Source organism: Rhodanobacter sp. G1 (assembly GCF_055397855.1).
In genome coordinates this window covers 1-56431 of sequence record NZ_AP039674.1, presented here as the reverse complement: position 1 = coordinate 56431, position 56431 = coordinate 1, and the positions used below count along the sequence as shown (strand labels likewise).

General features: G+C 66.6%; 48 protein-coding genes and 1 pseudogene (1 of these 49 cut by a window edge). 15 read left to right on the top strand and 34 right to left on the bottom strand.

Going from position 1 to position 56431, the window contains the following annotated elements; genetic code table 11:
• Positions 1-494, top strand: partial view of a phenylalanine 4-monooxygenase gene (gene phhA, locus ACZ5Z2_RS00245; protein WP_464759983.1) — the 3' portion only. It extends 400 nt beyond the left edge of the window; only the last 494 of its 894 coding nucleotides appear in the window; its start codon lies beyond the left edge, outside the window; the stop codon is at positions 492-494.
• 121 nt (positions 495-615) lie between these two features.
• A complete protein-coding gene (locus ACZ5Z2_RS00240) occupies positions 616-1503 on the top strand; it encodes a patatin-like phospholipase family protein (protein WP_464759982.1) in 888 nt (295 codons plus the stop codon).
• 200 nt (positions 1504-1703) lie between these two features.
• On the opposite strand, the gene ACZ5Z2_RS00235 is transcribed toward ACZ5Z2_RS00240, so the two are convergent.
• From ACZ5Z2_RS00235 to ACZ5Z2_RS00195, 9 genes are all read right to left on the bottom strand, one after another.
• Positions 1704-2372 carry an SGNH/GDSL hydrolase family protein gene (locus tag ACZ5Z2_RS00235; protein ID WP_464759981.1) on the bottom strand — a complete coding sequence of 223 codons (669 nt, stop codon included), beginning with the start codon at positions 2370-2372 and terminating at the stop codon, positions 1704-1706.
• On the bottom strand, positions 2369-3073 hold the full coding sequence (locus tag ACZ5Z2_RS00230; protein ID WP_464759980.1) for an RES family NAD+ phosphorylase: 705 nt from the start codon (positions 3071-3073) through the stop codon (positions 2369-2371). The genes ACZ5Z2_RS00235 and ACZ5Z2_RS00230 overlap by 4 nt, the downstream gene beginning before the upstream one ends.
• An 81-nt stretch (positions 3074-3154) precedes the next feature.
• Complete coding sequence (locus ACZ5Z2_RS00225; protein WP_464759979.1) at positions 3155-3568, bottom strand: MbcA/ParS/Xre antitoxin family protein; 414 nt, start codon at positions 3566-3568, stop codon at positions 3155-3157.
• Positions 3569-3645: 77 nt separating this feature from the next.
• Positions 3646-5466, bottom strand: coding sequence for a DUF885 domain-containing protein (locus ACZ5Z2_RS00220; RefSeq protein ID WP_464759978.1), 1821 nt, complete (start codon positions 5464-5466; stop codon positions 3646-3648).
• Between the two features lie 101 nt (positions 5467-5567).
• Positions 5568-6272, bottom strand: a complete 705-nt coding sequence (locus ACZ5Z2_RS00215; RefSeq protein ID WP_464759977.1) for a helix-turn-helix transcriptional regulator — start codon at positions 6270-6272, stop codon at positions 5568-5570.
• A 46-nt stretch (positions 6273-6318) separates the two neighbouring features.
• The gene (locus tag ACZ5Z2_RS00210) at positions 6319-6843 is read right to left on the bottom strand and encodes a cupin domain-containing protein (RefSeq protein ID WP_464759976.1); all 525 of its coding nucleotides are present in this window, start codon (positions 6841-6843) and stop codon (positions 6319-6321) included.
• A gap of 11 nt (positions 6844-6854) precedes the next feature.
• Positions 6855-7259, bottom strand: coding sequence for a GFA family protein (locus ACZ5Z2_RS00205; protein WP_464759975.1), 405 nt, complete (start codon positions 7257-7259; stop codon positions 6855-6857).
• Positions 7256-7450, bottom strand: a complete 195-nt coding sequence (locus tag ACZ5Z2_RS00200) for a hypothetical protein (RefSeq protein WP_464759974.1) — start codon at positions 7448-7450, stop codon at positions 7256-7258. The genes ACZ5Z2_RS00205 and ACZ5Z2_RS00200 overlap by 4 nt, the downstream gene beginning before the upstream one ends.
• 64 nt (positions 7451-7514) lie before the next feature.
• Positions 7515-8126 (bottom strand): DJ-1/PfpI family protein, encoded by a 612-nt coding sequence (locus ACZ5Z2_RS00195; protein WP_464759973.1) that lies wholly within the window; start codon positions 8124-8126, stop codon positions 7515-7517.
• A gap of 147 nt (positions 8127-8273) precedes the next feature.
• Between ACZ5Z2_RS00195 and ACZ5Z2_RS00190 the strand changes: the two genes are divergently transcribed.
• The 5 genes from ACZ5Z2_RS00190 (at position 8274) to ACZ5Z2_RS00170 (ending at position 14568) form a co-directional block, all read left to right on the top strand.
• Positions 8274-9290 carry a class 1 fructose-bisphosphatase gene (locus tag ACZ5Z2_RS00190; protein ID WP_464759972.1) on the top strand — a complete coding sequence of 339 codons (1017 nt, stop codon included), beginning with the start codon at positions 8274-8276 and terminating at the stop codon, positions 9288-9290.
• A 126-nt stretch (positions 9291-9416) separates the two neighbouring features.
• Positions 9417-10322, top strand: coding sequence for a patatin-like phospholipase family protein (locus ACZ5Z2_RS00185; RefSeq protein WP_464759971.1), 906 nt, complete (start codon positions 9417-9419; stop codon positions 10320-10322).
• A gap of 72 nt (positions 10323-10394) precedes the next feature.
• Positions 10395-12443, top strand: a complete 2049-nt coding sequence (locus tag ACZ5Z2_RS00180) for a S9 family peptidase (protein WP_464759970.1) — start codon at positions 10395-10397, stop codon at positions 12441-12443.
• 143 nt (positions 12444-12586) lie between these two features.
• Entirely contained in the window at positions 12587-13972 is a 1386-nt protein-coding gene (gene yjjJ, locus ACZ5Z2_RS00175) for a type II toxin-antitoxin system HipA family toxin YjjJ (RefSeq protein WP_464759969.1), read from the top strand.
• Positions 13969-14568 carry an HAD family hydrolase gene (locus tag ACZ5Z2_RS00170; protein ID WP_464759968.1) on the top strand — a complete coding sequence of 200 codons (600 nt, stop codon included), beginning with the start codon at positions 13969-13971 and terminating at the stop codon, positions 14566-14568. The genes yjjJ and ACZ5Z2_RS00170 overlap by 4 nt, the downstream gene beginning before the upstream one ends.
• Here the strand turns inward: ACZ5Z2_RS00170 and ACZ5Z2_RS00165 are convergent.
• The 5 genes from ACZ5Z2_RS00165 to ACZ5Z2_RS00145 form a co-directional block, all read right to left on the bottom strand.
• Positions 14565-15059, bottom strand: a complete 495-nt coding sequence (locus ACZ5Z2_RS00165) for a hypothetical protein (RefSeq protein WP_464759967.1) — start codon at positions 15057-15059, stop codon at positions 14565-14567. The two genes, ACZ5Z2_RS00170 and ACZ5Z2_RS00165, sit on opposite strands and share 4 nt — an antisense overlap.
• Positions 15060-15728: 669 nt before the next feature.
• Positions 15729-15974, bottom strand: coding sequence for a hypothetical protein (locus ACZ5Z2_RS00160; RefSeq protein ID WP_464759966.1), 246 nt, complete (start codon positions 15972-15974; stop codon positions 15729-15731).
• A 19-nt stretch (positions 15975-15993) separates the two neighbouring features.
• Positions 15994-16644 carry an RHS repeat-associated core domain-containing protein gene (locus ACZ5Z2_RS00155; RefSeq protein WP_464759965.1) on the bottom strand — a complete coding sequence of 217 codons (651 nt, stop codon included), beginning with the start codon at positions 16642-16644 and terminating at the stop codon, positions 15994-15996.
• A gap of 46 nt (positions 16645-16690) precedes the next feature.
• Positions 16691-17698 carry a site-specific tyrosine recombinase XerC gene (xerC, locus tag ACZ5Z2_RS00150; protein ID WP_464759964.1) on the bottom strand — a complete coding sequence of 336 codons (1008 nt, stop codon included), beginning with the start codon at positions 17696-17698 and terminating at the stop codon, positions 16691-16693.
• A gap of 3 nt (positions 17699-17701) precedes the next feature.
• Positions 17702-19252, bottom strand: a complete 1551-nt coding sequence (locus ACZ5Z2_RS00145; RefSeq protein WP_464759963.1) for a hypothetical protein — start codon at positions 19250-19252, stop codon at positions 17702-17704.
• Between the two features lie 41 nt (positions 19253-19293).
• On the opposite strand from ACZ5Z2_RS00145, the gene ACZ5Z2_RS00140 reads away from it, so the two are divergent.
• Both ACZ5Z2_RS00140 and ACZ5Z2_RS00135 read left to right on the top strand, forming a co-directional pair.
• Positions 19294-20372 (top strand): IS3 family transposase gene (locus tag ACZ5Z2_RS00140; RefSeq protein WP_464759962.1). Its coding sequence is split into 2 segments (ribosomal slippage): positions 19294-19552 and positions 19552-20372, totalling 1080 coding nucleotides; the frame shifts between segments, so codons are not numbered across the junction.
• A gap of 62 nt (positions 20373-20434) precedes the next feature.
• Complete coding sequence (locus tag ACZ5Z2_RS00135) at positions 20435-20860, top strand: helix-turn-helix domain-containing protein (RefSeq protein ID WP_464759961.1); 426 nt, start codon at positions 20435-20437, stop codon at positions 20858-20860.
• Positions 20861-20950: 90 nt separating this feature from the next.
• Here the strand turns inward: ACZ5Z2_RS00135 and ACZ5Z2_RS00130 are convergent, their stop codons facing one another.
• The 10 genes and pseudogenes from ACZ5Z2_RS00130 to ACZ5Z2_RS00085 all read right to left on the bottom strand — a co-directional run bounded on the left by ACZ5Z2_RS00130 (position 20951) and on the right by ACZ5Z2_RS00085 (position 31287).
• The gene (locus ACZ5Z2_RS00130; RefSeq protein WP_464759960.1) at positions 20951-21412 is read right to left on the bottom strand and encodes a hypothetical protein; all 462 of its coding nucleotides are present in this window, start codon (positions 21410-21412) and stop codon (positions 20951-20953) included.
• Between the two features lie 270 nt (positions 21413-21682).
• Complete coding sequence (locus tag ACZ5Z2_RS00125) at positions 21683-22048, bottom strand: hypothetical protein (protein WP_464759959.1); 366 nt, start codon at positions 22046-22048, stop codon at positions 21683-21685.
• Between the two features lie 272 nt (positions 22049-22320).
• On the bottom strand, positions 22321-22509 hold the full coding sequence (locus ACZ5Z2_RS00120; protein ID WP_464759958.1) for an antitoxin VbhA family protein: 189 nt from the start codon (positions 22507-22509) through the stop codon (positions 22321-22323).
• A gap of 376 nt (positions 22510-22885) precedes the next feature.
• On the bottom strand, positions 22886-23194 hold the full coding sequence (locus tag ACZ5Z2_RS00115) for a DUF6968 family protein (RefSeq protein WP_464759957.1): 309 nt from the start codon (positions 23192-23194) through the stop codon (positions 22886-22888).
• Positions 23195-23237: 43 nt separating this feature from the next.
• A complete protein-coding gene (locus ACZ5Z2_RS00110) occupies positions 23238-25319 on the bottom strand; it encodes an RHS repeat-associated core domain-containing protein (protein ID WP_464759956.1) in 2082 nt (693 codons plus the stop codon).
• Between the two features lie 35 nt (positions 25320-25354).
• Positions 25355-27856: a DUF6531 domain-containing protein gene (locus tag ACZ5Z2_RS00105; RefSeq protein WP_464759955.1), complete on the bottom strand. Its 2502-nt coding sequence runs from the start codon at positions 27854-27856 to the stop codon at positions 25355-25357.
• A 274-nt stretch (positions 27857-28130) separates the two neighbouring features.
• A complete protein-coding gene (locus ACZ5Z2_RS00100) occupies positions 28131-28253 on the bottom strand; it encodes a hypothetical protein (RefSeq protein WP_464759954.1) in 123 nt (40 codons plus the stop codon).
• Positions 28254-28360: 107 nt separating this feature from the next.
• Positions 28361-28459, bottom strand: a pseudogene (locus tag ACZ5Z2_RS00095) (IS3 family transposase); the annotation flags it as partial.
• Between the two features lie 704 nt (positions 28460-29163).
• Entirely contained in the window at positions 29164-29727 is a 564-nt protein-coding gene (locus ACZ5Z2_RS00090) for an acetate uptake transporter (protein ID WP_464759953.1), read from the bottom strand.
• Between the two features lie 138 nt (positions 29728-29865).
• Entirely contained in the window at positions 29866-31287 is a 1422-nt protein-coding gene (locus tag ACZ5Z2_RS00085; RefSeq protein WP_464759952.1) for a hypothetical protein, read from the bottom strand.
• 181 nt (positions 31288-31468) lie between these two features.
• Here ACZ5Z2_RS00085 and acs point away from each other — a divergent pair, with 181 nt between their 5' ends.
• The 4 genes from acs to ACZ5Z2_RS00065 all read left to right on the top strand — a co-directional run bounded on the left by acs (position 31469) and on the right by ACZ5Z2_RS00065 (position 40562).
• Positions 31469-33409: an acetate--CoA ligase gene (gene acs, locus ACZ5Z2_RS00080; protein WP_464759951.1), complete on the top strand. Its 1941-nt coding sequence runs from the start codon at positions 31469-31471 to the stop codon at positions 33407-33409.
• Positions 33410-33505: 96 nt separating this feature from the next.
• On the top strand, positions 33506-34183 hold the full coding sequence (locus ACZ5Z2_RS00075) for a response regulator transcription factor (RefSeq protein WP_464759950.1): 678 nt from the start codon (positions 33506-33508) through the stop codon (positions 34181-34183).
• A 208-nt stretch (positions 34184-34391) separates the two neighbouring features.
• Positions 34392-39086, top strand: a complete 4695-nt coding sequence (locus ACZ5Z2_RS00070) for a glutamate synthase-related protein (RefSeq protein ID WP_464759949.1) — start codon at positions 34392-34394, stop codon at positions 39084-39086.
• Between the two features lie 12 nt (positions 39087-39098).
• Entirely contained in the window at positions 39099-40562 is a 1464-nt protein-coding gene (locus ACZ5Z2_RS00065; protein ID WP_464759948.1) for a glutamate synthase subunit beta, read from the top strand.
• A 339-nt stretch (positions 40563-40901) separates the two neighbouring features.
• Here the strand turns inward: ACZ5Z2_RS00065 and ACZ5Z2_RS00060 are convergent, their stop codons facing one another.
• Positions 40902-44363: a PAS domain-containing hybrid sensor histidine kinase/response regulator gene (locus tag ACZ5Z2_RS00060; protein WP_464759947.1), complete on the bottom strand. Its 3462-nt coding sequence runs from the start codon at positions 44361-44363 to the stop codon at positions 40902-40904.
• A gap of 73 nt (positions 44364-44436) precedes the next feature.
• On the opposite strand from ACZ5Z2_RS00060, the gene ACZ5Z2_RS00055 reads away from it, so the two are divergent.
• Together ACZ5Z2_RS00055 and ACZ5Z2_RS00050 are read left to right on the top strand one after the other, a co-directional pair.
• Complete coding sequence (locus ACZ5Z2_RS00055) at positions 44437-45081, top strand: 4'-phosphopantetheinyl transferase family protein (RefSeq protein WP_464759946.1); 645 nt, start codon at positions 44437-44439, stop codon at positions 45079-45081.
• A gap of 43 nt (positions 45082-45124) precedes the next feature.
• Positions 45125-45868, top strand: coding sequence for a pyridoxine 5'-phosphate synthase (locus ACZ5Z2_RS00050; protein WP_464759945.1), 744 nt, complete (start codon positions 45125-45127; stop codon positions 45866-45868).
• A gap of 138 nt (positions 45869-46006) precedes the next feature.
• Here the strand turns inward: ACZ5Z2_RS00050 and ACZ5Z2_RS00045 are convergent, their stop codons facing one another.
• The 9 genes from ACZ5Z2_RS00045 to dnaA all read right to left on the bottom strand — a co-directional run bounded on the left by ACZ5Z2_RS00045 (position 46007) and on the right by dnaA (position 56331).
• Positions 46007-46417, bottom strand: coding sequence for an ExbD/TolR family protein (locus ACZ5Z2_RS00045; RefSeq protein ID WP_464759944.1), 411 nt, complete (start codon positions 46415-46417; stop codon positions 46007-46009).
• A 6-nt stretch (positions 46418-46423) separates the two neighbouring features.
• Positions 46424-46849 (bottom strand): ExbD/TolR family protein, encoded by a 426-nt coding sequence (locus ACZ5Z2_RS00040; protein ID WP_464759943.1) that lies wholly within the window; start codon positions 46847-46849, stop codon positions 46424-46426.
• An 11-nt stretch (positions 46850-46860) separates the two neighbouring features.
• The gene (locus ACZ5Z2_RS00035; protein WP_464759942.1) at positions 46861-47613 is read right to left on the bottom strand and encodes a MotA/TolQ/ExbB proton channel family protein; all 753 of its coding nucleotides are present in this window, start codon (positions 47611-47613) and stop codon (positions 46861-46863) included.
• A gap of 37 nt (positions 47614-47650) precedes the next feature.
• The gene (locus ACZ5Z2_RS00030) at positions 47651-48313 is read right to left on the bottom strand and encodes an energy transducer TonB (RefSeq protein ID WP_464759941.1); all 663 of its coding nucleotides are present in this window, start codon (positions 48311-48313) and stop codon (positions 47651-47653) included.
• A gap of 189 nt (positions 48314-48502) precedes the next feature.
• A complete protein-coding gene (locus ACZ5Z2_RS00025; protein ID WP_464759940.1) occupies positions 48503-49783 on the bottom strand; it encodes a tetratricopeptide repeat protein in 1281 nt (426 codons plus the stop codon).
• 195 nt (positions 49784-49978) lie between these two features.
• Positions 49979-52402, bottom strand: a complete 2424-nt coding sequence (gene gyrB, locus ACZ5Z2_RS00020; RefSeq protein ID WP_464759939.1) for a DNA topoisomerase (ATP-hydrolyzing) subunit B — start codon at positions 52400-52402, stop codon at positions 49979-49981.
• Between the two features lie 72 nt (positions 52403-52474).
• Positions 52475-53554 carry a DNA replication/repair protein RecF gene (gene recF, locus ACZ5Z2_RS00015; protein ID WP_464759938.1) on the bottom strand — a complete coding sequence of 360 codons (1080 nt, stop codon included), beginning with the start codon at positions 53552-53554 and terminating at the stop codon, positions 52475-52477.
• 89 nt (positions 53555-53643) lie between these two features.
• A complete protein-coding gene (gene dnaN, locus ACZ5Z2_RS00010; RefSeq protein WP_464759937.1) occupies positions 53644-54744 on the bottom strand; it encodes a DNA polymerase III subunit beta in 1101 nt (366 codons plus the stop codon).
• Between the two features lie 252 nt (positions 54745-54996).
• Complete coding sequence (gene dnaA, locus ACZ5Z2_RS00005; RefSeq protein ID WP_464759936.1) at positions 54997-56331, bottom strand: chromosomal replication initiator protein DnaA; 1335 nt, start codon at positions 56329-56331, stop codon at positions 54997-54999.
• Between the last annotated feature and the right edge of the window lie 100 nt (positions 56332-56431).

Below are 56431 nucleotides of genomic sequence, written 5' to 3'. Positions count from 1 at the left end.
TGTTCCACGACCTGTTCGGCCACGTGCCCCTGCTGCTCAACCCGGTGTTCGCCGACTACATGCAGGCCTACGGCCGCGGTGGCATGAAGGCGTTCGCGATCGGCCCCGAGGCGTTGATGAACCTCACCCGCCTGTACTGGTACACGGTGGAATTCGGCCTGATCCACACCGACGAAGGCCTGCGCATCTACGGCGCCGGCATCGTCAGCTCCAAGGGCGAATCCATCTACTGCCTCGACTCGCCCGCGCCGAACCGCATCGGCTTCGGCCTGGAGCGCGTGATGAGCACGCGCTACAAGATCGACACCTACCAGCAGACCTACTTCGTGATCGACAGCTTCGAGCAGCTGTTCGAAGCCACGCACCCGGACTTCACGCCGATCTACGCGAAGCTCAAGGCCGAGCCCGCGCATGCGGCGGCGGATGTGCTGGACGGCGACCGCGTGTTCAATCGCGGCACGCGCGAAGGGTTCGCCACCGGGGCGGATACCTGAGCTGCATTTGCACGCATGCGAATCGAGCCGGCTCTATGCCGGCTCTTTCGTATCGCGGCCTTGCATCGGATCGGCATTGCCTCCATGCGATGGACTTGTCCACCCGCCATGCAGGGAAGCCATGCTCGCCGAATCGCTCGCCAGCCTCGACCTCACCTCCATCGACACCCTGATCTTCGCCGGCGGCGGCAACCGCTGCTGGTGGCAAGCGGGTGCGATCTCGCATCTGCTGGCGCAGCGGTGGCGATTGCCTGCACAACTCGTGGGCACCAGCGGCGGCGCCGCCGTAGCCGCTGCCTTTCTCAGCGCCGGGCCACAAGCCGCGCTTGCAGGCTGCCAGCGCCTGTATGCCGGGCAGGCCCGCATGTTCGAGTGGCGCGGCCTGCTGCGCGGGCGACTGCACTATGCGCATCGCCATATCTACCCGGCGTGGCTGGCCACTTTCTTCGATGCCGGGCATTTTCAGGCGCTACGGCAATCGAAGCATCGCTTGCAGGTGGCTATCACCCGGCCGGCACGCTGGCTGGGGCTGCGCGGCTCCATCGGAGTCGCCACGTTGGCCTATCTGGCGGACAAGTTCCTGCGCGGGCCACTGCACCCTGCACTTCCGCGCCGGCTTGGCCTGCGTCAGGAATTCCGCGCACTGCACGACTGCAACAGCCTCGACGACGCCCACGCATTGCTGACAGCTGCAGGTGCCGCGATTCCTTTCATCCCCGCGCGATGCATCGATGGCGAATACGCCTTCGACGGCGGTTACATCGACAACGCACCGCTGCCATCGCAAACCGATGGCGAGAAAGCACGCACGCTCGTGTTACTGACCCGCCACTATCCGAAGCTGCCTTCCCTGTTCCGCGCCGACGGGCGCAACTACTGGCAACCCGGTACGCGTATCCCAGTGAGCATGCTTGATTGCACCGCTCGCGCCACCGTGCTCGATGCATGGGCGCTGGGGGAACGCAACGCACATGAAGCGCTCACCAGCGGCAGGCTGCGCATCGCCTAAACCACGACATTCATGCCTCACCATCGCGTCTCCGGCGAAACAGGAGATACGGCATTGGGTGGAGAGGGCGATGCTGGTTGAATACCGCTACAGACTCGGCTGCTCGGCGCCCGTGCGGATTGCTTGATGACACCGGCAGAGTCCGCCTTGGACACGGATCTCATCAGCACACGGTCAAGCGGCTCCTTGCAACCCCAGCATCAACGCCCGTGCGCATCCACCCAAGGCCGCACGATGCCGATCCACAGCTCGTAGCCGCTGCGATTCATGTGCAGGCCATCCCGGATGAACCACTTGGCCTGCGGCTGGCCGTCCTTGCCCAGCATCGGCGTGAACACGTCCAGGTAGGCCACCTGCTTCTGCGTGGCGGCGTAGTCGCGCACCAGGTCGTTCGCCTCGCGGATCTTCGGCAACAGGGCCTTGCGCGCCATGCTGGGCTTGATCGCGATGAAGGCGATGGGCACGCCGGGATCGACGGTGCGGGCCTTGCGCACGAAGGCCGCGAAGTCGTCGCGCACCTGCTGCGGGCTGTTGCCGGCCTCGATGTCGTTGTCGCCCGCGTACATCACGATGGCGCGGGGGCGGTACGGCGCCACGATGCGATCGGCGAAGAACGTGCTGTCGGCGATCTCCGAGCCGCCGAAGCCGCGGTTGATGGTGCGCACTTCGGGAAAATCGCTTGCCAGCGTCTTCCAGAAGCGGATCGACGAGCTGCCGATGAACAGCACCGCGCCGGCCGGCGGCGGTTGCGCGCGGTCGGCCCGCCCGAACGCGGCGATGTCGGCGTTCCACTGCGTGTGGTTCTCGGCCGTGCGCGCGGAAGCGCATAGCGGCAGCAGGGCGAGCAGCAGGATCAGCCAGCGTTTCATCGTGCCTCCCGTGGAAGGTTGCGTGCGAGTTCGGAGACTTCCAGCACCTGCGCGATGCGCGTGCCGTCCCAACGATAGATCAGATGCTGCGCCTGCACGCAGGGCGCCACCACGTCGGGATGGAAGGCTGCCACGCATTCGCCGCCGCGGTCGCGCACGCTGTCGTACACGATGCCGTTGGAACCGGCGCCGCGCAGCGTGCGTGCGAGCTTGACGCTGGCCGTATAGACGTCCGCGTCGTGTTCCTTCTTCCAGCCGCCGCGGATGTCGTGCAGGCGGCTGTCGATGCGGGTGCGATAGCAGCGCATCTCGACGTCGCAGGCCGGTTCATGGGTGGCGGCGAGGAAGCGCTCGCGGTGGTAGACGGTTTCCTCCACCGCCGTGGCCACGCTGTGCGCGGCGTAGAACACGCCCCAGCTGCCGTCGGAAAAGCGGCTGCCTTCCGGGTTCAGATGCGTGAACGCCGCCATCACCGGCGTCGAACCGGGGCCACTGATGCGGTGTTCCTTCGGCACCAGCTTCAACACGCCCGCCTCCTCGCGCAGGCGCGGATTGGTCAGCGCCTCGATGGCGAACACCGCGTCGAGGTCGGCCGGGTCGGCGATGCGGTCGTACACGCCCACCGGCGGAAAGCGGCTGGGCACGATGCGGTAGGCATGGCTCCAGCGGATGCGACGGACGGGCGGCAGGTCGGCGGGCATCGCGGTTGTCCGTGTCGTTCCTCTGGAATGGGAAAGCGAGCTTCGCGGCAGGCGGTCTCGCGGAACGCGACTGGCGCCGCTTCAGCCGCGCTGCGCGTCCAGGTACTGGCGCACCACGAACAGGTCGGCCACGTTGCCCGACAGCATGCGCTCCAGCGCCGAATGTCCGCCGAACAGCGGAGCCGCGTTCGGCTTGCGCAGCCAGGTGTCGGCCTGCGCGGGATCGGGGAAGAGGATCTGCAGCGCCTTCCAGATGCCCAGCAGGTAGCTGATGCGCTCCAGCGTGTCGCGCCCCAGGCCGCCGGCCTGCTCGCGCTTCCACTTGTAGAACGTGGACTCGGGCGGATCGCCGAGCAGCCTGCGCTGTTCGGCCACGCGCAGATCCCAGTGTTCGGCGAGGCGGAAGAAGCTGCGCAACGCGGGCGCGGTCAGCGCCGTGTCAGCAGGCAAGTAACGCGGCGCGGCTTCGGCGACGCGGTTCGTTCGTGCGCTCATGACGGAACTCTCCATGTGAAGCACATGAACAAACTACTGCGAAACGGAAGCAACGTCCAATGTTGCCCGTGCCGGCTTCAGGGCGTGCCCGAAGTGCCCTTGCCCTTCGCGCCGTCGCCGCCGAAATCCGGCTCCGGCCCGCCTTCGGCGATGAAGCGGTCGATGCGCTGCTCCAGCACCGGCAGCGGCACCGATCCGGTGGAGAGCACGGTGTCGTGGAAGGCGCGGATGTCGAACTTCGCGCCCAGCGCCTTCTCGGCCTTGGCGCGCAGCCTGAGTATGGTGAGGAAACCCAGCTCGTAGCTGTCGGCCTGGCCGGGCCAGCTGATGTAGCGATCCACCTCGTTGGCGATCTCCAGCGGGCTGAGCGCGGTGTTCTCGGTGAGGTAGTCGATGGCCTGCTGGCGCGTCCAGCCGAGGTGGTGGATGCCGGTGTCCACCACCAGGCGGCAGGCGCGCCACATCTGGTAGGTGAGGTAGCCGAACTGCTGCCAGGGCGTCTGGTAGATGCCCATCTCGTTGCCGAGGTATTCGGAGTACAGGCCCCAGCCCTCGCCGTAGGCGGAGATGTAGCCGTCGCGGCGGAACGCGGGCTGGCCGTGGCTTTCCTCCGCCAGCTCCAGTTGCAGCGAGTGGCCGGGATAGCTCTCGTGCAGGGTCAGCGCGGGCATGTTGTACAGCGCGCGCGACTTCAGGTCGTAGGTGTTGACCAGGTACGCGTCGGCGCCGCCGCGGCCGGAGGTGTAGTACGGCGCGATGTCGGCCGGCACCGGCACGATGGTGAAGCGCTCGCGCGGCAGGTGGCCGAAGAAGCGCGACATCTTGCCGTCCACCTCCTTCGCCACCCACGCGGTCTTGTCCAGCAGCTCCTGCGGCGTCTTGGCGTAGAACTGCGGGTCGGTGCGCAGGTAGTGCAGGAAGTCGGCGAAGCTGCCCTTGAAGCCGGTCTGCTTCATCACGTCCAGCATCTGCGCATGGATCTTCGCCACCTGCTGCAGACCGATCTGGTGGATCTGGTCGGGCGAGAGGTCGAGCGTGGTGTACTCGCGGATCTGCTGGCGGTAGTACGCCTTGCCGTCCGGCAGCGCCTCGGCGGCCAGCGTGGTGCGCGCCTGCGGCACGTATTCGTCGTCGAAGAACTTCAGCAGGTTCGCGTAGGCCGGGATCACCTGGTCGCGGATGCGCTGCAAGGCTTCGCCGCGCAAGGCCTGCGCCTCGTCGGCGGGAATGCTCGCGGGCATGTGCTCGAACGGCGCGTAGAAGCTGCTGGCGGTGGGATCGGTGAGGTCGGCCACCGCGGCGATGGACTTGTCGCGGCCCGCCAGCACCTCGCGCGGCACGCTGAAGCCGCGCTTGAGGCCCAGCCGCATGTTGGCGATCTGCTGCTCGAAGTAGTGCGGAACCTGGCCGAGGCGGTCGAGGTAGCGGCGGTAGTCGTCCGCGCTGCGCAGGCGGTCGCCGCCCAGGTCGTAGCCCAGGTCGCTCCAGAACGCAGAATCGCTGTTGAACGGCATCTGCCAGTTCTTGAATGCCTGGTCGGCGACGAAGTTGCGGATCTGCTCGCGGTACACCGCATAGTTCACCCGGTTTTCCGGCGAGAGCTGGCGCACGTCGACCGTGTCGAGCTGCTTCATCACCTTGCGCCAGTAGTCGAGGCGCTGCTGCTGGCTGGCGGCGTCCACGTCGTCGAGGCGGCCGTTGTTCGGCTGCGATTCGCCCGACGCGCTGATGCCGGACTGCCCGGTGCGCCATGCCCATTCGGCGGTGTAGATCTGCTGGAAGCGTGCGTCGGCGGAGCCGGCCGGCACGGCGCCGTCCGCCGTCGCGGCCTGTGCCTGAGGCAGGCCGGCACCGAATGCCAGCGCGATGGTGGCGGCCAGCAGCAGGGTCTTGTTCACGGGTGTTCCTCGCAGGTTCCGGGCGTGCAAAGCGGGAACCTCCCACGTTGCAGGCGCCGGCGCAATGCGGCGTAGGTCATGCGGAGATCGTGAACAGGCGCTCAGCCCATGCCCATCTGGCTGCCGCCCACCGCGCGCAGGTAATCGTCGAGGCCACGCCCCGCCACCTCGGCGAAGATTTCGCCGGTGGCTTCGCTGAGGTGGATGCGGTCGGGACGGAAATTGCGGAAATCCCGGCGCAGCCGGCACCACGCGCCCAGCGTCCACTTGCCGCCCCAGAACGCGAGGCACAGCGGCTCCACCTCGCGCAGGCTGGGCTGGCCGCCTTCGTCGCGGTAGTCCAGCCGCAGCACGCGGCGCTGCTCGATGGCCGCGTGCAGGCGGTCGATCAGCAGCGCGAAATCGGTGCGTCCCTGGTCGCGCCACACCGGCGCGTAGATGCGCGTGCGCGCGGCGCGCTCGCGCAGCTCGGGCGGCAGCACGGCCTCGATCTTCAGCAGCGCGGCCTGCGCGCCGGCGGCGAGCCGGTCGCCCGCGAACGCGCGCACGAAGCGCGTGCCGACCACCAGCGATTCGAGTTCGTCGGCGGTGAACATCAGCGGCGGGATGTCCGAGCCCTTGCGCAGCACGTAGCCCACGCCGGCCTCGCCCTCGATGGGCACGCCGGAAAGCTGCAGGTCGGCCACGTCGCGGTAGACCGTGCGCAACGACACGCCCAGCGTCTCGGCGAGGTTGCGCGCGGGCAGCGCGGTGCGGCGACCGCGCAGGGCATGGATGATGAGGAACAGGCGGTCGGCGCGTCGCATCGTTTCATGGTGGCTCGCCCGCGCGCCGATCGCCAGTGCGCTTCGTTTACTCGCCGTCCCAGTAGTCGCAGCCGTCGGCGGGCCGGCCCACGTGGCGGAAACCCTGCGGCTTGCCGTCCGCATCCTTGCCGGCGGCATGCATGACGGCGAACTTGCCCGAATCCGGGTATTCGCAGACTTCGGGCGTCTGGCTGGTGGACACCGCGAGGTAGCGCAGCGTGGCGTCGCCGGTGTTGGCGATCTGGTGCGCCGCCTCCGGCCCGCCGGGCGGGCAGCAGATCACGTCGCCGGCCCGGATCGGCCAGGTCTCGTGGCCGATCCGCAGCTCGCCCGCGCCCTCGATCACGAAGAACATCTCCTCGTTGACGCGGTGCGAATGGAACGGGAACGCGCGCATGCCCGGCGGCACCGCGGTGAGGTTGTAGCCGAGCTTCTGCGCGCCGAGGCGCTGGCCGATCGGCGCCAGCGCGCCGCCGAACTTCGCCGGCATCGGCTTGCCGCCGTATTGCCTGTTCAGAACGTCGAGCGGGATGGCTTCGACTTCGTCGATGTTGAGGATGGGCCTGGCCATGATCGTTCCTCTCAAAGATGCCGCGTTTCGGCGGGCGGGTTCATCCAGTCGTTGGCGCGGCCGTCGCACCAGCGCAGCGGCGCATCGATCAGCTCCTGCGGTTCCGCATCGTCGAGGCAGGCGAGGTTGACCGAGACGTAGTCGCCGCCGATCTGTTCCACGTAGCCGCGACCGAACGCGCGCACGCCGCAATGCCGGCAGAACAGGTGGTGCGCGCTCAACGTGCCGAACTGGTAGTCGGACAACGCGTCTTCGCCAGTGAGCAGGCGGAAATCCTGCGGCCGGATGGTGACGCCCCACCAGCGCGTCTTGGCGCAGATCGAGCAGTTGCAGCGGCCGGTGCCCTCGGCGAGGTCGAGGTCGGCCTCGTAGCGCACCGCGCCGCAGTGGCAGCTGCCGTGGTAGGTCTTCTTCATGGCGCGTTCCTCGTGGGGGCGACGATGTGGCGCAGGCCGGTCAGCGCCGCCAGCAGCATGTGCCGGCGCCTGGCAGCGGGTTGGGGCGCGGCAGGCGTCGGCAGGCGGTATTGCCCGTCGAGCAACAGGCCGCGCAGGTAGAGCGGGCGGTAAGCCATCAGCGTCCTGTCGATGGCGGATTTCTTTGTCATGGCGTGGGCTCGCTTTGAAAGTGCGGCCATGGATGGCTGCGGTTGGACTCGCGGACAAACGCATTCATGCCGCCGCCGCCGCGATGCCGGCCAACCATGGCGGCGGCAAGGCGTGCTTGTAGAGGCGGAACCAGTGCTCGCGGTCGCTGGCGTTGTAGAGATCCAGCGTGCGGATCACCTCGCGCGCGAACTCCACGCTGCCGAGCTCACTGGCGGTGAGCGTGCCGCCGTCGCTCACCGCCAGCACGGTGGCGTCGTACTGCTCGGCGCCGCGGTAGTCGGGCACATACGCGTCGATGTGGCCGGCATGGCTACCGGTGTGCCGGCAGCGATCCAGCAGCCCGGCGCGGGCCAGCGCCAGCACGCCGTCGGCGATGCCGGCCACCGGCGCGCCGGCCGCGTGCACGCGGCGCGCGGCGGCTACCGCGGCCAGCCCTTCGCCACGCGTCCACAGGTGGCCGCCGGGCAGGATCAGCAACGCCGCGCGGGCCAGGTCGAGCTGGGCCAGCGTCAGTTCGGGCTGCACCACCAGGCCGCCCATCGAGGTCGCCGGCGCCATCGAGAAACCCACCGCCCGCACCTGCCAGTCGCCCGGGCGGCGGATCTCGCACAGCGCCAGCGCGGCCTGCCAGTCGGCGTAGCCGTCGAATACGAGGAAATAAACCGTGTCGCGCATGTCGTTCCCTCCGTGATTGGAGGTGCAGCTTGCGTGGGTGCTGCTGACAACCTGGTGTCAGCAGCCGGCGCAGGCATGGCGCGGTTCAGTTCAAGCCCGGACAATGCGCGCACCACTTCCATCCGCCACCCTTCGCACGGACACGCCATGAAACCCGTTTCGCTCATCCAGTTCCTGATCGAGGAACGCCGCGCCGGCCACATCAACGCCGAGCTTTCGCTGTTGATCGAAGTGGTTGCCCGCGCCTGCAAGCGCATCGGCGTGGCCACCGGCAAGGGCGCGCTGGGCGGGGTGCTGGGCGCGGCCGGCACCGACAACGTGCAGGGCGAGGCGCAGAAGAAGCTGGACGTGATCTCCAACGAGATCCTGCTGGAGGCGAACGCCTGGGGCGGCCACCTCGCCGCCTGCGCGTCGGAGGAGATGGAAGACCCGCAGCCGATCCCGGACGGCTACCCCAAGGGCCAGCACCTGCTGCTGTTCGATCCGCTGGACGGCAGCTCGAACATCGACGTGAACATCTCGGTGGGCACGATCTTCTCCGTGCTGCGCTGCCCGGACGGCGTGACCGACGCGAAGGCCGAGCACTTCCTGCAGCCGGGCACCACCCAGCTCGCCGCCGGCTACGTGGTGTACGGCCCCAGCACCCTGCTGGTACTCACCTTCGGCCACGGCACGCACGAGTTCACGCTGGACCGCGAGATCGGCAGTTTCATCCTGAGCCACCGCGACATCCGCATCCCGGAGCAGACCAGCGAGTTCGCCATCAACATGTCCAACCAGCGCCACTGGGAAGCGCCGATGCAGCGCTACGTCGGCGAGCTGCTGGCCGGCAAGGACGGCCCGCGCGGGCGCGACTTCAACATGCGCTGGGTGGCCTCGATGGTGGCCGACGTGCATCGCATCGTCACCCGCGGCGGCGTGTTCTTCTACCCGCTGGACGCCAAGATCAGGGACAAGGGCGGCAAGCTGCGCATCATGTACGAGGCCAACCCGATGGCCTTCATCGTCGAGCAGGCCGGCGGCGCGGCCACCACCGGGCGCGAGCGCATCATGGAAGTGCAGCCCACCGGCCTGCACCAGCGCGTGCCGGTGTTCCTCGGCTCGAAGCAGGAAGTGGAGCACGCCACGCGCTACCACCGCGAAGCGGACAGCGCGCAGGGCTGACGCCCGCCTCCTGCCGGCGGGCCTTGTCGCCAAGGCAAGCATGCCGCCCGTTCCGTGCCCGGCTCGTGCCATGAGCCGGCCATAGGCTCGCTGCACCACCCATCACTCCTCCGCATGGCGCCACCGATGCCGTTCCGCCGCCTCCTGCCGTTGCTGTTCGCCGCGCTGGCGCTGGCCGCCTGCACCCATGCGGCCAGGCCCGTGCCACCGCCGATCACCCCGCCGCCGCCACCTCCGAAGCTGAAGATCGGCCTGGCGCTGGGCGGCGGCGCGGCCAAGGGTTTCGCGCACATCGGCGTGATCAAGATGCTGGAGGCCAGCGGCATCCATCCCGACGTGGTGGCCGGCACCAGCGCCGGCAGCGTGGTGGGCGCGCTGTACGCCAGCGGCATGGATCCGTTCCAGTTGCAGCAGACCGCGTTCGGGCTGGACGAATCGAAGATCCGCGACGTGCGGCTGTTCTCCAACGGCCTGGTGCAGGGCCGGGCGCTGCAGGACTACGTGAACCGGCTGGTGCACAACCAGCCCATCGAGCGGCTGAAGCTGCCGTTCGCGGCGGTGGCGACGCAACTGGAAACCGGGGCGCGCACGGTGTTCATCAGCGGCAACACCGGGCAGGCCGTGCGCGCCTCCTCCAGCATCCCCGGCGTGTTCGAGCCGGTGGAGATCCGCGGCAAGCACTACGTGGACGGCGGCGTGGTCAGCCCGATCCCGGTGGACGCCGCGCGCCAGCTCGGCGCGGATTTCGTGATCGCGGTGGACATCTCCGCCCGGCCCGGCGGCACCAACCCGCAGGGCATGTTCAACATCATGGGCCAGTCCATCACCATCATGGGGCGGGAGCTGGCCCGGCAGGAAATCGCCCGCGCCGACGTGGTGATCCGCCCCGACCTCAGCGGCATCGGCCCCGCCGACTTCGAGCAGAAGGATCTGGCCATCCTTGCCGGCGAGAAGGCCGCGCTGGCGGCGATCCCCGAGATCCGCGCCAAGCTCGCCGCGCGCGAGGCCGCCCCGGTCGCGGCGAAGCCCTGACGATACGCACATGGCGCAACGCCTTCCGCGGTTGTAGCGTGGGGATTCCCCTCCCGCAGCCGGGTTTGCACCATGCCGAAATCCTCGCGCCTCCTCGTTTCGCTGGCCCTGTCCGCCACGCCCCTGCTCGTGCAGGCGGCACCGGACACGCAGGCCGCCCAGCCCGCCGCGCACGCGGCCATGCCGTTGCCCAAGCTCGGCAAAGTCCAGCGCATCGGCGACGTGGCGCTGTCGCCCGATGGCACGCGCCTCGCCTGGGTGCAGGAAGGCAAGCAGCCGGCGATCGAACTGGCCGACGCCGACGGCAAGCACGCGCAGGCGCTGGACGTGGGCGCCAAACTCGCCGACTGCAGCAAGGACGACCTCGCCTGGTCGCCGGACTCGCGCCGGCTCGCCTTCATCGCCAACTGCGGCCACGACCTCACCAACACCGAGGCGATGCATACGGACGTCTATCTCGCCGACGTCGCCGGCAAGGCCGCGCCGCGCGAGGTGGCCAAGCTCGCCGGCTACGCGCGCGCGCTGGCGTGGACGGCCAACGGCCAGTCGCTGGGCTTCCTCTACGTGCCCGGCGCCACCCGCCACGCCACCGCCACCGCCGCGGGCAAGCCGCAGGTGGGCGTGATCGGCGAGGAGCCGGAAGAGATCCAGCGCGTCGCCAGCCTCGACGTGGCCAGCGGCGCGCTGCACACGCTCACGCCGGCCTCGATCTATGCCTACGAATTCGGCTGGTCGCCGGACGGCAAGCGCATCGCCTACACCGCCGCGCCGGCGCCGGGCGACAACAACTGGTGGGTGGCCAAGCTCTACGTGCAGGACGCGAAGGAAGGCGCCGCGCCGCGCATGGTGGCCGATCCGTCCGCCGTCGCCGGTTCGCTGCACGGCCTGCAGATGGCGCTGCCGCGCTGGTCGCCGGACGGCGCGCGGATCGCCTTCATCGGCGGCCTGATGAGCGACCAGGGCGCCACCGGTGGCGACCTCTACAGCGTGTCGCCCAACGGCGGCGAGCCGGCCAACCTCACGCCCGGCATCACCGTGACGCCGGAGTGGTTCGCCTGGGCCGGCAACGACGCGCTGACGGTGAGCCAGAACGCCAAGGGCAAGGTGCAACTCGCCCGCTACGACATCCATGGCGCACAGGCCACCGCGCAGGCGCCCTACTTCACCGTGCCGGCGATGATCGGCGCGGGCGGCGCGGTGCTCTCGGTGTCGCTGTCCGCCGACCACCGGCGCGTGGCCTTCGAGCAGAGTTCCTACGACCGCGCGCCGGAAGTGCATGCCGGCAGGCTGGACGGCACGCCGCCGCCCGCCGTCACCGCGCTCAACGCCGGGCTGAAGCCCGCCTGGGGCAAGGCCGTCTCGGTGGAGTGGAAGAACGAGGGCCGCGACGTGCAGGGCTGGCTGCTCTACCCGGCCGACTACGATCCGCACAAGACCTATCCGATGATCGTGAGCGTGCACGGCGGCCCGGCCTGGGGCGTGCTGTCGAGCTGGCCCGGCATGGGCGCGATGTACGCCGCCGAAGGCTACTTCCAGTTCATGCCCAACCCGCGCGGCAGCTTCGGCCAGGGCGAAGCCTTCGTGCAGGCCAACCGCAAGGACTTCGGCTACGGCGACCTGCGCGACGTGCTCGCCGGCGTCGACGCGGTGGAGAAGATGGCGCCGGTGGACGACCATCGCCTCGGCCTCACCGGCTGGAGCTACGGCGGCTTCATGAGCATGTTCGCGCCCACCCAGACCCAGCGCTTCCGCGCCGTGGTCGCCGGCGCCGGCATCTCCGACTGGCAGAGCTACTACGGCGAAAACCAGATCGACCAGTGGATGATCCCCTACTTCGGCGCCAGCCTGTACGACGACCCGGCGGCCTACGCCAAGAGCTCCGCGCTCAGCTTCATCAAGCAGGCCAGGACGCCCACGCTGATCATCGTCGGCGACCGCGACGAGGAATGCCCCGCGCCGCAGTCCTTCGAGTTCTGGCATGCGCTGAAGTCCCTGGGCGTGCCCACGCAACTCGTGGTCTACCCCAACGAAGGCCACCACTTCGCCAACCCCGAGCATACCCGCGACGTGCAGCAGCGCTCGCTGGCGTGGTTCGCGAAGTACCTGCCGGCGTCGAAGTGAACGATGGCGTGGCCGGCCTCTCCCAACCCAGAGAGGCCGGAAAACCCACCAGAAATCCATTCAATAAAGACGTGAGTCTACACGTAACTCACTGATTTCATGAATAGTTGACTTGAATTATCCATTCAAGTATCTATTCACACATGGCAACTCCAGCCGCCCCCACCGAGCGCCTGCTCGACGCCCTGCGCCTGCGCCGGGTCGCCAGCGCACGCGAGCTGGGAGCGGCGCTGGGCGCCAGTCAGCCCAGCATTTCACGCGCCCTGGCGGCCGCCGGTGCGCGCGTGGTGCGCGTGGGCCAGGCACGGCGCAGCCGCTACGCCGCCGTGCGCGAGGTGCGCGGGCTGGGCACGCACTGGCCGTTGTACCGCATCGACGAACGCGGCCAGCCGCGCGAATTCGGCGAGCTGACGGCCCTGCACGGCGACGGCTGCCTGGTGGCCACCGGCACGCCGCCCGACTGGCTGCAAGGCGAATTCGCCGACGGCCTGTTCCCCGGCCTGCCGTGGTTCCTCGACGACCAGCGTCCGCAAGGCTTCCTGGGCCGCCAGTTCGCCCAGCGCTGGTCGCGCGAGCTGGGCCTGTCCGGCGACATCCTGCGCTGGAACGAGGACGCCGTGCTCGCCGCCCTGCTGCTGCACGGCGAGGACGCGCCCGGCGACTTCGTGCTGGGCGACACGGCGCTGGAACGCGCCTTGCGCAACGAGCCGGAAGCCATCCCCGCCGCGGCGCGCGGCGAGTACTACGCGCAACTCGCGCAAGCCGCCCTGGGCGGCGAACTGGTGGGTTCCGCCGCCGCCGGCGAGCAACCCAAGTTCACCACCTGCGTGCGCGAGGCCGACGGCAGCCTGCGCCACGTGATCGTGAAGTTCGGCGAACCCGCCGACGCCCACCCCGGCGCACGCCGCTGGGCCGACCTGCTGACCTGCGAGCACCTCGCCACCGAACTGCTCGCGGAACACGGACACGCCAGCGCGCGCACCGAACTCGTCGTCTCGCAAGGCTGGCTGTGCCTGGAAGCCACGCGCTTCGACCGCATCGGCGCGCATGGCCGGCGCGGCTTCGTCACGCTGGCCGCGTGGAGCGACGCCCACGACGGCGAGCGCGACGACTGGGCCGCTGCCGCCGCGCGCATGCGGCAGGCCGGCTGGATCGACGATGCGGCGCTGGAACAGGTGCGCCTGCGCTGGTGGTTCGGCCACCTGACCGCCAACACCGACATGCACTTCGGCAACCTCGGCTTCTTCCTCGGCGACACCCTGCCGCTGCAACTCGCACCGAGCTACGACATGCTACCCATGCTTTACCGCCCCGCCGCCAGCGGCACCGTGGTGGCACGCGCGTTCGACCCGCCACCGCCCACGCCCGCCGCGCTGCCGTACTGGCGCGAGGCCGCCGCGCTGGCCAGCCTGTACTGGCAGCGCGTTGCCGCGCACTCCGGCATCAGCGGCGATTTCCGCCGCCTCGCCGACGCCAACCACGCCACCCTGCGGCAACGGCGCCAGCGCTTCGCCACGGACGACGCATGAACCTCGCCCTGTTCGACTTCGACGGCACCATCACCACGCACGAGACGATGCCCGCCTTCATGCGCCGCGCCGTGACGCCGCTGCGGCGCGCGCTGGGCGTGCCGGTGTTCGCGCCGATGCTGGCCGGCTACCGGATGGGGCTGGTCAGCGGCACGGCGATACGCAACGCGGTGACGATGTTCGGTTTCCGCGGCGTGCCCGCCGCGCGAGTCCATGCCGCCGGCGAGCGCTTCGCCGCCGAGTATCTTGCCGGTGTGCTGCGCCCCGAGGCCATGCAGCGCATCGCCTGGCACCAGGCCCGGGGCGACACGGTGGTGCTGGTTTCCGGCGGACTCGATGCCTATCTCGCGCCGTGGTGCCGGCAGCACGGCCTCGACCTGATCTGCTCCACGCTGGAAACCCGCGACGACCGCCTCACCGGCCGCTACCGCGGCGCGCAGTGCGTGGGCGAGGAAAAGGCGCGCCGCGTGCGCGAACGCTACGAGCTTGCCGCCTACGACCTTTGCCACGCCTACGGCGACACGCACGAGGACGACGCGATGCTGGCGCTGGCGCAGCGGCGCTACTTCAAGGGCCGGGAAATCGAAGCCGCCTAGTGGTGGTAGCGCTCGGCCCCGCTTTCCGGCGGAACGCAGTGGTAGCGCTCGGCGTAGTCGTCCATCCGTTCGTCGGTGACGTGGTGCGCGATGCGCTCGGAGCGCGTCATGTTGCGCCAGGCATCCAGATCCACGCAGTGGCTGTCGACCGCGCCAAGCAGGCCGCCGATGGCCCGCACGGCGCCGGCAAGGCCTTGCATCTTCGGGTCGATCATGCGGAACACCGGCATGCCGCGCGCGGGCTGCGTGCTGCCGGGCAGGCGCACGTTGTCGCGCGCGAAACCCGAATCGGCGGCAAACCGGCCGCCGCCGGCGATCCAGGACGGCGGCGCACCGCGAGCATCGACCGCCGACGGGAACGGGATATCGGCTTTCGTCGCAGGCGATGGTTTTGGCGAGACGAGCGGCAGGCTCGGATGCCGCACAGGCGCCACGCTACGCGCATGCAGTGGCGTCCTTGCGCGTGGCGGCGGCGGAATCGCCTTCGACATGGCGATGAATCGAACCAGCAAGCCATCCGATCGCGTCGATGACCGCGTGGCGCTGCGCCATCGCCACGTGCCGGCCGGAAGCAGCAGGAAAGCGACGAAGCCGGCATGCATCAGGATCGCCACCGCCATCGCGGCGACTCGTGGCCAGCGGAACGTTGTGTTCGGATCGCGAACCTGTCGCCTGCTCGCGTTTGTCGCCGTCCCATCCATCGCGCAGCGCTCCGTCCCCCCCCTGAGTCATGCAAAGACACAGCGGCCGTCCATTGGTTCCGCAATGGTCGCCGGTTCAGAACAGCTCCCCCTGCGGCGATGGCCTGCGCGGCGGCACGAAGCGCGAGGTGTCGAGTTGCAATTCGCGCGCGCGGCCGAAGCCGTGCCTGCGGCAGGGCTACCCGCAGTACTGGGGAACATGGCTAGCCCGGTCCCGCAAACAATCGGATTGGATGCGCACGCTTCGATGGCACCACCAATACCCGGTGGTTCGGAGGCGGCCTCAGGATCGTTTGCGGGCGTTCCCGTGTTGGGAACGGGCCCGATATTTGGAGGGGGAGGCGACGTAGAGGGCGGCGGTGCTGGTGCTGGCACAGCCTGTGCCGCAAGCCCCGATGGATCGATCCATCGCCCGGCGCTTGGCGGGCACGCAGCGAGCGCCTAGCGTCCGTCGGTGCCTCAGCGTTTCGTATCGGACAACTGACGACCTATTAATTCAAAATCCTCATCTGGCTCAAGGTAGTGAATTAAACCTATCCTTTCCGCCCTGATGATCACTCCCGATCGCAAATACTCCCACTGCTTCTGCGGAAAATCCGCGCTGTATTCGCTCGCATCAATAGAGCAGACAACCGTTCCGTGACTATCACCGGATAGAGCCACTCGATCCCCTAGTCTCACTTCCTGACCGTCTGCGTATTTCATGCTTCAACATCTCCAATCGTCATAACGGTATCGCCCCTGGAGGTGGTGGCGGATTTGTCACACCATTTGGCACCCAAAAGCACTGACAGTTATTCGGATTCTGATTCATCCGGTACAGGTGAACGTGATCGCCCGGGAACGGATAGTGAGGCTTACTCGGCGGAACTCGATCAAGCCGGTAACCGATTGTGCCTACAGGTGGGCTGCATGGGGGGCAGGAATTGCCGTCTCTGTGACAGATTTCGTAGACAAGGACACCTGTGCCGATAATACCACCGGCGGCGGCGCCCACTGCCGTACCAAATCCAGGCTCAATGGCCGATCCGATCTCTCCGCCCACCTCGATTCCTTGGGCAACCTGTGTCCCGGTGGGGTCAACGTACATCAGCGGGTTGTTCAGACCGTATGCGTACGTTGAGATGCCGCCGTTCAGCCCGGTGGGATCGGATTGGCAGTATCGCCCCGTGGCTGGCTCGTAGCAGTCCCGCATGCCATTGCTGACGATGCCTGTTTCGGCATCGAAGTACTGCCCCGGCAACCGTACCCTTGACGCGATCTGACGCCGACGCCGGTGCGAAGCCTTGATGCGATGCGGGTTGGCGAGGGTAGCGAGCATGAGGCGGTCGAGGCGTCCAGGCGATTTTTCCTTGAGACGGTTTTGTACGCGCATACCCGCACGCGGGCAAGCATAGGCCACGCCGGATGGGACGCGGATATCAGTCGGTGGGGTTTGTGTCGCCGCGTTCCAGCCGGGCCGCCGGGTGCGTGGCTGTGTGGATTTCCTTGAGCTTGCCGATCGACACGTGCGTGTAGATTTGCGTCGTGTCCAGGCACGCGTGCCCGAGCAGCTCCTGGATGAAGCGGATGTCGGCCCCGTTCTCCAGCATCTGCGTGGCCATCGTGTGCCGCAGCAGATGGCAGGCCCCGCGCAGGCGCACGCCCGCTGCATCCAGGTACCGGCGCACGATGGTGGCCAGTCCGTTATTGCCCAGCCGCTGCCCGAAGCGATTCAGGAAGAGTGCCGCTTCCTGGGCATCGACCGCCAGGTGCGGACGGGCGTCATCGAGGTAGCGACGCACCCATGCCAGCGCACGCTCGCCGATCGGTACCAGCCGATCCTTGCCGCCCTTGCCCTGGCGCACCCGCACCACGCCGTGTACGAAGTCCAGATCGTAGAGCGAGAGGTTGCGTGCCTCCTGGCGACGGATGCCGGTGGAGTACACCAGTTCCAGCAACGCCCGATCGCGCAGGCCCTGCACGTCGGTGACGTCCGGCAACGTCAGCAGCCGCTCCATCTGGTCGGCCGGCAACCCTTCCGGCAACGTCACGCGCGGTGCGCGCGGCAGGTCCAGGTCGGCGGCGGGATTGGTCGGCAGGTGGTGATGCTTCACCAGCCACCTAAACCAGTGCCGCAGATGCGTCACGGCCAGCGCCTGGCCGCGCAGGCTGAGCGGTGCGCCGTCCGCCTTGCGGTACTGGAAGAGATGCCGCTGGTAGCGTTCGAGGATCGGCAAGGTGATCTCACCGGGACGGGCCAGACCGCGATCCCGGCACCACGTCAGGAAGACCGCCAGGGTCTGCCGGCGCGCACGCAGCAGCTCCTCGCTGTAGCCCAGCATCGTCAGGTGTTCCAGATACCGGCGCATCCACGCCGCCAGGCTGTCCGGTGCACTCGGCGCTTCCAGCAGCCGGCGATGCTCGCCGTAGTGACCGGCGCGAGGCATGACTTACATGCCTCGCATCGCGCGGTACGACGCACCGTTACGACGCGACGGCGCCGCTTCGCTCCCGTGACGTGCGGCAGCAGGCAGCGTCGCGACTAACGAGGGCGATACCGCGTCATCCGGCGGCGTCCGCGCGTTTTCGTCGGGCCGACGTTGCCCCGACTCCTCACCGACCACCGCCCGACCCGGCGCCGACCGATCGCACGTCGCCCCCGACCGATCGCCCGTCGTAGGCCCGGCCAGCGTGGCTGCATCGACCAGGCCGATCAGTTGGCGTTGCGCAGCATCCAGGTCGCCGTCAAACGCGAGCTCGTAGTGGAAGCGCGTGCCGAGGCGATGCACGATCAGGTATTCGTGATCTTCCAGTCGCGCCAGGTGCAGCTTGAGCTGGGTGTCGCCGTGCCGCGTGGCCTCGCGCAGCTCACGCCGGGTAAAACGCACCTGCGTGCGGGCCACGCCATGAGTTTGCTGGCACGCGTCCACGTAAGCCACCACGTCCCGCAGCACCCGCCGCGTCTGCGGCGGCAGTTCCTCCAGCGAGTGGCCCAGCACCTCGCTGGCCAGACGGTTGGCCAGTGCGATATCGGCGCGCGTCACCTCGATGTAGTCGAGGCCGCCGGCCCGCTTCACGGGGCGCTGATGCTGGTGCAGCAAGGCGATGGCGTCGATCAGCGTCAGGTACTTGGCGTGGTCGCGGCGCAGGCGCGGGGATTCGCTGCGGAAGGTCAGTTGCTCCGCATAGGGGTTCACCACCGCAAGCGGACGCAACAGGCGCTGCGCATTCTGGTGCAGCGTGCGGAGCTCATTCGCGGCCTGCGCGGCCAACAGACCTTCCAGCGTGCGTGCCTGCCGTTGCCGCCGGTGGATCGCCTCGGTCTGCTCGCGGCTTTCGTTGATGGTGAGTACCAGGCAGCGATTGAGCAGTTCTTCGTCGAGGGCGATCGCGGTGGTGGTCAGGAAGAGCATCACCGGACCTTCGACGCGGTATTCCTCGGTGACCAGCTTGCCGGTGGCCGGGTCCTTGCCGGTGCTGGCGATCGTCAGCTCGCCCTGCGATTGCAGCAGCTTCAGCGCGTAAGCGGCCTGGCGCACGCCTTCTTCTTCGGCGATGGCGAGGATCTTGTGCTTGAGGTCGCCTTCGCCCAGGTAAAACAGCGACTGCCCCGTCATCGCCGAGTAGTGCACGCGCTGCTCGGCGGGCATCAGCGACAGCAGCAGATCCATCACCGTCGATTTGCCGGCGGCACTGGTGGACTGGATCAGGATCGCGAGCGGCTTGTCGAGCCGGCGCGACACACACGCCAGGTAACCGACCAGGGCGGTGTGATCCTCGCCGACGACGCCGAGCGCCGCCACGTCCGCCACGATGCGCTCGACCAGCGCCGGATCGCGCAGCAACGTCATCGCCGCCGCCTGTTGGTCCGCGGACAGTTCCGGTGCGGCCGTCGCGGCCGTTTTCGGGGCCTGCCGCGCGCGGATCAGTGCATCTTGCTGCAGTTCCACCGCGCGCAGCAGTTGGGCCAGGTCCGACGTCCCCCCGGTTTTGAGTAGCACGGCCGTTTGGAGTCCAATTCCCCAACCGAAGGAGATTGGACGTGAAGAAACGCTTTTCCGAAGAACAGATCATCGGCTTCCTGCGTGAGGCGGATGCCGGGCTGCCGATCAAGGATCTGTGCCGCCAGCACGGCTTCAGCGAGGCCTCCTACTACCTGTGGCGCAGCAAGTTCGGCGGCATGAGCGTGCCGGACGCCAAGCGCCTGAAGGAGCTGGAGACGGAGAACACGCGGCTGAAGAAGCTGCTGGCCGAGCAGATGCTTGAGAACGAGGTGATCAAGGACGTCCTGCGAAAAAAACCGTAGGCGCACCGGCCCGGCGAGCGTTGGTGCGCCAGATGATCGACAAGGGGCTAAGTGAACGGTGCTCGTTGCGCGTGGTGGGCATGAGTGCCAGCGCGTACCGCTATCAGGCGCAGCCAGACCGCAACGTGGTGCTGCGGCGGCGGATCGTGGAGCTGGCGCAGCGGCACAAGCGCTACGGTGTGGGGATGATCCACCTGAAGCTTCGGCAAGAAGGCGGCGAGCCGGTGAACTACAAGCGTGTGGAGCGGTTGTATCGGGAGGAACGGCTGCAGGTGCGTCGGCGCAAACGGAAGAAAGTGCCGGTGAGCGAGCGGCAACCGCTGTGTCGTCCATCGGCGCCCAACGAGGTCTGGTCGATGGACTTCGTCTTCGATCGCACCGCCGACGCCCGCGTCCTCAAATGCCTGACCATCGTCGATGACGCAACGCATGAGGCGGTGGGCATCGAAGTCGAGCGAGCCATCTCCGGCACGGGCGTAATGCGCGTGCTGGATCGTCTGGCAATCATTCGCGGCCTGCCCAAAACGATTCGCACTGACAACGGCAAAGAGTTCTGCGGCAAGGCGATGGTCGCCTGGTCGCACGAGCGCGGCGTGCAATTGCGCCTGATCGAACCGGGCAAGCCGAACCAGAACGCTTACATCGAATCGTTCAACGGTCGGCTGCGCGATGAGTGCCTCAACGAACACTGGTTTCCCAGCCTGCTACACGCGCGCACCGAGATCGAACGCTGGCGCCGGGAGTACAACGAGGAGCGACCGAAGAAGGCGTTGGGTGGGCTGACACCTGCCGCCTACGCGAAGCAGTTAAAGTAACTCCGGACTCTAAACCGACCCGCTACTCAAAGCGGGGGGACGTCGTACCCCATTACGGGGTAATGTCAACCTCATTCCTGCGCCGCGAGGACTACGCTTTGAAGCCAGCACAGTTCGACTGGATTGATCAGATGGCCTCGGGCGATATCGCCTTCTTCACCGCCCTCGGCAAGCGCGTCGCGCAGCTGCGGCAGGATCGCGGGATGACGCAGCAGCAGTTGGCCGACACCTTGGGTATCGCCCAGCAGACCTTGGCCAACTACGAGACAGGGTGCTCGCGCCTACCGGCGTCCATGCTACCGACACTCGCTGATGTGTTCCGCGTTCCCGTGGATACCCTGCTAGGGCATACCGATCAGCGCACCAAGAAGCCCGGCCCGGTGCCTAAGTGGCAACAACAGATCGAGACGATTGCGCAGTTACCCAAGCCCAAGCAGCGGCTGGTGACGCAGATGCTCGATGTGTTGTTGCAGCAGGCCACTAACTAAGCGGCTAAACAAGAACGATCCGGCACCACGCCGATCGCACAGCAGCACCCTCACGGGACGCTTCAGGCATTCCGTGAGGGTGCTTTTTATTTACTCAACAACACTCCCGGCATTCCCACGAGAGCCGTCGGTTTGCAGCGCCGCTATTTGCGCGTCGATCTTCTTGATCGCTTTCTCGAACGACGCCGGGTTACGCACGAGCCGATGCACGCCCAGCCGATACAGCCCAAAAAAGTAGATCAGCAGAGCGCACAGACCCGTGTAGCCGGCCAGCCAACGCGGGAAATTCATCCATATATTCACGCCCAGCACGGCCGACGCTGCCGCGCCGGTCAAGGCGATCAGTACGCCTTGCAAGAGATACCCATTCTGCTCATCCGGCGCATCATGCAGCTTCATCAGGAACGCTTTACGCGCTTCCCGCTGAGTCCATTTCTTCTGGCGGCTGCGCTCGTTCAGGGCAAATATCGGTCGCAATACCCACTGCTGCGCAAGCCGTTTTAGTTGCTTCCATACCGCCATGATCGCCAGCACCAACGCGATCAAATTCATCCACCGATCCACGGTCATGGCACATCTTGCTTGCTGAGGAACGCACCCACACGGTGGATCGCTTCCACTGACGTCAACTTGCCAGACGCCCATGCTTCCAAGATGACCGTGACTGCAGGTGATCGGGACTGGCCCATCAACAGCCACTCTTGGTCATCTTCCAGCAACGCTTGGCGACGCCCTTCGATCGTTGTTAGGTCATGCACGATGGTCACCTCCTCAGTGCAAAGTGTCTTTGGGAAGGAGTGATGAGTCTAGAAGTTCGTGGCATTACGTTTTCGAGCCGAACGGCATCAGGCCCAGCCGCTCCACTTCCGCCCGCACCGCCTGCACCTTGGTCGGCGCATTCATGCCGCGCAACAACATCACGGTTTCCGCCAACAGACCCAGCAGACGCGCATCGCCCAACCCAGCGGATGCCGCCGTCAATGCCGGACTGGACACGCCGCGCAAGCCTTCGCCGATCGCGGCCAGCAACGTCGATCGCAGGCCAATGAACTCCTCTTCCCACTGATCCCGCGCGAAGATGCGACCGCGCAAAAACGCGCTCAGCGATTCGCCGGCTTCGGCCGCCTGGATGGCCAGCATTTCCGCCTGGTCATGCGAGACCACGACGGTCAGTTTGCGATAGCTCATGCCATTTCCCTGTTCCGAACAAGTTCCGAACAGGACATTTGCAAAAACAAAGGCTTGCCGCAACTGTTCGGACGTCGTTCCGAACCAACTTTCAAGCCAACGCCGATAATTGCTGCACGTTCAACCGGTTACACACCCGGCAGGGTGCGTATGGTGTATGCAAGCACCGAGGGTTAAGGACACAGGGACTTTTTGACGTCCTCGAACCCCACGGTGATGGCGCCCCAGAAGGTCACCCCTTCACCGCTGCGAAGGCAGCGGCCAGCGTGCCGTTATTCGCCGCTGTGTGCGATCACCAATACCTCGCGATTGAACGCTTCCTGGGTCAACAAGCCCAAGCTCGCACGCTCCAGCATATCGCGCATCGCCGGCGTGAACACGAGCCCTTCCATTTCACCGGAAGCGATGGCGTTTTCCAGCGCGGCACGGCGTAGCAGGTCGGCGTGTTCGGCAGCGGTCATGGCGGGGCCTCTATGGGCACACTGAGGGGTGAGCGATGGCCAGCGGCTAGGGAAAAAACTACCGCGTGATAGCCGATTCCATTTTACCGCGCGGGGTGGTCAAAGCGGCTCGCTGGGAGGTGTTTCTTTTCCTCCGCCGAACCCTACGTGGACAACACGGCACCGACACCGTGATTCGACGGATGGCACGCCACCGGCTGGTGAGCCGTAGGCGAACCATCGCCCGGCGCTTGGCGGTCGCGCAGCGAGCGCCTAGCGTCCGTCGGTGCCTCAAACCAACACGCTGCTTAGGGCAAAGAAGAACGCCCGCACGGGGCGGGCGTTCCGATTCATGCTCCGACCTTTTGTCGCCGCGCTTTCGTAACAAGGCACGCTATTACACAGGCAATAAACCAAGATCTGGTTCGCTACCATCCAACCACTGAATCTCTCCGTTCGTCACCTCATCCAATGTGGTGACGTAATAGGAGAGCTTTTTCAGTGCAAGGATGAGTGCCTGCATTGAATCAATTCCACCTGCATACCTAACCTTTTCATCACCAGCACCTAGAACTTGGAAAGGGCAAAAGAAGTCGTCATCATCCGGGAATTTTTCGGGCTTGCCGAAAATTATTTCAACTTCACGGCCACTCTTTGCCTGAAGGGTTCGTCTGGCAACAATACTGTCAATTTTTTCGAGCTTCATGAGAATCCCTTAAAAGCATGAATTGAAAATCACCGATGTCGACTCAAAGGACAGGTATCGGGTCAAGGAATGGCATTGGCGTAGGAACCGGCATCGGAGTTGGCTCAAATACTGGCAAGACCGGAATTGGATGTGCATTGGGGTTGGAATTGTTCGGATCTTGAGTTGAGGGATTGGTACTTGGCGCGGCAACACTCCAAGTCACCAATGGAGGCAGGGGCCTGTTTGCCCTGCATGCACCATATCTTTCGTTCGCACTTGCCCAACATCTACTGCGAATTGCCTGTTCCTCAGATGTTGTGTTTGGCAAGCTTCGGCATATGGCCTCGTCTTCCTGTACCTGCTCTTCACAGTCCTTTCCTCCCTTCCCAACCCCCGGGCAGGCGCGATTTGCTGGACTGCTATTCCATCCACCCCAAAGCGGATTGGGGGACAACCCATGTGGATCTGTGTAAGTAAATGGGTTGTTTAGCCCGTATACGTACAGACCGATGCCACCGTTGAATCCCGACGGATCGGGCTGGTCGAACCGCCCGATACCCGACTCGTAGTAGCGCGCGCCGTTGTAGTTCAGCCCGGTCTCTACATCGAAGTACTGCCCCGGGAAACGCAGATTGTAGGTATAGCCGCTGCTCGTCGGGGCGATTTCACCCCAAGCATTGCCCGCGTAAGGCCAGCTCCATTCCGTGGTACCGCCGGCATTGGCGATAGTCCGGGGCGTGCCCAACTGATCCGCCGTGATGTAGGCCAGCGTGCCGGTGCTGCCCGTGGTGTCCACGTTCGCCACCGGGATCCCGCCCATCCACACGTAGTCCCGGTTCGTCGCTCCCTGCTCGCTGAGCAGTTGCTGCCCTTCGTCGTAGCTGTAGGTCTCGCTAGACGTGCCAGCAACCTTGCTGATGCGCTCGCCCACCGAGTCATAGGTGTAGCTGCCCACCGTGCTGCCCGCGACCTGGGCTACAGCTAGCCGGCTCCGGTCGTTGTACCCGAACCCCAGGTTGCCGCTCGCCGCCGTGATCGCCGTGGTGTTGCCGTCCGCGTCCACTGTGCGCGCATAGCTGCCGGTGCTGACGAGCTGGTGCGTGTTCGGGGTGTAGCTATACGTGCCCGTAGCCAGGCCGCCGCCCGTCTTGCTCAGCCGATCGCCCGTCGGGTTGTAGGTCACGCTCTCCAGCGTGCTGCCACCGGCCTCGGTGATCGCGGTCAGACGGTACAGCGGGTCGTAGCTGTAGGTTTCCGTGGCCGGGTTCGCGCCGGCGGCGTTGCCGATGGCCGTGATATCGCCCATCGCGTCCCGCGCCACGTGCAGGCTGAAGGCCGGGCTGGTCAGATCCGTCAGGCGGTAGTTGGCATCGTAGGTGCGGCTGACCGCCTGCCCGTTGCCCAGTGTGTACCCGCTGACCGGGCCGAACGGCTGGTAGGTGACGCTGCTGACGGCCGTGCTGGCCATGCCGTTGGGCGGCGTGACGCTGAGGCTCTGGATACGCCCGTCGCTGTCGCGGCTATAGGTAACCATCGTGCCGCTCGGGTACACGATGCCGCTCAGCCGGCCGGCGGTGGTGTAGGCGTAGCCGGTGGTGGCGGTGCCGGTACCGGTGGTTTGCTCCTTCTCGATCACCCGGCCCTGGGCGTCGTAGCAGTACACCGTGGTGACGGTGTTCTCCACGATGCGGGTCAGGTGGCCGATGGGATAGCTGGTGCTGCAGCCGGTGACACTGTTGGCCTCGTCGTAGTAGTACGCGATGTTCTGGCTGCTGTCGGGGTAGCTCGCGCTCAGCCGCCGGTTCTGCGCGTCGTAGGTGTAGGTGACCAGGATGCCCCTGGCGTCGGTCGCCGTGAGCACGTTGCCGGCGGCGTCGTAGGTGCGCGCGGTGACGCCGGTATCGGGGCTGGTCTGCCCGGTGGGATCGGACAGGCCGTCGTACTGGTAGGTGGTATTGAGACCGCTAGGGTCGGTCACCTGGGTGAGGCGATCCAGGGCGTCGTAGCTGTACTTGGTCGTGGTGTTGGCCGTCTGCGCGAGCAGCGGTGTCACGCCCGTGAGCATCGCCACGCCCAACAGTGCACCGGCCAGTGACCTGAGGCGGAGGGGCGCGATCTCTTTCACGGCAGCGGAGGCATTCATTGCGACGTGTCCTTGGTCCATATCCCTGCACCTAGTCAGTTCGTGCCGTTGTAGTTGTCGATCGTCTGCACCAGGCGATTGAGCGCGTCGTAGCTCTGCTGCCGCTGGATGCCCAGGCCGTCGTTGCTCTGCACCAGGTTGCCGTTGGCGTCGTAGCTGCCGGCGGCGCTGGCGTTGAACACCGTGTGGTTCAAGCCATCGACCACCGTGGTCAACTCACCCAGCGCGTTGAAGGTGCGGCTGAGGCTCTGATGCACCGTGCCGTTGCTGTCGAACACCTGCTCGGCGGTCTTGTCGCCGGCCGCATCCAGCGTGTACTGCACGGTGTTGCCCTGGGCATCGGTGACCTTCACCAGGCAATGGGCGGCGTCGTAGCCGTAGCTGGTGGTGATGCCATCCGGGTCGGTGACGGACGACACCGCGCCGTAGGGCGTGTAGCCGAAGGTGGTGGTGGCACCACCCACCGTGCGGCTGGCCAGCCAGCCGCGGGGTGTGTAGGTGAGGTCGGTGTTGACTCCATTGGCGTCGGTGATGCGCGTGGGTCGGCCATCGGCGTCGTAGGACGCGTAGGTCGTCACGTGGCCCAGTGGGTCGGTCACGGTGTACAGGTCGCCCGGCTGGTGGCAGGCACCGCCCGGCGTCGGGCAGCCACTGCTCGCGCTGTCCAGGTAGTAGCTGTAACTCGTGGTCTGCGCGATGTCGGTGCGCGGGCCCGTCGCTGTCAGCAGCAGGCCCACGATCGGGCACTGCGTGTCATCCACGGCCGTGCAGTAGGTGTACATCCAGCGGCGCACGCCGGCCGGTACTGCGCCGGTAGCACTGCAGGCGTAGCCGTTGGCGGCGTTGTTGCCGGGATCGATCTCACAACGGGCCAAGGTCTGGCCGGTCGCGCTATAGACCCACTGGGTGGAACTGACCGTGGCGCCTGAGGCATTCAGCTCGACCCGCGTCAGTGGCACGCGCAGCGTCGTGTTCCAGGTGAAGTTCGTCGTGCGCTGGCTCGCTGTGCCGGAGGCGTCGATTCGCTGATCAAGCAGGCCGGTGGCGTCGTAGGTGGTCTGCGTGAGGACGCCGTTGAAGTCGGTGTAGGAGGCTGGATAACCGTTGGTGTCGTAGGTGCGCGTCTTCCAGGGTTGGCTGCACTCCGTTCCGCAAGGTTGACTTAAACCTGCAATAGCGGCTTTGCCATTCGTGACATTGAATTGTATGTTTTCGCTGACACCAAGCGAATATTGCAGTGTAGCAGAGCCATCATCATTATAAGCAATTGACGCCATGTTTACATTGCCCGTAAATCCGCTCGATACAGCAAGTCCGCTATTGTTATAGCTGGTACTGGCGTAACGAACTCCTGACTCATCCACGACTCCGGTCAACGCGTTAGGGAGATTGGTGCTTCCTGTCAGTGTCTGCTCGTTATAAAGATATTGCCTTACCTTGCTGTCCGGGTAAGTGACCGTAACAAGATTTCCATTTGTGTCGTACGTATAGGCAAACACCCCACCATCCGGCAATGTCATCCGACTAAGCTGGCTAGCGCTATTATAAACGAAGTTGAGTTGCCGACCTTTGGGATCGGTCACCCTGATCAGCAAACCAGCCATCGGAGCTATGGAGCTTGGCGTGGTCGCCATACTGTAAGTCAGAGTTTCAACTTGTCCCGACTCGTCGCTGATCGATTGAAGAACTCCGCTTACATCATAGTTTTCATATTGATGCAATGCTGCAACGAACAATATATAACCCGTAGCCACTCCGCTTTCGTTGTCAGTTTCAATGAGCTGATTCGAGGTTACGGGCAAGGATATCCATGCGTTACCTGCCTTGGTGTATTCCAGCTTCTTTCCATCTGGCCTATTCGCCAAAATGACGGGTGCATGGCCGGAAGGAAATTCTACTTTGAGTGACCGATCAAAGCTGTTGCGCCATTGCATTCCCATATGAGCAGGATAAAGCAATTGACTGTTGTAGAAACGACGAAATGTGAGCCATGGCGAGCCTTCATAGTCGTCCTCTTCTTCATATTTATTCCCCGTGGCTGCGTTGATAGGGTCGGCAATGTTAGGGCTGCCGCCCTGGCCGGCAGAACATGAACAGCCACCTGAGCCTTCACCGCTATCGCCAAGATCGCCGCTTCCTGCGTTTGCATTTGAATCCAGAGAGCAATAGTACTCCGCTGCCATGGAGGGTTGACTCCAGAAATGCCAGTCATAGAAATAGCTGTACGAGTAAATGGCTGTTATACCCGGGCCCGTGCCTGGCGCCGAGTAGCAATATTGTTGGGCATCGTTACCCACATTGAATGCATTGCAGGGTGACTGAGGGCTATTGAGCCACCACTCTATGGATGCGCAACCTTGCGTGCTGGCATGGGCAAGCATCGGTAGCATGCCCGCTCCAACCAGTAATAGCATTGCAAACGTTCGCCGCACATACAGCTGGACAAAGTTAATGTTAAGACTGGCTTTCGTTGCCAGCCCCAGAGCAATAAATAAGCTGCGCCTCATATTTTTGAAGTCCATTGTTTTAAGTTTCATTCGAAATTAAGCGACGACATGACGCGACTTTTGCGAAATTCTGAATTTTTCCATTAATAATCAAGCTACTTCAGGTGCATATCTGAAGGCTGCCAAGTGCTCGGCATTCTGTGAAGATCAACAACTTGCAGGATCGGCTGCGTGCTGGCCTGCGATCCTTGGCTGGGAATGTTTCGCGTCACTGCGGCGCGCGCACCATGCTGTATAGGCTGGATTATTGCGACAGCGGAGGCATTCATTGCGACGTGTCCTTGATCCATGTCCCTGCACCTAGTCAGTTCGTGCCGTTGTAGTTGTCGATCGTCTGCACCAGGCGATTAAGCGCGTCGTAGCTCTGCTGCCGTTGGATGCAGAGCCCGTCCGCGCTCTGCACCAGGTTGCCAGCTGCCGGCCGCACTAGCGTTGAACACCGTGTGATTCAGGCCGTCCACCACCATGGTCAGCTGGCCCAGGGCGTTGAAGGTGCGGCTCAGGTGATCCTGCCCCCGTTTCACGGACACCCGTCTAAGCAGCGTTTGCCTGCTCGAACTGCTCCGGGCTGAGATAGCCTAGCGTCGAGTGCAGGCGGTTCCGATTGTAGTCAACCTCGATGTACTCGAACACCCTGTCTTCCTTGATCTTCCCTGACATCAGCGACTCTCCGGCCCTGATTGCGTGGGTGCCATCGCAACGCGACGAACGGCAAGCTGCACGCGACACCAGTATCCTGATCGTGTCTCGGTGTCAATCAGAAAGATCGACATCCCGCTTCGGGCTGCTCGAAGTGCCGCGGTGGCCTCGTTCGGCCATCGCAAGGAAAACGTCGGGTCAAACCGGTGGTCGTCTCTGATCAGTTTGAGCCACGGACGCACCCAACCGCCCCAATCCGTGGAAAGCTGCCCCTCGATCTTCCCGTAGGTATTGGCCGCGTCCAAGGATCCGCTCATGGATCCGGATCGGTGCGGTATCCGTGGCTAGAAGCCTCAATGGCGAACGCGTCAGCAAGCCGGTGATGCGTCGATCACAGCAAACGCCGAGCCCGCCCGTGTCCCTGCAGGCGGGCTCGGCGCTTGAATCACCCGAGAGCACCCCGTTTGCGCAAGGAGTCCTCCTTCCGTGACGCAGGTTCGCGGGCACGGCGCAGCTTCGTCCAGCAGCGCGCTCTGCCAGCCGTCGTCCTCGGCGTGGTGGCGGAGGGTTTCGAAACGCCCTTCCGGATTGGAAGCGGCGCCGCGGCCCTTGATCGCCTGCGGTGGAAGGAAGGAATCGCCCATCCGCGCAGTGTGCCGCGCGGGCATCTCACCGCGCGCGACACCTGCGCCTTCGCATCAGCCGATCGGCAACACGGTGCGTTGCTGGTTGTCGTTGACGATCTCGGCGGCGGACAGGTAGAACGCCAGCACCGCGGTGAGCAGGCCCATGTAGCCGCCGGCCTGGTGCAGCCCCGCCATGCCCGTCCATTCGCCCGCGGCGAGCAGGAAGAAGGTGATCCACAGCGCCAGGAAGATCAGCTGCAGCGCGCGCGGCGCCTTGAACGTGCCCAGCCACATGTAGAAGGTGAACACGCCCCACAGGAACAGGTACCAGCCCACGAAGGCCGCCGGCACCTTGTCGTGCAGAAACAGCACGAACAGCGCGAACGACCACCAGAACGCGCCATAGCTCAGGAAGGCGGTAGCGCCGAAGGTGTTGCCGCGCGGCAGTTCCATCACGCCGGCGATGGCCTGCGCGGTGCCGCCGTAGGCCAGGGCGCAGGCCAGCACCATGCCCATCGCCTCGCCGCCGAACCAGCCGGCGTTGATCATGCTGAGCAGCCAGGTGGTCAGCGCGAAGCCGGCCAGGCCCAGCGGCGCGGGGTTGGAAAATTTCGTCTGCGTGCTTGCATCGCTCATCATGTGTTCCCCAGTGGTTCGGATGGCGGTATGGGTGGTGTCGCGCGCGCAGCGGGCCATCCACGCGCCGCGCGCCGGCTCGTGCTTGTTGTTTTGGAATGAGGAAGGCGGCGCCGTCGTCCGGCGCCGCCTGGACGATCAGAACTTGTACATGCCGCTCAGGCTGACCTGGTTGCCGCTGGTGGTCTTGCGGTTGGTGCCGTCGGTGGTGGATTCCAGCCTGCCGTACAGCCACTCGACGCCGATCGCGTAGGCGCCGGCCGCGTACTGCAGGTTCGCGCCCGTCTGGCGGCTGCGCAGCAGGCCGGTGGCGCCGTTGCCCATCCAGCGGATCACGTCGTCCTTGTCGGGCCTGCTGGTCGCGTAGATCGCGTTGAGGCTCCAGTTCGGCGTGAAGTTGTAGCCGGCCTGCAGGTAGCCGCCGGTGTCCTTGATGTCGCCGAACTGCGACAGGTCGCCGAACACCTCGCCCAGGCCCTTGCCGGTGTAGGCATTGGCCTTGAACACCCACGGGCCGGGCTTCCACTGGCCGCCCAGTTCGTAGCCCACGCTCTTCACGGTGGACTGCACCGGCGTGGGCGCGGCGCCGTTCACGCCGCGCAGGTCGACCTCGCTGTAGTGCGCCACCGCGTAGGCCAGCCAGTGCTTGTCCTGCACGTGCAGGCGCGCCTCGATCTGCGGGCGGAAGCCGGCGTTGCCGGCCGTCAGATAAGCGGTGTTGTTGACCGCGCCGTCCGGCCCGTTCCACGAACCCTCGAACGCGCCCAGATCCAGCCGCCACTTCGGGCCTTCGCCGCCGTGGTTGAGATCCTGCATCACCACGATGCCCGGGAAGCGCCAGCCGATCATGCCGCTGCCGAAGCCCAGCGGGAACGCGATGTGCGCCAGCGAGTCGGTCACGTTGTCGAGCGGGAACAGGAACTCCCACTGCTGGCCGATGCGCACCGTGGTGCCGGTGGTCGGATTGACCAGATCCATGTAGGCCTGGCGCAGGCGCGGCGTGGGCTGCTGCTGGCTGTAGGCGCCGGTGCCGTTGTAGCCGCCGAAGAAGTCCATCTCGATGCGGCCTCCGCCGACCCAGTCGCCGGCGAACTTGGCGCCGCTGAAGTCCAGCCAGAAGCGCGTGTTGCGCACGTCCATGCCGCTGAGCGAGCCCTTCGAGCCGGCCACCGGATACTCGGCGTTGGTGCCGTTGCCGTAGACGAAGCTCTTGCTCTGCTCGAAGGCGCTGGCGCTGACGAAGCCGTGCAGCGCCACCGACACGCCCGGCGCGGTGGTGAACACCGGCTTGGACTCGGCGGCCGGCGCGGCGGCGACGTTTTGCGCGGGCGCGGCTTGCGCCGGCTGGCTCGCCGCCGGCTGCTTCTGCGCCTGGATCATCGCCTTGAGCTGGTTCAGCTCCTGCTCCAGCTGATCAACCCGCTGCTCCAGCTGCTGCTCACGCGCGCTCTCGCCCGAAGCGCTGGCGGTCTGCGCCTGTGCCGCCCACGGCAGCGCCAGCGCAAAGGCGATACCCAGCGCCAGCGGCGTGCGGCAACGACGAACGAGTGTCGAACTCATGGAAGCTTCCCCTTGGGAGTGGTGCGCCGAGCATGGTCATGCCTGCATGCGCGTGGCTATTCGCCGTTGGTCTTAGCCTCGACCAAAGTCGATAGCCGCAGCGCTTCGGCCCCGCGGCGACATCGCTACACTCGAAGGCCTGCCGACGCCGTCCGCATCCGTACCCACCAAGGAGACCCGCATGTCCACGATCCATCCGGTCGACCCCGCGTTCGCCGCCAAGGCACGCATCCGCAAGGACGACTACGAGCGGCTGTACGCCGAGTCGGTGCAGGATCCCGAAGGCTTCTGGGCCAAGGTGGGCGAGCGGCTGGACTGGGCGAAGCAGCCCACGAAGATCAAGGACGTCTCTTTCGACCCGAAGAACCTGCACATCCGCTGGTACGAGGACGGCGCGCTCAACGTGGCCGCGAACTGCCTCGACCGGCACCTGAAGGAACGCGGCGACAAGGTGGCGATCATCTTCGAGGGCGACGACCCGAATGAATCGCGCAAGCTCACCTACCGCGAGCTGCACGCCGAGGTGTGCAAGTTCGCCAACACGCTGAAGCACCTGGGTGTGGCCAAGGGCGACCGCGTGGCGATCTACCTGCCGATGATCCCCGAGGCCGCGGTGGCGATGCTGGCCTGCGCGCGCATCGGCGCGATCCACTCGGTGGTGTTCGGCGGCTTCTCGCCCGACTCGCTGGCCGGGCGCATCGCCGACTCCGCCTGCAAGCTGGTGGTGACCGCCGACGAAGGCGTGCGCGGCGGCAAGAAGATCCCGCTCAAGGCCAACGTGGACGAGGCGCTCAAGCGTCCCGGCACCAACAGCGTGGAAACCGTGGTGGTGGTGCGCCGCACCGGCAGCGCGGTGCCGATGCAATCGCCGCGCGACCGCTACTGGCACAACCTGATGGACGGCCAGAGCGCCGACTGCCCCGCCGAGCCGATGGAAGCCGAGCACCCGCTGTTCATCCTCTACACCTCCGGCTCCACCGGCAAGCCGAAGGGCGTGCTGCACACCTCGGCGGGCTACCTGGTGTTCACCAGCTACACCCACGAGTGCGTGTTCGACCTGCGCGACGACGACGTGTACTGGTGCACCGCCGACGTGGGCTGGGTCACCGGCCACAGCTACGTGGTGTACGGCCCGCTCGCCAACGGCGCCACCACGGTGATGTTCGACGGCGTGCCCAACTACCCCGACTTCAGCCGCTTCTGGCAGGTGGTGGACAAGCACAAGGTGACCCTGTTCTACACCGCGCCCACCGCGATCCGCGCGCTGATGCGCGAGGGCGAGGCGCCGGTGAAGAAGGCCTCGCGCGCCAGCCTGCGCCTGCTCGGCACGGTGGGCGAGCCGATCAACCCCGAGGCCTGGGAGTGGTACTGGCGCGTGGTGGGCGACAGCCGCCTGCCCATCGTCGACACCTGGTGGCAGACCGAGACCGGCGGCATCCTGATCACGCCGCTGCCCGGCGCCATCGACGCCAAGCCCGGTTCGGCGACCAAGCCTTTCTTCGGCATCAAGCCCGCCATCGTCGACGCCAACGGCGAAGTGCAGCAGGGCGCCTGCGAAGGCAACCTGCTGCTCACCGACTCCTGGCCCGGCCAGATGCGCACGGTGTACGGCGATCACCAGCGCTTCATCGAGACCTACTTCAGCGCCTACCCCGGCAACTACTTCACCGGCGACGGCGCGCGCCGCGACGAGGACGGCTACTACTGGATCACCGGCCGCGTCGACGACGTGATCAACGTCAGCGGCCACCGCATCGGCACCGCCGAGGTGGAAAGCGCGCTGGTGGCGCATCCCAAGGTGGCCGAGGCCGCGGTGGTGGGCTGCCCGCACGACATCAAAGGCCAGGGCATCTACGCCTACGTCACCCTGGTGGCGGGCGAGACCGGCAGCGACGAGCTGAAGAAGGAACTGGTGGCCTGGGTGCGCAAGGAGATCGGCCCGATCGCCACGCCCGACTACCTCCAGTGGGCGCCCGGCCTGCCGAAGACCCGCTCGGGCAAGATCATGCGCCGCATCCTGCGCAAGATCGGCGAGAACCAGCCCGACCAGCTCGGCGACATCTCCACCCTCGCCGACCCCAGCGTGGTGAAGAACCTCGTCGAGGAACGACTCATCAAATGACCCTTGCTTCGTCATTCCGGCGAAGGCCGGGATCCAGCGCCTTTCAGGCACAAGACACTGGATCCCGGCCTTCGCCGGAATGACGGATCGAACCCCATGCCCGACATCCTGATCGCCGACGACCACCCGCTGTTCCGCGACGCCCTGCAGCGCGCGGTGCTGGCCGCGCTGCCGCAGGCGCAGGTGCGCAGCGCCGACAGCGTGCACGGCCTGTACGCGCTGATCGAGCAGTACCCCGACGCCGACCTGCTGCTGCTCGACCTGCACATGCCCGGCGCGCGCGGCTACTCCGCGCTGGCGCACATCCGCGGCCAGTATCCGGGCCTGCCGATCATCGTGGTCTCCGGCCACGAAGAAGCCCAGGTCGCGCGCCGCGCGCTCGCGCACGGCGCCGCCGCCTACATCCCCAAATCCACGGTGGGCAACGAGATCGTCCGCGCCATCCGCGCCGTGCTCGACGGCGACGTGTGGCTGCCGCCGCAACTCGTCGGCGGCAGCGCCGAACTCAAACCCGACGAAGCCGATATCGCCGCCCGCATCGCCGCGCTCACCCCACAGCAGTTCCGCGTGCTCACCATGATCGCCGAGGGCCTGCTCAACAAGCAGATCGCCTGGGAACTGGGCGTCTCCGAGGCCACCGTGAAGGCGCACATGACCGCGATCATGCGCAAGCTGGGCGTCAACAACCGCACCCAGGTCGCCCTCGCCGCCAGCCATCTCGCCGTGGAACCGGGCGCGATGCAGCCGCTGCCGGCGGAGGAAGACGGGGAGTAGAAGCCCGGACGGAATGCCCCGCACCGCCTCCCGTCCGGGCGGCGCCGGCGCCGCCTGGACGGCGACCTCCGAAACTTTCCGAGTGACAGGCACGGACGTTTAGACATATAAACGTCCATACATCTGCGCAAAGAGGCTTGCGGGCACGGCCCGCTTGCGCTATTGCTGCAGTGCAGTATATTCGGAACGACGCCCCCGGAGACCCACGATGAGCCAGCCGCACGCGCAGGGCCTGTACGACCCACGCCATGAGCACGACGCCTGCGGCGTCGGCTTCGTCGCGCACATCAAGGGGCGAAAAAGCCACGCCATCATCGAGCAGGGCATGGCGATCCTGCGCAACCTCGACCACCGCGGCGCGGTGGGCGCCGACCCGCTGATGGGCGACGGCGCCGGCATCCTGATCCAGATCCCCGACCAGCTCTACCGCGAGGAGATGGCGCTGCAGGGCGTGACCTTGCCGCCATCCGGCGAGTACGGCGTGGGCATGGTCTTCCTGCCCAAGGAGGAAGCCTCGCGGCTGGCCTGCGAGCAGGAGCTGGAGCGCAAGGTGCAGGCCGAGGGCCAGCTGGTGCTTGGCTGGCGCGACGTGCGGGTGGACACCGAGATGCCGATGTCGCCGACGGTGAAGGCGCGCGAGCCGGTGATCCGCCAGATCTTCATCGGCCGCGGCCCCGACGTGATGGTGCCCGACGCGCTGGAGCGCAAGCTCTACGTGATCCGCAAGACCTCCAGCCACGCGATCCGCGCGCTGGGCCTGAAGCACGGCCAGGAATACTTCGTGCCCTCGCTGTCCACGCGCACCGTGGTCTACAAGGGCCTGCTGCTGGCCGGCCAGGTGGGCCGCTACTACAAGGACCTGGCCGACCCGCGCGCCGTCTCGGCGCTGGCGCTGGTGCACCAGCGCTTCTCCACCAACACCTTCCCCGCGTGGGAGCTGGCCCACCCGTACCGCATGGTCGCGCACAACGGCGAGATCAACACGGTGAAGGGCAACGTGAACTGGCTGAACGCGCGCACCGGCGCGATCGCCTCGCCGGTGCTGGGCGACGACCTGCCCAAGCTGTGGCCGCTGATCTACCCCGGCCAGAGCGACACCGCCTCGTTCGACAACTGCCTGGAACTGCTCACCATGGCCGGCTATCCGCTGGCCCACGCGATGATGATGATGATCCCGGAGGCGTGGGAGAAGCACACGCTGATGGACGACAACCAGCGCGCGTTCTACGAGTACCACGCGGCGATGATGGAGCCGTGGGACGGCCCCGCCGCGATCGCCTTCACCGACGGCCGCCAGGTGGGCGCCACGCTGGATCGCAACGGCCTGCGCCCGGCGCGCTACCTGGTCACCGACGACGACCTCGTCATCCTCGCCTCCGAGGCCGGCGTGCTGCCGGTGCCCGAGGCCAGCATCGTGAAGAAGTGGCGCCTGCAGCCGGGCAAGATGCTGCTGATCGACATGGAGGCCGGCCGCATCATCGACGACGCCGAGCTGAAGTCCCAGCTCGCCAATGCGCGGCCGTACAAGCAATGGATCGAGCGCATCCGCATCCGGCTCGACGACCTGCCCGACGCGCCGCCCGAGCCGCCGGTGGGCGAACACCTGCTCGACCGCCAGCAGGCCTTCGGCTACACCGCGGAAGACCTGAAGTTCCAGCTGCTGCCGATGGCGCAGAACGGCGAGGAAGCGATCGGCTCGATGGGCAACGACGCGCCGCTGGCGGTGCTGTCCGACCAGGCCAAGCCGCTCTACAGCTATTTCCGCCAGACCTTCGCCCAGGTCACCAACCCGGCGATCGACCCGATCCGCGAATACCTGGTGATGTCGCTGGTGTCCTTCATCGGGCCCAAGCCCAACCTGCTCGACATCAACAACGTCAACCCGCCGCTGCGCCTGGAAGTGCAGCAGCCGGTGCTGGGCTTCGCCGAGATGGCGAAGATCCGCAAGATCGGCCGCTACTCCAAGGGCAAGTTCCGCAGCCACACGCTGGACATCACCTACCCCGCGCGCTGGGGCAAGGCCGGCATCGAGGCGCGGCTCGCCTCGCTGTGCGCGCAGGCGGTGGACGCGATCAAGCAGGGCCACAACATCCTGGTGGTGTCCGACCGCCTCGCCGATCGCGCGCGCGTGGCGATCCCCGCCCTGCTCGCCACCTCGGCGGTGCACCAGCACCTGGTGGAGCGCGGCCTGCGCACCTCCACCGGCCTGGTGGTGGAAACCGGTTCCGCGCGCGAGGTGCACCACTTCGCCCTGCTCGCCGGCTACGGCGCCGAGGCGGTGCATCCCTACCTGGCGATGGAGACGCTGGCGGCGCACCACGCCAAGGCGCCCGGCGGCGTCACGGCGGAGAAGGCCATCGCCAACTACGTCAAGGCGATCGACAAGGGCCTGCAGAAGGTGATGTCCAAGATGGGCATCTCCACCTACATGTCCTACACCGGCGCGCAGATCTTCGAGGCCGTGGGCCTGTCGCGCGAGCTGGTGGACAAGTACTTCACCGGCACCGCCAGCAACATCGAGGGCATCGGCCTGTTCGAGGTGGCGGAGGAAGCGCTGCGCGTGCACGCCGCCGCCTGGGGCACCGACCCGGTGCTGGAAGGCGCGCTGGCCGACGGCGGCGACTACGCCTGGCGCGTGCGCGGCGAAGAGCACCTGTGGACGCCCGACGCCATCGCCAAGCTGCAGCACGCCACCCGCGCCAACAACGCGGCCACCTACGAGGAATACGCGCGCCTCATCAACGACCAGAGCCGCCGCCACCTCACCCTGCGCGGCCTGTTCGAGTTCCGCTTCGACCAGGCCACGCCGGTGCCGCTGGACGAGGTGGAGCCGGCCAAGGAGATCGTGAAGCGCTTCGCCACCGGCGCGATGTCGCTGGGCTCGATCTCCACCGAGGCGCACACCACGCTGGCGCTGGCGATGAACCGCATCGGCGGCAAGAGCAACACCGGCGAGGGCGGCGAGGATCCGGCGCGCTACCGCGCCGAGCTGAAGGGCGAAGCGATCAAGGACGGCGATACGCTGGCCGGCATCATCGGCCGGCAGCACGTCGAACGCGACCTGCCGCTCAAGGCCGGTGACTCGCTGCGCTCGCGCATCAAGCAGGTGGCCTCGGGCCGCTTCGGCGTCACCGCGGCCTATCTCGTCTCCGCCGACCAGATCCAGATCAAGGTGGCGCAGGGCGCCAAGCCCGGCGAAGGCGGCCAGCTGCCCGGCCACAAGGTGTCGGAGTACATCGCGCAGCTGCGCTTCTCGGTGCCCGGCGTGGGCCTGATCTCGCCGCCGCCGCACCACGACATCTACTCCATCGAGGATCTGGCCCAGCTCATCCACGACCTGAAGAACTGCAACCCGCAGGCCTCGATCTCGGTGAAGCTGGTGTCGGAAATCGGCGTGGGCACGGTGGCCGCGGGCGTGGCCAAGTGCAAGGCCGACCACGTGGTGATCGCCGGCCACGACGGCGGCACCGGCGCCTCGCCGTGGTCGTCGATCCGCCATGCCGGCTCGCCGTGGGAACTGGGCCTGGCGGAAACGCAGCAGACCCTGGTGCTGAACCGCCTGCGCGGACGCATCCGCGTGCAGGCCGACGGCCAGATGAAGACCGGCCGCGACGTGGTGATCGGCGCCCTGCTCGGCGCCGACGAGTTCGGCTTTGCCACCGCGCCGCTGGTGGTGGAAGGCTGCATCATGATGCGCAAGTGCCACCTCAACACCTGCCCCACCGGCGTGGCCACGCAGGATCCGGTGCTGCGCCGCCGCTTCACCGGCAAGCCCGAGCACGTGGTGAACTACTTCTTCTTCGTGGCCGAGGAAGTGCGCAGGCTCATGGCGCAGCTCGGCGTGCGCCGCTTCGAGGAACTGGTGGGCCGCGCCGACCTGCTCGATACCCGCGCCGGCATCGAACACTGGAAGGCCAAGGGGCTGGATTTCAGCCGCGTGTTCCACCGCCCCGAGCTGCCCGGCAGCGTGGCGCGCAGGCACGTGGAGGAACAGGACCACGGCCTCTCGCACACGCTCGACCACGTGCTGATCGAGAAGTCCGCACCCGCGCTGGAACGCGGCGAGAAGACCCGCTTCATCGTCGACGTGCGCAACATCCATCGCAGCGTGGGCGCGATGCTCTCCGGCGAGGTGGCGCGGCGCCACGGCCACGAAGGCTTGCCCGACGACACCATCCACGTGCAGCTCTCCGGCACCGCCGGGCAGAGCTTCGGCGCCTTCCTCGCGCGCGGCATCGCGCTCGACCTGGTGGGCGAGGCCAACGACTACGTGGGCAAGGGCCTCTCCGGCGGCCGCATCGTGGTGCGCTCGCCCAACGACTTCCACGGCTTCGGCCCCGAGCACATCATCGCCGGCAATACCGTGCTGTACGGCGCCACCGACGGCGAGGCGTTCTTCAACGGCGTGGCCGGCGAGCGCTTCGCGGTGCGCAACTCCGGCGCGCGCGCGGTGGTGGAAGGCACCGGCGACCACGGCTGCGAATACATGACCGGCGGCACCGTGCTGGTGCTGGGCGAAACCGGGCGCAACTTCGCAGCCGGCATGTCCGGCGGCGTGGCCTACGTGTACGACCCGAAACAACAGTTCGAGGCGCGCTGCAACCTCGCCATGGTGGCGCTGGAACCGGTGCTCGCCGGCGTGGAGCAGGAGGTGCGCATCCCGCGCGCGCAATGGCACCACCCCGCGCGCGGCGCGGCGCCCGCCACCGACGAGGCGATCCTGCGCCAGTTGCTGGAGGCGCACTTCCGCCACACCGGCAGCTTCCGCGCCAAGGAGATCCTGGCCGACTGGCCCAACGCGCGCGGCCGCTTCGTGAAGGTGATGCCGCACGAGTACCGGCGCGCGCTGGCCGCCGCCCACAGCGGCAGCGGCACGACCACCCCTGCCACCGCCACGGCCTGAGGAGACGCGACGATGGGCAAGATCACCGGCTTTCTCGAAATCGACCGCCTGGCGGAACCCGTCGAGGCGCCCGCCGAACGCAAGCGCCACTGGCGCGAGTTCGTGCGCCAGCTCGACAACGACGACGCGCAGAAGCAGGCCGCGCGCTGCATGGACTGCGGCATCCCGTTCTGCCACAGCGGCTGTCCGGTCAACAACATCATCCCGGACTTCAACGACCTGGTGTACCGCGGCGACTGGAAGCGCGCGCTGGACTCGCTGCACTCCACCAACAACTTCCCCGAGTTCACCGGCCGCATCTGCCCCGCGCCCTGCGAGGCGGCCTGCACGCTGAACATCGCCGGCGACGCGGTGGGCATCAAGTCGATCGAGCACAAGATCATCGACAAGGGCTGGGAGGAAGGCTGGGTGCTGCCGCAGCCGCCCGCGCGGCTCACCGGCAAGCGCGTGGCCGTGGTCGGCTCCGGCCCCGCCGGCCTCGCCTGCGCCCAGCAGCTCGCGCGCGCCGGCCACGCCGTCGTCGTGTTCGAGAAGAACGACCGCATCGGCGGCCTGCTGCGCTACGGCATCCCCGACTTCAAGCTGGAGAAGAGCCACATCGACCGCCGCGTCGAACAGTTGCGCGCCGAGGGCGTGGCGTTCCGCACCGGCGTCTACGTGGGCAACCCGCACGACGCCGGCGGCATCGGCCAGCGCGAAAGCGTCACGCCCGCGGAACTCAAGCGCGAATTCGACGCGGTGGTGATCGCCGGCGGCGCGGAGACGCCGCGCGACCTGCCGGTGCCCGGCCGTGAGCTGGCCGGCGTGCATTACGCGATGGACTTCCTGCCGCAGCAGAACCGCGTCAACGCCGGCGACACGCTGGACGCACAGACCCTCGCCACCGGCAAGCACGTGGTGGTGATCGGCGGCGGCGACACCGGCTCGGACTGCGTGGGCACCTCCAACCGCCACGGCGCCGCCGCGGTGACCCAGTTCGAGCTGCTGCCGCAGCCGCCGAAGCAGGAGGACAAGCCGCTCACCTGGCCGTACTGGCCGCTGCGCCTGCGCACCTCCAGCTCGCACGAGGAAGGCTGCCAGCGCGACTGGAGCGTGGCCACCAAGCGCTTCAACGCCGACGAGCACGGCCGCGTGCAGAGCCTCACCGCGGTGCGGCTGGAGTGGAAGGACGGCAGGATGAGCGAGGTCGCCGGCAGCGAGTTCGAGGTGCGCGCCGAGCTGGTGCTGCTGGCGATGGGCTTCACTGCGCCGCGCGCCAAGGTGCTCGATGCCTTCGGCGTGGACAAGGACGCGCGCGGCAACGCCAAGGCCGCCACCGACGGCCAGGCCGGCTACCGCACCAGCGTGGACAAGGTGTTCGCCGCCGGCGACATGCGCCGTGGCCAGTCGCTGGTGGTGTGGGCGATCCGCGAAGGACGCCAGTGCGCGCACGCGGTGGACGAATACCTGATGGGGCGCAGCGAACTGCCGCTTTAGAGCCTGGAAGCGTCATCCCAGCGAAAGCTCACTGCTTGTCCGGAATAATCCGGGGATGGTGTCGAAGGATGAAGGCCCGCGCCGCTTGCACGAAGCATTGCGAGAAGGCGACTTCATTTCCGATAACGACCACCTATCCAGACCGTCATCCCGGCGCAGGCCGGGATCCAGTAGCGACCATGTTCGCTCAGGCCGCATGGCCACTGGATGACTCGCTTCGCTCGCCCCTTCGGGGCCGCCCTGCGGGCGTTCTGCGCGCTTCGCGCTTGTCCGGCCTGCGCCGGAATGACGAGAAAGAATCCGCTGGGCCAACGAGGAGCGCGCGAGCAGGCTTTATGGCTATTGCCGTAGCCGCGCGGTGAGCAGCGCGCGCAACGCGGCGGGCCGCACCGGCTTGTGCAGCACCGGATAGCCCAGCGCACGCGCACGCTGCTTGAGCTCGCTGCTGCCGTCGGCGGTGATGAGCGCGGCGGGCGGCAACGGATCGCAGGCGGCGCGCAGCTGCTGCAAGGCCTGCAGGCCGTCGGCGCCATCGGCGCCATCGGCGAGGTGGTAGTCGGCGAGGATCAGATCCACCGCGCCGCGCCGCAGTTCGGCGGCGGCGGCGTCCACGTCGCGCGCGGTGCGGCAGTCCACGCCCCAGCGGCCCAGCAGGATGCGCATGCCGTCGAGGATGGCCGCGTCGTCGTCCAGGCACAGCACGGTGAGCGGCAGCTGTTCGTCGCCGCCGCTGCTGGCGCGGCGCATGCCCTGCCGGCGCGCGGGCGCGGCGGCAGCGCGCGGCACGATCACCGCGAAGCAGCTGCCGTGGCCGGGACGCGAATGCAGGTCGAGCCGGTGGTCGAGCATCGCGGCGATACGGTCGCAGATCGACAGGCCCAGGCCCAGGCCCTTCTCGCCCCACGGCGAGGGCTGCTCCAGCCGCTGGAACTCGCCGAAGATGCGCGCGCACTGTTCGGCGGGGATGCCGGGGCCGCTGTCCCACACCTCGATGCGCACTTCGCCGCCGTGCCGGCGCGCGCCCAGCAGCACGCCGCCGCGGCGCGTGTAGCGCAAGGCGTTGGAGAGGAAGTTCTGCAGCACGCGGCGCAGCAGTTGCGGGTCGCTGCGCACGGCGAGCTTGCTGGGCGCCACGCGCAGGCGCAGGCCGCGCTGCTCGGCCAGCGCCGCGAACTGGCTCTGCAGCGAATCGAACAACTCGGCCAGCGCGAAGTCGGCGATCTCCGGCCGGTAGGTGCCCGTGTCCAGGCGCGAGGTATCGAGCAGGGCGTCGAGCAGATCCTCGGCGGCGCGGAAGGAGGCGTCGATGCGCTCGGCCAGTTGCAGCGCCTCGGCATCCAGCCCCGGCTGCTGGCGCAGCGCGGAGGTGAACAGGCGCGCGGCGTTGAGCGGCTGCAGCAGGTCGTGGCTGGCGGCGGCGAGGAAACGCGTCTTGGAGGCATTCGCCGCCTCGGCGGTGCGCTGCGCCTGCGCGGTGGCGGCCAGCGCCTCGCTCAGTTCGGCGGTGCGCTGCTCCACGCGCTGCTCCAGCGTCTCGTTCGCCTCGATCAGCGCCTGCTCGGCGCGCTTGTACGCGGTGACGTCGGTGTAGGTGGTGACGTAGCCGCCGCCGGGCAGCGCGCGGCCGCGCATCTCGATGGTGCTGCCGTCCGCGCGCACGCGCTGGAACACGTGCGGCGTGCCGGCGCGCAGGTGGGCGAGGCGCTTGGCCACATGCGCGTCCGCCTCGCCGGGGCCGCATTCGCCATGCTCGGCGTTCCGGCGGATCAGCTCGGCCACCGGCACGCCCACGTAGACCATGCCGTCGGGGTAGCCGAACAGCTCCAGGTAACGCCGGTTCCACGCCACCACGCGCATCTCGGCATCGACCACGCTGATGCCCTGCGTGACGTTTTCCAGCGTGGAGGAAAGCAGCGCGCGGTTGAAGCGCAGCTCCTGCGACGCCTCGTCCATCAGCGCCATCGACTCGGCGATGTCCAGCCCCGAGCCAGACAGCGCACCCATCAGGATGCGCCGCGCGCTGGCCGCGCCCACCGCGCCGGCGAGCAGGCGTTCGGTGTGCTGGATCAGCGCGCGGTCGGCCGCTTCGCCCGGCAGCAGCGGTTTGCCGCGCAGCTGCGCGTATTCCGCGAACGCGCGCTCGGTGCCGCGCTGGCCCACGATGCGCGTGGCGATGGTGCGCAGGTCAGCGGCGGCCACGCGGCCGCGCCAGTCGCCCACGCCATCGCGGCTGGCCGAATACGGGGCGACGAACAGCGCCGCGTGCAGGCGTTCTTCCAGCGTCGGCCGCCAGCGCAGCGAGACGAATACCAGGCAGCCGACGTTGACCAGCAGCGACCACGTCGTGCCGATCAGCAAGGGATCGTCGCTGCCGTAGCGGAGCCGCAGCCAGTCCAGACCCAGCGAGCCGCCCTGCCGCCAGCTTCCCACGTGCAGCATCGCCGGCAGCAGCAGGATCCACGCCCACACCGCGAAGCCGGCCAGCAACCCGATGACCACGCCGCGCCGGCTGGCGCCGCGCCAGTACAGCGCGGCCACGATGGCCGGCGCCAGCTGCACCACCGCCGCGAACGCGAGCAGGCCGGTGGCGGCGAGGTTCTCGGTGTCGGCCACCTCGCGGTAATAGCCGTAGGCCAATGCCGCCAGCGCCACGATGGCCACGCGGCGCACGCGCAACACCAGCTGCGAGAGGTCGCTGCGGTGTTCCAGCCGCAGGCGGCGCACGCGCAGCAGCGCCGGCATCACCAGGTCGTTGCTGATCATCGTCGACAGCGCCACCGCCGCCACGATGGTCATGCCGGTGGCCGCGGAGAAACCGCCCACGAAGGCCAGCATCGCCATGCCGTGGCTGCCCAGCGCCAGCGGCAGGTTGAGCACCCAGGCGTCGGGCAGGCCGTCGCGCACCGCGGGCAATTGCGCGCCGGCGGCCACGATCGGCGGCACCGCCAGGATGATGGCCAGCATGTACAGCGGGAACATCCAGCGTGCGCGATGCAGGTCGCGCGCGTCCTCGCATTCGACCACGCCGATCTGGAATTGCCGCGGCAGGCAGAACATCGCGAAGAACGCCAGCAGGGTCTGCACGGCGAAGCCCGCCGTGATGCCCTGCCCCGGATGTTCGGACGGCATGTTCATGGTCGCCGCCAGGCCGGGGCCGTGGCGCACGGCAAACAGGGCCAGCGCCACGAACGTCACCAGCTTGATCAGCGATTCCAGCGCGATCGCCAGCATCAGGCCGTGGTGATGTTCGGTGGCATCGATGCTGCGCGTGCCGAACAGGATGGCGAACGCCGCGAGCAGGCCCGCGCACCATAGCGCCGGATCCGCCGCCATGGCGCCGCCCGGGCCTGGCGCGCGGCCGCCCAGCACCGCAAACGACATCGCCACCGCCTTCAGCTGCAGGGCGATGTACGGCAGCACCGCCACCACCGCGATGAGCGCCACCAGGGCGGCCAGGCCGTGCGATTTGCCGAAGCGCGCGCCGATGAAATCGGCGATCGAGGTGATGTTGCGCTGCTGCGCCACCTGCACCAGCCGGCGCAGCAGGCCGAAGCCGAACACGAACAGCAGCACCGGGCCGAGGTAGATCGGCAGGTAGCCCAGCCCGTCGCGCGCGGCCGTGCCCACCGCGCCGTAGAACGTCCACGACGAGCAGTACACCGCCAGCGCCAGCGAGTAGACGATGGGCCGCAAGCGCGGCTGGCGCGGGTACAGCGGACGCCGGTCGCCCGCCCAGGCCACGCCGTACAGCAAGCCCACGTAGAGCAAGGCGACGAGCAGCAGCAGCCAGCCGGCGATCACGCGACCTCCCCACCCAACGACGTTGCCGGCCGTGCGCTTGTGCGCGGCGGCGCCTGTCCGTCAGCATGCACGCATGCACAGCATCGACGGATTCCTGCCCGCGAAAGTAGCAGAGCCCCTGCGGGCTGACGAGATTCAGGTCTGGCGTCTGAACCGCCCGCACGGCGCCAAGCGGCAACCGCTGCTGGCGCTGCTCGCGCGCCATCTCGGCATCGACGCGGCGGACGTGCGGCTGGTGGCAGGCGAGCACGGCCGACCCGCGCTGGATGCGGTGCACGGCAACGCGTTCGACTTCAACTGGTCGCACAGCGGCGAGCAGGCGCTGGTGGCGCTGGCGCAAGGGCTCTCGCCGGGCATCGACCTGGAGCGCCGGCGCGAACGCGCGAACGCGCTGGAGATCGCCCGGCGCTTCTTCACCGCCGAAGAGGCGGCATGGCTGGGCGCGCTGGGCGAAGGCGAACGCAGCGCCGCCTTCCTCGAACTGTGGACAGCGCACGAGGCGGTGCTGAAGGCACTGGGGCGCGGCATCGCGTTCGGCCTGGACAAGCTGGCGTTTCGCCGCGACGCGGGCCGGCTCGTGCTGCGCCGGCTGGATGGCGACGAACCGGACGCGTGGCAATTGCACACGCTGGATGCGGGCGCCGACGCGTTCGCCGCCCTGGCCTGGCGCGGCCCGCCGCGCCGCATCCGCCTGTTCACGCTTGCCGACGGCGGATGATCGCGGCAGTGTTGCGTTTCTCCTTTCGTGACGGATCGCCGGCATGACCCTGCTCAGCGTCAACCTCAACAAGATCGCCGTGCTGCGCAATTCGCGCGGCGGCGGCGAGCCCGACATCTGCCGCGCCGCGCAGACCTGCATCGAGAACGGCTGCGGCGGCATCACCGTGCATCCGCGGCCGGACATGCGCCACGTGCGCCCCGACGACGTGCGCGCGCTGGCCGCGATGTTGCGCGGTCGCGTCGAATACAACATCGAGGGCAATCCCTTTGCCGCGCCGCGTGGCGAGTATCCCGGCCTGATCCAACTCGCCCGCGAGGTGCGCCCGACCCAGGTGACCCTGGTGCCCGACAGCGACGGCCAGATCACCTCCGATCACGGTTTCGAGTTGCCGCGCGACATCGAGCGGCTGCGCCCGCTGGTGGACGAGCTCAACGCCATCGGCTGCCGCGTCAGCCTGTTCGTGGACGCCGGCCCGCAGGACTTCGCGGCGGCGAAAGCCATCGGCGTGCAGCGCGTCGAAATCTATACCGGCCCCTACGCCGAAGCCTTCGCCGAGGGCGAGCCGGACGCGGTACTGGCGGATTGCGCCGCGACCGCGCGGCTGGCGCAGCAGGCCGGCCTTGCCGTGAACGCGGGCCACGACCTCAGCCAGGCGAACCTCGGTACGTTCAAGGCCGCGATCCCGGGGCTGGCCGAAGTGTCGATCGGCCATGCACTGATCGGCGAGGCCTTATACGAGGGACTGGCCACCACGGTGCGCAATTACCTGCAGATCCTGCGCTAGGAGCCTGCCCCCTGCACGGCTTCGCCGCGGCGAGGCCATCGCACAGCGGATGCGTTACGTGCCTACCTGATCCCACAAACGCCAACCCCCGCACTGGGCGGGGGTTGGCGCGGGTAACGCGATTGCGGCCGTTGCGGTTTACTGGTCGCTGTCGGTGAATCCGATCTTGACCAGGTTGTACTGCTTGGCGTCCGCCAGCACGGTGGCCACGTACTGGTAGGCCGTGTCGTTGGCCGCCTTGATCTGGATTTCCGGCTGGTTGGTCTGCTGGGCGATCACCGCGAACTGCGCCTTGAGGCCCAGCTCGTCAACCGGCGTATCGTTCCAGTAGAACGCGCCCGACTGGTCGATCTTGAGGTTGATCGGTTCCGGCGGATTGGTCGGCGGGATCTGGTTCGGGTTCGGTTGCGGCAGGTCGATCTTGATCTTCAGCAGCGGAATCGGTGCGGTCACCATGAAGATGATCAGCAGCACCAGCATCACGTCGATCAGCGGCGTGATGTTGATGTCGGCCATCGGGCCGCCCGTGCTGTTGGTGGAGAAAGCCATGACTCGTTACTCCTTCGCTGCAGGGGCGGACGTCATGAAGCCGACGTGCACCATGCCCTGCCCCTTGGCATCGCTGATGGCCTTGAACACCGTCTTCCACTGGATGCCCTTGTCGGCGCGGATCTGCAGTTCCGGCTGGGGCGACTTCTGCGCGGCCACCGCCAACTGGGACTTCAACTGCGTTTCGCTGACCGGCTGATCCTGCAGGTACATCGAGCCGTCTTCCTTGATGGCCAGATCCAGCGGCGGCGTCTCGATCTTCGTCTCATCGCTCTTCGGCGCCGCAACCGGCACCGTGATCGTGACCGTGTGGGACATCAGCGGTGCCGTGATCATGAAGATGATCAGCAGCACCAACATCACGTCCGCAAGCGGCGTGACGTTGATTTCCGAAACCGGACCGCCGGTATTGCCTCCGACGCTCATTGCCATGGGTCAGGCCCTCACTTGCCTTCGACGCGCGAACCGGTCGCGAAGAAGTCGTGCAGGTCGTGCGCGAACTCGTCGAAGCGGGCGAAGATGATGCGGTTCGAGCGGTTGAAGAAGTTGAACGCGAGCAGCGCCGGGATGGCGGCGCCCAGACCGATGGCGGTCATGATCAGCGCTTCACCCACCGGGCCGGCCACGGCGGTCATCGAGGCGTTGCCGCTGGCGGCGATGCCGGTCAGCGCGCCGTAGATGCCCATCACGGTACCGAGCAGGCCGACGAACGGAGCCGACGAGCCCACGGTGGCGAGCAGGGTCTGGCCGCCTTCGAGGCGCAGGCTCTCGCGGGCCACGGCCTGGCGCAGGGCGCGGTCGACGAACTCGGAACGGGTCAGCGACTCGGCCAGGCCGCCCTTGTTGGCCTGCTGGTGGTGGGCCACCGCCGAGGCGGCGTCCAGCGCGATCTTGGAGAAGGGTTCGCCCTTGGGCTGGGCTTCCAGCTCACGGATGGCGTCCTGCGTGGAGCCGTTGCTCCAGAAGCCGTTGATGACCTTGTCGGCGCGGCCGCGCACCATCGAGTTGCGGATGGCGTTGGCGATGATGAAGTACCACGACAGGAAGGACATCACCACGAGGGTGATGAACACCACCCAGCCCACCCAGTTGAAGTTCTGGACGAGGTTGGCGAAGCCCATCTGCTTCATGGCTTCGGCGTTGGAGTTGCCGGCCACCTGGGCGGCATCGGTCGTTGCAGGAGTCTGTAGGAACATAACGCTACCCTTGGGAAGTCAAGCGTGAACTGGGGAATTACAAGCTGTTGAGATTGAAGGTGACCGGAACGCGTGCGTAGCCTTCCACTTTCTGGCCATTCTTGACCTCGGGATTGAAGCGCCACTTCTGTGCCGTTTCGATCGCCGCGCGGTCAAGTTCGTGGTATCCGCTGGACTTGTCGATCTTGATGTCCTTCGGCGCACCGTCGGTGCCCACGAGGATCAACAGGATCACCGTGCCCTCATGGCGTTGGCGAATGGCCTGCGGCGGATAGCGCGGCGTGATCCGGCTGTTGTAGCTGAGATCCGAACCCGCGGCGATATCGGTCGGCGGCGCCGGCGGCGCCGGCGGCGCCGGTGGCGCCGCTGCGACCGCGTTCTGCGACACCTCTTCCACCGGCGGCGGCGGTGCCGGCGGCGGCGGGGTCGGCGGCGGAACCACCTGCTTGATGATCTTCGGCGGCGGCTGCTTCGGCGGCTCCGGCGGCGGCGGCGGCGGTGGCGGTGGCGGCGGCGGCGGCTCGATGAAGTTCACCTGCACGATCTGTTCTTTCTTCGCGTGCTTCTGGCCCGGAGGCGCCATGGGCGCGAGCAGGATGAGAAACGCGAAGGCGTGCAGACCAACGGCGAATGCCAACGCCAGGGTTCGTTTCCAACTGAACCCCTCTTCGCGTTCTGTGTCTTCGGTACTAGAGGCCATCTGTCACTATCTGGAGCTGGGACGGAGAAAGCGTCGCCGCAGGCCCGGCATGTTCCGTCTGGCATATGGACGAAACAGGCCGCTGGGGTTACGCAGGGAAGGTTTCAACGGTACAACAGCGTCTGGCTTTTGTATAGCGCTTGCGAGGCAGGTGAATGGACGTCCATCTACCGTGTCCTTGTGCGCCGGTTACTTGCCGCTCTTGCGCAGCCAGTCCTTGGCCTTGCTGGCGGTTTCGGGATCCTGCGCGGCTTGTTTCATCGCCGCGATCGCAGCCGGCTTGTCCTTGAGCTGGCGATCCGACTCCGCAAGCATCATGTAGGCACGGCCCTTGTGCTTGACGCCCTTGGCGATGCCCTGGGTGAGGTACTTGCGGGCGTCGGAGAACTTCTGATCCTGGAAATAAGCGGCGCCCAGCGACACGTCCACTTCGCCGTCGGTGGCCAGGGGCGAACCCTTCTGGTAGTACCCGATGGCCTTGGCGTCGTTCTCGCCGATCATGGCGGCGTCGCCGGCCAGCTTGTAGTTGTCCGCGCTGGGCTTGATCGCGCCCTTGGCCACGCCGTCGTCGAATACGGCCAGCGCCTTGGCGCTGCCGCTCTTGGTGTCGCCGCCGTTCTGCGCCTGCAGCAGGTAGGCCTTGACCAGGTTGACCCAGTCGCCTTCGTCCTTCAGCGCACCGTTCGCGCGGCCCTCTTCGAGCACCTTGATCGCGCCGGCGTAATCCTGCTGCTGCAACAGGACGGCGCTGGCGTTGTGCAGCATGCTGCTGTCGGTGGGATTCTTCTCGTACTCGGCCTGCGCCATCTTTGCCGCGTCGCCGCCCTGGCCGGATTCGGCGTAGCTGGCCATCAGGATCTGGTTCCAGGAGTCTTGCGGCTTGTCGGTGAGCGACTTGGCCTTCTGGATGGCGGCGATCGCCTCCGGGTATTTCTCGAGGCGGTAGTAGTCCATGCCGGCGAGTCCGTAGGACTCCGCGGTTTCGCGCTTGCCTTCGGCGCGCCACTTGGCGAGCGTATCCAGCGAGGTCTGGTACTGCTGGTCGGCGGCATACATCTGGGCCAGCTCGTACATCAGCTGGAAGTAGGTGTCGTTCGGCATCACGCCGTCGTCGAGCGCCTTCTGCAGCAGCGGGATCGCACCCTTGATGTCGCCCGCGTTGTAGGACACGTTGGCCAAGCCCTGCAGCGCGATGGCTTGCGCGTACTTGCTCTTGCTGTTGTCGATGATGGGCTGCAGCAGTTGCTGGGCCTTGGCCTTGTCGCCGCTGTTCACCGCGTCCAGGCCTTCGTTGAGCGCCTTCTGCTCCTTCGAGCTGGTCAGGTCGAGCTTCGGCTCGGCGCGCGTGGCGTTCGGATACAGCGCTGCCGGCTTGTCCTTCGAGGCATCGGCCGCATGGACAGGTGCCGCTGCGATGGTGAACGCCAATGCGGCGCCGGCCAGCATCGTGAACAAGGGCGTGTGCTTCATGGCGATCCTCGGATATCGGGAGTTTTTTACGCGATGCATCATGCGTAGGGGATCGCTGAGACTACCCTGAGCGGCGTGTGAATGACAAGTTGCAGCGCGGCAACAAAGTGCCTTTCAAATCAAGGGCTTGTGAATAAATCATCCATACGCCGCCGCATTGCGCGGCGGCGTGAATCATGACGGCGCAATACCGGCTCAGATATCGAGGTTGGCGACCTTGAGCGCGTTGGCCTCGATGAAGTCGCGACGCGGCTCGACCGCCTCGCCCATCAGCATGGAGAACATCTGGTCGGCGGCGAACGCATCCTCGATGCCCACCTGCAGCATGCGGCGGGTTTCCGGGTTCACCGTGGTTTCCCACAGCTGCTCGGGATTCATTTCGCCCAGACCCTTGAAGCGCTGGATGGTGCGGCCCTTCTTGGCTTCATCCAGCAGCCAGCTGCGCACGTCGGCGAAACGGACGACGCCGCGCGAGGCATTGCCGCGGCGAACCACGGCTTCGGCCTGGATCAGCCCGGCCAGTTGCTGGCTCACGTGCAGGATGGGCCGGAATTCCGCTCCGGCGAAGAACGGTTGCGGCAGCAGCAGGGTATGGCTGAGGCCGTGCTGCTCGCGCACCACCTCGATGGCTGCCGGATGCTCGCCCTGCGCTGGGCGCAGCGACAGCTTGTAGCGCGGCTTGCCCAGGCCGCTGGCGGCAAGGCGGGTGGCGATGCCGTCTAGCCAGTTCCGCATGGCGTCGGCATCGGCCCACAGTTCCGGGCTGATCGGCGTGTGCTCCAGCAATGCCGACAGCACGCTGGTGTCGAAGCGGTGGCCGAGGCGCTCGATCTGATCCAGCGCGGCCTGGTAATCGCGCAGCAGCTTTTCCAGCGCTTCGCCGGTGATGGCGGGCGCCGCCGGATCGGCCACCAGTTCGGCGTTGTCCACCGCGTTGGAGATCAGGTAGGCGTTGAGTGCCGCATCGTCCTTCAGGTACAGCTCCTGCTTGCCCTGCTTCAGCTTGTACAGCGGCGGCAGGCCGATGTAGACGTGGCCGCGCTCGATCAGATCGGGCATCTGGCGGTAGAAAAAGGTGAGCAGCAGGGTGCGGATGTGCGAGCCGTCCACGTCCGCGTCGGTCATGATGATGATGTGGTGGTAGCGCAGCTTGTCCGGGTTGTAGTCCTCCTTGCCGATGCCGGTGCCCAGCGCGGTGATCAGCGTGCCGACTTCGGCGGAGGACAGCATCTTGTCGAAGCGGGCCTTTTCGACATTGAGGATCTTGCCCTTGAGCGGCAGCACGGCCTGGGTCTTGCGGTTGCGGCCCTGCTTGGCCGAACCGCCGGCGGAGTCGCCCTCGACCAGGAATAGTTCGCACAGCGCCGGATCCTTTTCCTGGCAGTCGGCCAGCTTGCCGGGCAGGCCGGCGATGTCCAGCGCGCCCTTGCGGCGGGTCATCTCGCGCGCCTTGCGCGCGGCCTCACGGGCACGCGCGGCGTCCACCACCTTGGAGGCGATGGCCCGGGCTTCGTTGGGATGTTCCAGCAGGAATTCGCTGAGCTTCTCGTAGACCGCCTGCTCCACCACCGTCTTCACCTCGGAGGAGACCAGCTTGTCCTTGGTCTGCGAGGAGAATTGCGGGCCGGGCACCTTCACCGAGAGCACGGCGATCATGCCTTCGCGCATGTCGTCGCCGGAGAGCGCGACCTTGGCGTTCTTGGCCAGGCCTTCCTTCTCGATGTAGCCGGTGAGTGCACGGGTGAGCGCCACGCGGAAGCCGGTGAGATGGGTGCCGCCGTCGCGCTGCGGGATGTTGTTGGTGAAGCAGAACATCGTCTCGTTGTACGAGTCGGTCCACTGCATCGCCACTTCCACGCTGATCTTGTCCTGCTGGGCGTACAGGCTGATCACGTTCGGATGCAGCGCCGTCTTGAGCTGGGCAAGGTGCTGCACGAAGGAGCGGATGCCGCCTTTGTAGACGTAGGTGTCGTGCCGCCCTTCCCCGCGCTCGTCCCGCAATTCGATGTGGACGCCGGAATTGAGGAAGGCCAGCTCGCGCAGGCGACGGGCCAGCACGTCGTAGTGGAACTCGGTCAGCTTGAAGACCTGCGGACTGGGCAGGAAACGCACGGTGGTGCCGCGCTTGTCCGAAGGGCCGACTTCCTTCAGCGGATAGAGCGGCTCGCCCAGCACGTATTCCTGCTGGTATTCGTGGCCGTCGCGGCAGATCGTGAGCCACAGGTGGTCGCTGAGTGCGTTCACCACCGACACGCCCACGCCGTGCAGGCCGCCGGAAATCTTGTCGTCGTCGAACTTGCCGCCGGCATGCAGCACCGTCATCACCACCTCGGCGGTGGAACGGCCCTCTTCCGGATGCGTGTCCACCGGAATGCCACGGCCGTTGTCGGTGACGCCGACCGAGCCATCGTCGAGGATGGTCACGGTCACGCGATCGCAGAATCCGGCCAGCGCCTCGTCGATGGAGTTGTCCACCACCTCGAACACCATGTGGTGCAGTCCGGTGCCATCGCCCACGTCGCCGATGTACATGCCGGGGCGCTTGCGAACCGCTTCCAGGCCTTTCAGCACCTTGATGTTGCTGGAGTCGTACTGCGAGTCGTTGGTGGGTTCGTTCATGCGGCTTCCGACGGTTCCTGGAGGTGCGGCAGACGCGGCGTGCAAATCGTTGAGCCGCGGCGCAATCCCTGATTATAGCAGGGGTGTCAGGTAGCCCTGTTCCACGTGGAACATGCGGTGGGGCAGCCCACGCAAGGGTTCGGGAAGGCTCGTACCGGTTACCAGCACCTGTGCCCCGCTTTCGGCCAGCTGGGCGATCACCGCGGCCTGATGCGCCTCGTCCAGCTCGGAAGCGAGGTCGTCCAGGCAGATGATCGGCCAGTCGCCGTGCTGGTCGGCATAGAGCCTTGCCTGCGCCAGCATGCAGCCCAGTGCGACAAGTTTTTCCTGCCCGCGGGAAAGATGCTCCCGCTGTGGCGCATGATCGAAAGCCAACGACCAGTCCGCGCGATGTGCGCCCAAGCTGGTATGACCACGGGCAAGGTCTTTGCCACGTTGTGCTTCCAGTTGCTCGCGTAGATTCTTTTCTTCGGCCCAGCCGCGGCGATAGCGAAGCTCCGGCTCGCCAAGCTCGGGCAGCAGGCTGTTCACGCAGGCGTGCAGGCAGGGACGCAGGCGCTCCAGATAATCCTGGCGCAAGCCGTCGATCCAATCAGCCAGGCTGGCCAGCTCGGTTTCCCACGGTGCGTACAGCGATGAACCGGGTTCGACGCCACTGCGCAGCAGACTGTTGCGCTGTTTCAAGGCGCGTTGATAGCGGCGCCAGCCATCCAGAAAGCGGTGTTCCACGTGGAACACGCCCCAATCGAGAAAGCGACGACGTTCGTCGGCGGCTCCGGCGATCAGTGCATGCGAACCCGGCTCGAAGCACGTAACAGCACATTCGGCAATCAATTCGCCCAGGCTGGCCCCCTCGCCTTCCACGCGGGCTTCCCACCGGGAGGCCTCACGCCCCAGGCCCAGCCGCAGCAGCCGATCATTCGGCTGACGCAATTCCGCGAACACCGACAAACGCGGTGCGCCACGCGCCAGCAGGGCTTCCCGGGCGCCGCTACGGAACGAACGCGCGTGCGACAGCAGGAAGACCGCTTCCAGCACACTGGTCTTGCCTGCCCCGTTGGCGCCCACGAAGACGTTGATGCCGGGCGCGAGCGCCAGATCGGCTTCATGCAGGCAGCGCAGAGCCTGGATGCGTAGGCGTTCCAACCTCATGCCCACGGAATCCCAAAGCAAGAACGCCGGAGCGTCTGGCGACAACTCCGGCGTTGCTCGTTTTTACCTAGCCTGCCGAGCGGCATGCGTCAGAGGCGCAAAGGCATGATGACGTGACGGGCCTGCTCGCTGTCGTGTTCCTGCACGAGGCAGCTGGACTGCGCATCACGCAGGCTCAAACGGGCCTGTTCGCCGCGCAGCGCGGAGAGCGCATCCAGCAGATAACCCACGTTGAAACCCACGGCGAGATCGGAAACGTGGGTATCGGCTTCGACTTCTTCCACCGCCTCTTCCTGCTCGGGGTTGTGGGCCACGATGCGCAGCTTGCCCGGCGACAGCTCTAGCTTCACGCCGCGGTACTTCTCGTTGGAAAGGATCGCGGCGCGCTGCAGTGCGCCGCGCAGCACTTCGCGATCCAGCGTGGCGGTCTTGTCCGCACCCAGCGGAATCACCGCCTCGTAATCGGGGAAACGGCCGTCGATCAGCTTGGAAGTGAAGGTGACGCCACCGCGGCGCACGCGCAGGTGATTGCGGCCGAATTCCAGTTCCACTTCGCCATCGCCCGGTTCCAGCAGGCCGACCAGTTCGTTGACGCCCTTGCGCGGAATGATGATCTGCCGCCGCGCCTTCACCGAAGTCGCCAGGCTGGTTTCCTTCATCGCGAGGCGGTGGCCGTCGGTGGCCACGCAGCGCAGGCTGTGCTCCTGCAGATCCAGCAGCATGCCGTTCAGGTAGTAGCGCACGTCCTGGTTCGCCATGGCGAACGCCGTACGTTCCATCAGGTCGCGCAGGGCTTCTTCCGGCAGGCTGACTTTTTCCACCAGTTCGATCGAGTCGATGGTGGGAAACTCGCTGGCGGGCAGGGTCGTCAAGGTGAACCGGCTGCGCCCGGCATTCAGGGCGACGCGATCGCCATTGAGCTTGAGCTCGACGGTGGCACCATCCGGCAGTGCGCGCACGATGTCGAAGAACTTGCGCGCGGGGATGGTGATCTCGCCGTCGACCAGTTTGTCGGCCGTGGAAGTGGCGATCATCTCCACCTCCAGATCCGTGCCGGTCAGCGAGAGCTGGCCATCGACGACCTTGACCAGCAGGTTGGCCAGAACCGGTAGGGTTTGACGGCGTTCCACCACGCCCACGACCTGCTGAAGTGGCTTGAGCAGAGCTTCCCGTTGGATGCTGAATTGCATGTCTGCGCGTCCCCTATGCCTGCTGTTCTGTCTTTAAAAGAAAGTTGGTAGTTGCTGTAGACGGCGTGGATAACTTTATTTCGCCGTTTAACCATTTTGAATCAAAGACTTGTTTGATTTTTCGAATGTGCGGAAAGCGGTGGCCTGCAGGTGGGCGGAATGTGGATAACTTTACCGCCTCGTCCATCCACGCATTATCCACAGCTTCCCGCCCAGCTTATCAAGAACTTGTGCCTTCGCCTGCGGAAAAACTCAACCGGTAAGGATCCGGATCAGCTGTTCCCAGTCTTGCCGCATGCGGGTGTCGGCTTCGCACAGTTTCTTGATCGTGCGGCAGGCATGCAGCACCGTGGTGTGGTCACGGCCACCGAAGGCCTCGCCGATCTCGGGCAGGCTGTGGTCGGTCAGTTCCTTGGAAAGCGCCATCGCGATCTGCCGCGGCCGAGCCAGCGAGCGCACGCGGCGCGTGGAAAGCAGATCCTGCAAACGGATGTTGAAGTACTCGGCCACCATCTTCTGGATGTTCGGCACCGTTACCGCTTGCGCATGGGTAGCCAGCAGGTCGCGCAGGGTTTCCTCGGCGAAGTCGGTGGTAATCGGCTTGCCGTAGAAGTTCGCGCGCGCCGCCAGCGTGTTCAGCGCGCCCTCGAGGTCGCGCACGTTGGAGCGGATGCGCTTGGCCAGCAGCATCGCCACGTGCTCGTCCACCGCCACGCCCTTGTCCTGCGCCTTGGAGAGCAGGATCGCCGCGCGCGTCTCGAAATCCGGCGGCTCGATCGCCACGGAAAGGCCCCAGCCCAGGCGCGACTTCAGCCGCGGCTCCAGCTTGTCCACTTCCTTGGGGTAGCGGTCGCAGGTGAGGATGATCTGCTGCTTGGACTCGAACAGCGCGTTGAAGGTGTGGAAGAACTCCTCCTGCGTGGTGTCCTTGCCGGCGAAGAACTGGATGTCGTCGATCAGCAGCGCGTCCACCGAGCGGAAGCGCAGCTTGAACTGATCCATGCTCTTGGTGCGCAGCGCTTCGATCATCGCGCCCACGAACTGCTCCGAGCGCAGGTACAACACCTTGCAGCTCGGGTTGTGCTGCCGCATCAGGTTGCCGGCGGCGTGCATCAGGTGAGTCTTGCCGAGGCCGGTGCCGCCGTACAGCAGCAGCGGGTTGTAGGCGCGGCCGGGGTTCTGCGCCACCTGCATCGCAGCGGCCTTGCCCAGCTGGTTGGACTTGCCCTCGACGAAGGTCTCGAAGGTGTAGTGCGGGTCGAGATTGTGGCTGAAGGCCGGCGCCGGGGCGGGCTCGGCCACGCCGGCGCCGGTGGTCTTGGCGACCGGCTTGGCCGGCTGGCGCGGCGCGCTGGAGCCCACGTCCAGCCGCACCGGCAGCTCGCGGCCGGCCAGCTGGGCCAGCAACGCGCCGATCTGCGGCAGGTAGCGCTCGCGCACCGTTTCCAGGGTATAGGGGTTGGGAGCGAACAGGGATAGCCCGGTTTCGTCCTCGCGGGCCTGCAACGGCATCAGCCAGGTGTGCAGATCCTCGGCGCTCAACTCGCCTTCCAGACGCTCCAGGCAGCGCCGCCACAACTCACTCATGAAGTCTCTCGTCCACAGGCTTGGGAGCGCTTGCGCGCAGGGTGGATCGACAAGTCTAGCAGCAGGCATTGGCGCATCATCCACAAACCATCCACATGGC

What these genes read in the sequence shown, in the direction of transcription:
- ACZ5Z2_RS00120 (WP_464759958.1), bottom strand. Translation starts at nt 22,509, where the DNA reads ATGACCGCTGCCGAACACGCCGACCTGCTACGCCGTGCCGCGCTGGAA.
- ACZ5Z2_RS00165 (WP_464759967.1), bottom strand. Translation starts at nt 15,059, where the DNA reads ATGTCGAAGGCGATTCCGCCGCCGCCACGCGCAAGGACGCCACTGCAT.
- ACZ5Z2_RS00185 (WP_464759971.1), top strand. Translation starts at nt 9,417, where the DNA reads ATGCCGTTCCGCCGCCTCCTGCCGTTGCTGTTCGCCGCGCTGGCGCTG.
- ACZ5Z2_RS00035 (WP_464759942.1), bottom strand. Translation starts at nt 47,613, where the DNA reads ATGTTCCTACAGACTCCTGCAACGACCGATGCCGCCCAGGTGGCCGGC.
- ACZ5Z2_RS00110 (WP_464759956.1), bottom strand. Translation starts at nt 25,319, where the DNA reads ATGAATGCCTCCGCTGCCGTGAAAGAGATCGCGCCCCTCCGCCTCAGG.
- dnaN (WP_464759937.1), bottom strand. Translation starts at nt 54,744, where the DNA reads ATGCAATTCAGCATCCAACGGGAAGCTCTGCTCAAGCCACTTCAGCAG.
- ACZ5Z2_RS00190 (WP_464759972.1), top strand. Translation starts at nt 8,274, where the DNA reads ATGAAACCCGTTTCGCTCATCCAGTTCCTGATCGAGGAACGCCGCGCC.
- ACZ5Z2_RS00170 (WP_464759968.1), top strand. Translation starts at nt 13,969, where the DNA reads ATGAACCTCGCCCTGTTCGACTTCGACGGCACCATCACCACGCACGAG.
- ACZ5Z2_RS00225 (WP_464759979.1), bottom strand. Translation starts at nt 3,568, where the DNA reads ATGAGCGCACGAACGAACCGCGTCGCCGAAGCCGCGCCGCGTTACTTG.
- ACZ5Z2_RS00050 (WP_464759945.1), top strand. Translation starts at nt 45,125, where the DNA reads ATGACCCTGCTCAGCGTCAACCTCAACAAGATCGCCGTGCTGCGCAAT.
- ACZ5Z2_RS00230 (WP_464759980.1), bottom strand. Translation starts at nt 3,073, where the DNA reads ATGCCCGCCGACCTGCCGCCCGTCCGTCGCATCCGCTGGAGCCATGCC.
- ACZ5Z2_RS00055 (WP_464759946.1), top strand. Translation starts at nt 44,437, where the DNA reads ATGCACAGCATCGACGGATTCCTGCCCGCGAAAGTAGCAGAGCCCCTG.
- ACZ5Z2_RS00030 (WP_464759941.1), bottom strand. Translation starts at nt 48,313, where the DNA reads ATGGCCTCTAGTACCGAAGACACAGAACGCGAAGAGGGGTTCAGTTGG.
- ACZ5Z2_RS00210 (WP_464759976.1), bottom strand. Translation starts at nt 6,843, where the DNA reads ATGGCCAGGCCCATCCTCAACATCGACGAAGTCGAAGCCATCCCGCTC.
- ACZ5Z2_RS00215 (WP_464759977.1), bottom strand. Translation starts at nt 6,272, where the DNA reads ATGCGACGCGCCGACCGCCTGTTCCTCATCATCCATGCCCTGCGCGGT.
- ACZ5Z2_RS00075 (WP_464759950.1), top strand. Translation starts at nt 33,506, where the DNA reads ATGCCCGACATCCTGATCGCCGACGACCACCCGCTGTTCCGCGACGCC.
- ACZ5Z2_RS00025 (WP_464759940.1), bottom strand. Translation starts at nt 49,783, where the DNA reads ATGAAGCACACGCCCTTGTTCACGATGCTGGCCGGCGCCGCATTGGCG.
- ACZ5Z2_RS00125 (WP_464759959.1), bottom strand. Translation starts at nt 22,048, where the DNA reads ATGAGCTATCGCAAACTGACCGTCGTGGTCTCGCATGACCAGGCGGAA.
- ACZ5Z2_RS00090 (WP_464759953.1), bottom strand. Translation starts at nt 29,727, where the DNA reads ATGAGCGATGCAAGCACGCAGACGAAATTTTCCAACCCCGCGCCGCTG.
- ACZ5Z2_RS00130 (WP_464759960.1), bottom strand. Translation starts at nt 21,412, where the DNA reads ATGAATTTGATCGCGTTGGTGCTGGCGATCATGGCGGTATGGAAGCAA.
- ACZ5Z2_RS00205 (WP_464759975.1), bottom strand. Translation starts at nt 7,259, where the DNA reads ATGAAGAAGACCTACCACGGCAGCTGCCACTGCGGCGCGGTGCGCTAC.
- xerC (WP_464759964.1), bottom strand. Translation starts at nt 17,698, where the DNA reads ATGCCTCGCGCCGGTCACTACGGCGAGCATCGCCGGCTGCTGGAAGCG.
- yjjJ (WP_464759969.1), top strand. Translation starts at nt 12,587, where the DNA reads ATGGCAACTCCAGCCGCCCCCACCGAGCGCCTGCTCGACGCCCTGCGC.
- ACZ5Z2_RS00070 (WP_464759949.1), top strand. Translation starts at nt 34,392, where the DNA reads ATGAGCCAGCCGCACGCGCAGGGCCTGTACGACCCACGCCATGAGCAC.
- recF (WP_464759938.1), bottom strand. Translation starts at nt 53,554, where the DNA reads ATGAGGTTGGAACGCCTACGCATCCAGGCTCTGCGCTGCCTGCATGAA.
- ACZ5Z2_RS00160 (WP_464759966.1), bottom strand. Translation starts at nt 15,974, where the DNA reads ATGAAATACGCAGACGGTCAGGAAGTGAGACTAGGGGATCGAGTGGCT.
- gyrB (WP_464759939.1), bottom strand. Translation starts at nt 52,402, where the DNA reads ATGAACGAACCCACCAACGACTCGCAGTACGACTCCAGCAACATCAAG.
- ACZ5Z2_RS00040 (WP_464759943.1), bottom strand. Translation starts at nt 46,849, where the DNA reads ATGGCAATGAGCGTCGGAGGCAATACCGGCGGTCCGGTTTCGGAAATC.
- acs (WP_464759951.1), top strand. Translation starts at nt 31,469, where the DNA reads ATGTCCACGATCCATCCGGTCGACCCCGCGTTCGCCGCCAAGGCACGC.
- ACZ5Z2_RS00155 (WP_464759965.1), bottom strand. Translation starts at nt 16,644, where the DNA reads ATGCGCGTACAAAACCGTCTCAAGGAAAAATCGCCTGGACGCCTCGAC.
- ACZ5Z2_RS00065 (WP_464759948.1), top strand. Translation starts at nt 39,099, where the DNA reads ATGGGCAAGATCACCGGCTTTCTCGAAATCGACCGCCTGGCGGAACCC.
- ACZ5Z2_RS00135 (WP_464759961.1), top strand. Translation starts at nt 20,435, where the DNA reads ATGTCAACCTCATTCCTGCGCCGCGAGGACTACGCTTTGAAGCCAGCA.
- ACZ5Z2_RS00195 (WP_464759973.1), bottom strand. Translation starts at nt 8,126, where the DNA reads ATGCGCGACACGGTTTATTTCCTCGTATTCGACGGCTACGCCGACTGG.
- ACZ5Z2_RS00200 (WP_464759974.1), bottom strand. Translation starts at nt 7,450, where the DNA reads ATGACAAAGAAATCCGCCATCGACAGGACGCTGATGGCTTACCGCCCG.
- ACZ5Z2_RS00085 (WP_464759952.1), bottom strand. Translation starts at nt 31,287, where the DNA reads ATGAGTTCGACACTCGTTCGTCGTTGCCGCACGCCGCTGGCGCTGGGT.
- ACZ5Z2_RS00105 (WP_464759955.1), bottom strand. Translation starts at nt 27,856, where the DNA reads ATGAAACTTAAAACAATGGACTTCAAAAATATGAGGCGCAGCTTATTT.
- ACZ5Z2_RS00235 (WP_464759981.1), bottom strand. Translation starts at nt 2,372, where the DNA reads ATGAAACGCTGGCTGATCCTGCTGCTCGCCCTGCTGCCGCTATGCGCT.
- ACZ5Z2_RS00045 (WP_464759944.1), bottom strand. Translation starts at nt 46,417, where the DNA reads ATGGCTTTCTCCACCAACAGCACGGGCGGCCCGATGGCCGACATCAAC.
- ACZ5Z2_RS00180 (WP_464759970.1), top strand. Translation starts at nt 10,395, where the DNA reads ATGCCGAAATCCTCGCGCCTCCTCGTTTCGCTGGCCCTGTCCGCCACG.
- ACZ5Z2_RS00240 (WP_464759982.1), top strand. Translation starts at nt 616, where the DNA reads ATGCTCGCCGAATCGCTCGCCAGCCTCGACCTCACCTCCATCGACACC.
- ACZ5Z2_RS00115 (WP_464759957.1), bottom strand. Translation starts at nt 23,194, where the DNA reads ATGAAGCTCGAAAAAATTGACAGTATTGTTGCCAGACGAACCCTTCAG.
- dnaA (WP_464759936.1), bottom strand. Translation starts at nt 56,331, where the DNA reads ATGAGTGAGTTGTGGCGGCGCTGCCTGGAGCGTCTGGAAGGCGAGTTG.